The 47014-nt window shown below is 73.9% G+C and carries 46 protein-coding genes; 23 read left to right on the forward strand and 23 right to left on the reverse strand.

Annotated features, from left to right (window positions below):
• The 5 genes from ABT247_RS05260 to ABT247_RS05280 form a co-directional block, all read right to left on the reverse strand.
• Nucleotides 1-1602: M1 family metallopeptidase (locus tag ABT247_RS05260; RefSeq protein ID WP_350738213.1), on the reverse strand; the 1602-nt coding region annotated here is incomplete at its 3' end.
• A gap of 135 nt (nucleotides 1603-1737) precedes the next feature.
• The gene (locus ABT247_RS05265) at nucleotides 1738-2610 is read right to left on the reverse strand and encodes a sulfurtransferase (RefSeq protein WP_350738216.1); all 873 of its coding nucleotides are present in this window, start codon (nucleotides 2608-2610) and stop codon (nucleotides 1738-1740) included.
• 103 nt (nucleotides 2611-2713) lie between these two features.
• Complete coding sequence (locus tag ABT247_RS05270; protein ID WP_350738219.1) at nucleotides 2714-3790, reverse strand: methyltransferase domain-containing protein; 1077 nt, start codon at nucleotides 3788-3790, stop codon at nucleotides 2714-2716.
• A gap of 142 nt (nucleotides 3791-3932) precedes the next feature.
• The gene (locus ABT247_RS05275; RefSeq protein ID WP_350738221.1) at nucleotides 3933-4259 is read right to left on the reverse strand and encodes a hypothetical protein; all 327 of its coding nucleotides are present in this window, start codon (nucleotides 4257-4259) and stop codon (nucleotides 3933-3935) included.
• Between the two features lie 153 nt (nucleotides 4260-4412).
• Nucleotides 4413-5312, reverse strand: coding sequence for a polysaccharide deacetylase family protein (locus tag ABT247_RS05280; RefSeq protein ID WP_350738223.1), 900 nt, complete (start codon nucleotides 5310-5312; stop codon nucleotides 4413-4415).
• Nucleotides 5313-5552: 240 nt separating this feature from the next.
• Between ABT247_RS05280 and ABT247_RS05285 the strand changes: the two genes are divergently transcribed.
• Nucleotides 5553-6413, forward strand: a complete 861-nt coding sequence (locus ABT247_RS05285) for an SAM-dependent methyltransferase (RefSeq protein WP_350738226.1) — start codon at nucleotides 5553-5555, stop codon at nucleotides 6411-6413.
• 87 nt (nucleotides 6414-6500) lie between these two features.
• On the opposite strand, the gene ABT247_RS05290 is transcribed toward ABT247_RS05285, so the two are convergent.
• Nucleotides 6501-7370 (reverse strand): Fpg/Nei family DNA glycosylase, encoded by an 870-nt coding sequence (locus ABT247_RS05290; protein WP_350738229.1) that lies wholly within the window; start codon nucleotides 7368-7370, stop codon nucleotides 6501-6503.
• Between the two features lie 274 nt (nucleotides 7371-7644).
• Between ABT247_RS05290 and ABT247_RS05295 the strand changes: the two genes are divergently transcribed.
• The 5 genes from ABT247_RS05295 to ABT247_RS05315 all read left to right on the forward strand — a co-directional run bounded on the left by ABT247_RS05295 (nucleotide 7645) and on the right by ABT247_RS05315 (nucleotide 11056).
• Nucleotides 7645-8109 (forward strand): SRPBCC family protein, encoded by a 465-nt coding sequence (locus ABT247_RS05295; protein WP_350738231.1) that lies wholly within the window; start codon nucleotides 7645-7647, stop codon nucleotides 8107-8109.
• Between the two features lie 98 nt (nucleotides 8110-8207).
• A complete protein-coding gene (locus ABT247_RS05300) occupies nucleotides 8208-8867 on the forward strand; it encodes a hypothetical protein (RefSeq protein ID WP_350738234.1) in 660 nt (219 codons plus the stop codon).
• Between the two features lie 99 nt (nucleotides 8868-8966).
• Nucleotides 8967-9800 (forward strand): DsbA family protein, encoded by an 834-nt coding sequence (locus ABT247_RS05305; protein WP_350738237.1) that lies wholly within the window; start codon nucleotides 8967-8969, stop codon nucleotides 9798-9800.
• Nucleotides 9797-10414: a vitamin K epoxide reductase family protein gene (locus ABT247_RS05310; RefSeq protein WP_350738239.1), complete on the forward strand. Its 618-nt coding sequence runs from the start codon at nucleotides 9797-9799 to the stop codon at nucleotides 10412-10414. The genes ABT247_RS05305 and ABT247_RS05310 overlap by 4 nt, the downstream gene beginning before the upstream one ends.
• 84 nt (nucleotides 10415-10498) lie before the next feature.
• Entirely contained in the window at nucleotides 10499-11056 is a 558-nt protein-coding gene (locus ABT247_RS05315) for a dihydrofolate reductase family protein (RefSeq protein WP_350738242.1), read from the forward strand.
• 47 nt (nucleotides 11057-11103) lie between these two features.
• On the opposite strand, the gene ABT247_RS05320 is transcribed toward ABT247_RS05315, so the two are convergent.
• Genes ABT247_RS05320 through ABT247_RS05330 form a run of 3 tightly spaced genes read right to left on the reverse strand, consistent with a single transcriptional unit; the run spans nucleotide 11104 to nucleotide 14038 of the window.
• Nucleotides 11104-12102, reverse strand: a complete 999-nt coding sequence (locus tag ABT247_RS05320) for an adenosine deaminase (protein WP_350738244.1) — start codon at nucleotides 12100-12102, stop codon at nucleotides 11104-11106.
• Between the two features lie 50 nt (nucleotides 12103-12152).
• Nucleotides 12153-13448, reverse strand: a complete 1296-nt coding sequence (locus ABT247_RS05325; protein ID WP_350738247.1) for an MFS transporter — start codon at nucleotides 13446-13448, stop codon at nucleotides 12153-12155.
• The gene (locus ABT247_RS05330) at nucleotides 13445-14038 is read right to left on the reverse strand and encodes an ArsR/SmtB family transcription factor (protein WP_350738250.1); all 594 of its coding nucleotides are present in this window, start codon (nucleotides 14036-14038) and stop codon (nucleotides 13445-13447) included. The genes ABT247_RS05325 and ABT247_RS05330 overlap by 4 nt, the downstream gene beginning before the upstream one ends.
• Before the next feature lie 181 nt (nucleotides 14039-14219).
• Here ABT247_RS05330 and ABT247_RS05335 point away from each other — a divergent pair, with 181 nt between their 5' ends.
• A complete protein-coding gene (locus tag ABT247_RS05335) occupies nucleotides 14220-14501 on the forward strand; it encodes a DUF6158 family protein (protein WP_350738253.1) in 282 nt (93 codons plus the stop codon).
• 117 nt (nucleotides 14502-14618) lie between these two features.
• Nucleotides 14619-16007: an NADP-dependent succinic semialdehyde dehydrogenase gene (locus tag ABT247_RS05340; protein WP_350738255.1), complete on the forward strand. Its 1389-nt coding sequence runs from the start codon at nucleotides 14619-14621 to the stop codon at nucleotides 16005-16007.
• A 54-nt stretch (nucleotides 16008-16061) separates the two neighbouring features.
• On the opposite strand, the gene ABT247_RS05345 is transcribed toward ABT247_RS05340, so the two are convergent.
• Nucleotides 16062-16346: a hypothetical protein gene (locus ABT247_RS05345; protein ID WP_350738258.1), complete on the reverse strand. Its 285-nt coding sequence runs from the start codon at nucleotides 16344-16346 to the stop codon at nucleotides 16062-16064.
• A 52-nt stretch (nucleotides 16347-16398) separates the two neighbouring features.
• Entirely contained in the window at nucleotides 16399-17445 is a 1047-nt protein-coding gene (ku, locus tag ABT247_RS05350) for a non-homologous end joining protein Ku (protein ID WP_350738260.1), read from the reverse strand.
• Between the two features lie 116 nt (nucleotides 17446-17561).
• Here ku and ABT247_RS05355 point away from each other — a divergent pair, with 116 nt between their 5' ends.
• The 5 genes from ABT247_RS05355 (at nucleotide 17562) to ABT247_RS05375 (ending at nucleotide 25347) form a co-directional block, all read left to right on the forward strand.
• The gene (locus ABT247_RS05355) at nucleotides 17562-17798 is read left to right on the forward strand and encodes a hypothetical protein (RefSeq protein WP_350738263.1); all 237 of its coding nucleotides are present in this window, start codon (nucleotides 17562-17564) and stop codon (nucleotides 17796-17798) included.
• A 206-nt stretch (nucleotides 17799-18004) separates the two neighbouring features.
• Nucleotides 18005-19444: an amino acid permease gene (locus ABT247_RS05360; RefSeq protein ID WP_350738265.1), complete on the forward strand. Its 1440-nt coding sequence runs from the start codon at nucleotides 18005-18007 to the stop codon at nucleotides 19442-19444.
• Nucleotides 19445-20243: 799 nt separating this feature from the next.
• Nucleotides 20244-20930: an aggregation-promoting factor C-terminal-like domain-containing protein gene (locus tag ABT247_RS05365; protein WP_350738268.1), complete on the forward strand. Its 687-nt coding sequence runs from the start codon at nucleotides 20244-20246 to the stop codon at nucleotides 20928-20930.
• A gap of 298 nt (nucleotides 20931-21228) precedes the next feature.
• A complete protein-coding gene (locus ABT247_RS05370) occupies nucleotides 21229-22233 on the forward strand; it encodes a glycosyltransferase family 2 protein (RefSeq protein ID WP_350738270.1) in 1005 nt (334 codons plus the stop codon).
• A 189-nt stretch (nucleotides 22234-22422) separates the two neighbouring features.
• Entirely contained in the window at nucleotides 22423-25347 is a 2925-nt protein-coding gene (locus ABT247_RS05375) for an FAD-binding and (Fe-S)-binding domain-containing protein (RefSeq protein WP_350738273.1), read from the forward strand.
• Between the two features lie 109 nt (nucleotides 25348-25456).
• Here the strand turns inward: ABT247_RS05375 and ABT247_RS05380 are convergent, their stop codons facing one another.
• Both ABT247_RS05380 and ABT247_RS05385 read right to left on the reverse strand, forming a co-directional pair.
• On the reverse strand, nucleotides 25457-25909 hold the full coding sequence (locus ABT247_RS05380; protein WP_350738276.1) for a CBS domain-containing protein: 453 nt from the start codon (nucleotides 25907-25909) through the stop codon (nucleotides 25457-25459).
• A 75-nt stretch (nucleotides 25910-25984) separates the two neighbouring features.
• Entirely contained in the window at nucleotides 25985-26992 is a 1008-nt protein-coding gene (locus ABT247_RS05385) for a slipin family protein (protein ID WP_350738279.1), read from the reverse strand.
• A gap of 157 nt (nucleotides 26993-27149) precedes the next feature.
• On the opposite strand from ABT247_RS05385, the gene ABT247_RS05390 reads away from it, so the two are divergent.
• The 4 genes from ABT247_RS05390 (at nucleotide 27150) to ABT247_RS05405 (ending at nucleotide 30651) form a co-directional block, all read left to right on the forward strand.
• The gene (locus tag ABT247_RS05390; protein WP_350738282.1) at nucleotides 27150-27923 is read left to right on the forward strand and encodes a uracil-DNA glycosylase; all 774 of its coding nucleotides are present in this window, start codon (nucleotides 27150-27152) and stop codon (nucleotides 27921-27923) included.
• A gap of 189 nt (nucleotides 27924-28112) precedes the next feature.
• Nucleotides 28113-28790, forward strand: coding sequence for a hypothetical protein (locus ABT247_RS05395; protein ID WP_350738284.1), 678 nt, complete (start codon nucleotides 28113-28115; stop codon nucleotides 28788-28790).
• Nucleotides 28791-28994: 204 nt separating this feature from the next.
• A complete protein-coding gene (locus tag ABT247_RS05400; protein WP_350738287.1) occupies nucleotides 28995-29810 on the forward strand; it encodes a DsbA family protein in 816 nt (271 codons plus the stop codon).
• 190 nt (nucleotides 29811-30000) lie between these two features.
• A complete protein-coding gene (locus ABT247_RS05405) occupies nucleotides 30001-30651 on the forward strand; it encodes a vitamin K epoxide reductase family protein (protein ID WP_350738290.1) in 651 nt (216 codons plus the stop codon).
• Between the two features lie 19 nt (nucleotides 30652-30670).
• On the opposite strand, the gene ABT247_RS05410 is transcribed toward ABT247_RS05405, so the two are convergent.
• From ABT247_RS05410 to ABT247_RS05425, 4 genes are all read right to left on the reverse strand, one after another.
• Complete coding sequence (locus tag ABT247_RS05410) at nucleotides 30671-31171, reverse strand: NUDIX domain-containing protein (RefSeq protein WP_350738293.1); 501 nt, start codon at nucleotides 31169-31171, stop codon at nucleotides 30671-30673.
• A 104-nt stretch (nucleotides 31172-31275) separates the two neighbouring features.
• Complete coding sequence (locus tag ABT247_RS05415) at nucleotides 31276-32349, reverse strand: serine hydrolase domain-containing protein (protein ID WP_350738296.1); 1074 nt, start codon at nucleotides 32347-32349, stop codon at nucleotides 31276-31278.
• Nucleotides 32350-32398: 49 nt separating this feature from the next.
• Complete coding sequence (locus ABT247_RS05420; protein WP_350738299.1) at nucleotides 32399-32917, reverse strand: GNAT family N-acetyltransferase; 519 nt, start codon at nucleotides 32915-32917, stop codon at nucleotides 32399-32401.
• A 24-nt stretch (nucleotides 32918-32941) separates the two neighbouring features.
• Nucleotides 32942-33334, reverse strand: a complete 393-nt coding sequence (locus ABT247_RS05425; RefSeq protein WP_350738301.1) for an ankyrin repeat domain-containing protein — start codon at nucleotides 33332-33334, stop codon at nucleotides 32942-32944.
• Nucleotides 33335-33755: 421 nt separating this feature from the next.
• Between ABT247_RS05425 and ABT247_RS05430 the strand changes: the two genes are divergently transcribed.
• The 3 genes from ABT247_RS05430 (at nucleotide 33756) to ABT247_RS05440 (ending at nucleotide 36359) form a co-directional block, all read left to right on the forward strand.
• Nucleotides 33756-33950: a hypothetical protein gene (locus ABT247_RS05430; RefSeq protein ID WP_189917198.1), complete on the forward strand. Its 195-nt coding sequence runs from the start codon at nucleotides 33756-33758 to the stop codon at nucleotides 33948-33950.
• Nucleotides 33951-34050: 100 nt separating this feature from the next.
• A complete protein-coding gene (locus tag ABT247_RS05435) occupies nucleotides 34051-35709 on the forward strand; it encodes a hypothetical protein (protein WP_350738303.1) in 1659 nt (552 codons plus the stop codon).
• Nucleotides 35710-35984: 275 nt separating this feature from the next.
• Nucleotides 35985-36359, forward strand: coding sequence for an RNA polymerase-binding protein RbpA (locus ABT247_RS05440; RefSeq protein ID WP_153459849.1), 375 nt, complete (start codon nucleotides 35985-35987; stop codon nucleotides 36357-36359).
• Nucleotides 36360-36598: 239 nt separating this feature from the next.
• Here the strand turns inward: ABT247_RS05440 and fxsA are convergent, their stop codons facing one another.
• The 5 genes from fxsA to ABT247_RS05465 all read right to left on the reverse strand — a co-directional run bounded on the left by fxsA (nucleotide 36599) and on the right by ABT247_RS05465 (nucleotide 41767).
• Nucleotides 36599-37177: an FxsA family membrane protein gene (gene fxsA / locus ABT247_RS05445; protein ID WP_350738306.1), complete on the reverse strand. Its 579-nt coding sequence runs from the start codon at nucleotides 37175-37177 to the stop codon at nucleotides 36599-36601.
• A 55-nt stretch (nucleotides 37178-37232) separates the two neighbouring features.
• Nucleotides 37233-38882 (reverse strand): apolipoprotein N-acyltransferase, encoded by a 1650-nt coding sequence (lnt, locus tag ABT247_RS05450; protein WP_350738321.1) that lies wholly within the window; start codon nucleotides 38880-38882, stop codon nucleotides 37233-37235.
• Between the two features lie 178 nt (nucleotides 38883-39060).
• A complete protein-coding gene (locus ABT247_RS05455; RefSeq protein WP_350738309.1) occupies nucleotides 39061-39519 on the reverse strand; it encodes a GNAT family N-acetyltransferase in 459 nt (152 codons plus the stop codon).
• A gap of 92 nt (nucleotides 39520-39611) precedes the next feature.
• Nucleotides 39612-41222 (reverse strand): amidohydrolase, encoded by a 1611-nt coding sequence (locus tag ABT247_RS05460; RefSeq protein ID WP_350738312.1) that lies wholly within the window; start codon nucleotides 41220-41222, stop codon nucleotides 39612-39614.
• Nucleotides 41223-41326: 104 nt separating this feature from the next.
• Nucleotides 41327-41767: an Lrp/AsnC family transcriptional regulator gene (locus tag ABT247_RS05465; RefSeq protein WP_045694655.1), complete on the reverse strand. Its 441-nt coding sequence runs from the start codon at nucleotides 41765-41767 to the stop codon at nucleotides 41327-41329.
• A 229-nt stretch (nucleotides 41768-41996) separates the two neighbouring features.
• Here ABT247_RS05465 and ABT247_RS05470 point away from each other — a divergent pair, with 229 nt between their 5' ends.
• A complete protein-coding gene (locus ABT247_RS05470) occupies nucleotides 41997-42479 on the forward strand; it encodes a hypothetical protein (RefSeq protein ID WP_350738315.1) in 483 nt (160 codons plus the stop codon).
• A gap of 99 nt (nucleotides 42480-42578) precedes the next feature.
• Here the strand turns inward: ABT247_RS05470 and ABT247_RS05475 are convergent, their stop codons facing one another.
• Nucleotides 42579-43742, reverse strand: coding sequence for an acyl-CoA dehydrogenase family protein (locus ABT247_RS05475; protein ID WP_350738318.1), 1164 nt, complete (start codon nucleotides 43740-43742; stop codon nucleotides 42579-42581).
• A 212-nt stretch (nucleotides 43743-43954) separates the two neighbouring features.
• On the opposite strand from ABT247_RS05475, the gene ABT247_RS05480 reads away from it, so the two are divergent.
• Both ABT247_RS05480 and ABT247_RS05485 read left to right on the forward strand, forming a co-directional pair.
• Complete coding sequence (locus ABT247_RS05480) at nucleotides 43955-44611, forward strand: uridine kinase family protein (RefSeq protein WP_502892384.1); 657 nt, start codon at nucleotides 43955-43957, stop codon at nucleotides 44609-44611.
• Between the two features lie 399 nt (nucleotides 44612-45010).
• A complete protein-coding gene (locus ABT247_RS05485) occupies nucleotides 45011-46924 on the forward strand; it encodes an AAA family ATPase (protein WP_350738326.1) in 1914 nt (637 codons plus the stop codon).
• Nucleotides 46925-47014: the final 90 nt, after the last annotated feature.

Below are 47014 nucleotides of genomic sequence, written 5' to 3' on the forward strand. Positions count from 1 at the left end.
GACGCGCCCGGCGACGTCCGCGCGGGAGAGCGGGCCGTGCCCGGCGACCGCACCGAGCACGAGCGAGAGGTTCTGCCGTCGCATGTCCTGCTGCGGGTTGGCCTCCTGGATCTTCTTCCACGACTTCGGCTCGGCCGGCGGCTGCCCGTCACGCCGGTCCGCCGCGGCCGGTGCCAGCGAGGCCGCGGCCGGGGCGCCCGCCGGCACGGGCCCGACGGCCGGCTTGGCGGCGGTGAACAGCCAGGTGTCGAACAGGCCGCCGAGCTTCTGCCCGGAGACCTTCTCGGCGTACGCCTGGAACTCCGGAATGGTCGCGTTGCCGTAGCGGCGCTCGGTGGGCCAGCCCTTGAGGATCCGGAAGAACTTCTCGTCCCCGACGGCGTTGCGCAGCGCCTGGATGGCCACCGCCCCGCGGTCGTACACGGCACCGGCGAACTGGTCGTCCGGGCCCGGGTCGCCCGGCTTGACGCTCCAGAACGGATCGTCGGCCGGGTGCGAGGCGTAGACGTAGTCGGCCAGCTCCTGGGCGGTGCCCTCGTTCTCGTGCTCGGACCAGAGGAACTGCGCGTAACGGGCGAAGCCCTCGTTCAGCCAGATGTCGCTCCAGCGCGAGAGCGAGACGCTGTCCCCGTACCACTGGTGGGCCAACTCGTGGACGACCACCGAGGTGTTGGCGCCCTTGGCGAACTGCCGGGGGCTGTAGAAGACCCGGGTCTGGGTCTCCAGGGCGAAGCCGGTCGGGACGTTCGGGACGTAGCCGCCGACCGAGCTGAACGGGTAGTCGCCGAAGATGCCGCTCAGCCAGTCCACCAGCTCGCCGGTGCGCTCCACGCTGGCCCGGGCCGCGTCGGCGTTGTCGCCGAGGTCCTTGCTGTACGCGTTGTAGACCGGCAGCCCGCTCGGCGTGGTGTCCGTGCTGATGTCGAACCTGCCGACCGCGAGGGTGGCCAGATAGGTCGCCTGGGGCTTGTTCTCGCGCCAGCTGTAGCGGGTCCAGCCGGCCTGCGAGCTGGTGCCGGTCAGGATGCCGTTGCTGATCACCTGGTTGCCGTCCGGCACCTGCACCGAGACGTCGAAGGTGGCCTTGTCGCTCGGGTGGTCGTTGCTGGGGAACCACCACCAGGCCGACTCGGGCTCGCCCGCCGCGACCGCGCCGTCCGGGGTGCGCAGCCAGGCGGTGAAGCCGTACTTCTTCACGGTGGACGGCACGCCCTTGTAGCGCACCACCACGGCGGCCTGGCTGCCCTTGGCCAGCGGCCGGGCCGGGGTGATCTGCAGCTCCTGCTCGCCGCTGGTGGCGAAGGTCGCGGGGCGCCCGTTGACCCGCACCTCGGACACGTTCAGCGCGAAGTCGAGGTTGAACCGGGAGAGGTCCTGGGTCGCGGTGGCGAGGAGGGTGGTGGTCCCCTCCAGTTCGTCGGTGGCGGGCTGGTACTTCAACCGGATGTCGTAGTGCGAGACGCGGTATCCGCCGTTGCCGTAGGTCGGGTAGTAGGAGTCGCCGACCCCGGCCGCGCCGGGTTGGAAGTCGGATGCCGAGGCGGGGACGGCCAGGAACAGGCTCAGGGCACCGGCAGCAGAGACGATCAGCCTCTTGCGCAACGTGGTCCTCCAGGATCACCGGAACGATGGGTTGGATCGATCCTTGTCCCGGTGACCCCCGGCCCACTCCCCGATCATGAGATGTTCATGAAAAGAAACCGGCCGAAATGATCCGCCCGAACGATCCGCCCGCCGTCAGCCGCCCAGCGCCACCGGCGCCCGGACCAGCGAGCCGTACTCCGTCCACGAGCCGTCGTAGTTCTTGACGTGCGGGTAGCCCAGCAACTCGGTGAGCGCGAACCACGTGTGGGCGGACCGCTCGCCGATCCGGCAGTAGGCGATCACCTCGCGCTCCGCCTCCACGCCCTTGGCCCCGTAGAGCTCCCGCAGTTCCTCCGCCGAGCGGAACGAACCGTCGTCGTTGGCCGCCTGCGACCAGGGCACGTTGACGGCGCCCGGGATGTGCCCCGGCACCTGGGCCTGCTCCTGCGGCAGGTGCGGCGGCGCGATCAGCTCGCCCCGGAACTCCGCCGGCGAGCGGACGTCCACCAGCACCGCGTCCGCGCCGGGCTTGGCGAACACCTCGGCCTTGGCCAGCACCTCGTCCCGCAGCGCCCGCAGCTCGGGCCGCTCCGGTCCGGTCAGCCGGTAGGCGGTGTGCTGGTAGTCCATCACCTCGCGGGTGAGCTCCCGCCCCTCCAGCTCCCACTTCTTGCGCCCGCCGTCGAGCAGCTTCACCGGCCCGAAGCCGCGCAGCCGCAGCAGCCAGTAGGCGTACGCGGCGAACCAGTTGTTGTTGCCGCCGTACAGCACCACCGTGGTGTCGTCCTCCACGCCGGCGGCCCGCAGCAGGCGCTGGACGCCCTCGCGGTCGGCGTAGTCGCGGCCGACCCGGCTGTGCAGGTCGGTGGTCCAGTTCCAGCCGACCGCGCCGGGGACGTGGTCCCGGTCGTAGGCGGCGGTGTCCTCGTCCACCTCGACGACCCGGACCGTCCCGTCGTCCAGGTGGCGCGCCAGCCACTCGGTGCTGACCAGCGCCTCGGGGTGTGCGTAACCGTTGCCGGTCATCCCAGGCCTCCTTCGCTCTGCCGGGCCGCGGCACCCGACCGCGGGGCGGTCGAGCCGCAGGGCGCGGCGGGGCACCGGCGGCCGGGGCCGGACAGTTCCGAAGCTACGCCGCGTCCCGCAGCCGCGCCACGTAGTACAGGTTGAGGATGTCGCCCTCGACGCGTCTGGCCTCCACCGGACCGAACCCCGCGTCCGCCAGCATCCGCAGGGCCGTCTGCTCGCCCCAGACCGTCCCGAGCCCCTCGCCGCCCTCACCGAGCGAGACCGTCATGCAGTAGAAGGTCGAGAAGGCGTACAGCGCGGGCCCCAGCGGGTGCTCGAGGTTCTCCTCGAGCTTGCTGCTGGCGGCCACGTCGCCCATCAGGAAGACCCCGTCGGGGCGCAGCGCCCGCGCGATCGCGGCCAGCGTGCGGGTCGGGCGCGCCAGGTCGTGGATCACGTCGAAGGCGGTGACCAGGTCGTACGGCCCGGTCAGCTCGGCCGAGTCGGCGACCTCGAAGCGCACGTTGTCCAGCCCCTCCGCCGCCGCCGAGGCACGGGCCGCGGCGATGCCCTTCTCGGAGATGTCGATGCCGGTGAACCGGCTGGCGGGGAAGGCCTTGGCGAGCACCAGGACGGCGTGTCCCTGCCCGCAGCCCACGTCCACCGCGTCGATCCCGCTCCGCAGCCGCTCGGTCAGCCCGTCCACCAGCGGCACGATGGTGTCCACCAGTGCCAGGTCGTACACCCGGGCGGTCTCCTCGGACTGCAGCTGCTGGAAGCGCGGGTAGGCCGAGTACGGCATCCCGCCACCGGTGCGGAAGTGGCCCAGCAGGTCCTGCTCGACCTCGCCCATCATCGACAGGAGCTGCGTCATGGCGGCCAGGTTGTCCGGCCCTGCCGCCCGGGTCAGCGACGCCGCGTGCTCGGGCGGCAGCCGATAGGTCCGGTTCTGCGGGTCGTACTCGACGAACCCGGCGACGACCATGCCGCCGAGCCACTCGCGCACGTAGCGCTCGTTCAGCCCGGCCGCGTCGGCGATCTCCTCGCTGGTCGACGGCGCGAGCCCGGCCATCAGGTCGAAGAGCCCGGTCTGGTGGCCGAGGCTGGTCATGAACCCGAGGCAGGCGTCGTTCAGCACCTGCACCATCCGCCCGGCGAAGGCCTGCTGCTTCGCCTCGTCCAGTTCCCGTACGGCCATGACTACCTCCTGCGCGGCCGGGACGGCGCCCCCTCCCTCTTCACGCTACGCCGTTCACCCGAACGGCCCCACAGGAAGGGCGACGGGGCGGCCGACGGCACGAACGGCCGCCGGACCGCCCCGGTCCGTGGTGACGGAGGGCTCAGGAGAAGATCACCGAGCGGAGCTTCAGGCGGTTGCCGAGCACCTTGCCGGGGTTCATGACGTAGAAGACGTCACCGCTGCAGTCGAAGTCGAGGAAGACCGTGGCCGTCGAGTTGGTGAAGTTCTCCGGCGCGAAGGCCGGGTCGGACTCCGTGGCCCCGAACACGTTGATGCAGTGACCGCTCGCCGGGTCGGCCATCCCGGCCGGGATACCGGGGCCGACCTTGTAGAGGAAATCACCGGTGGCCGCGTTGGCGGACGTGGGGACGGCGCAGACGAGGGCGACGGCGCTGGCGACGGCGAGCGCAGCGTTGCGGAGACGCATGGGTGAGGGCCTTTCAGGTGGTACCCATCGGTACCTGGCGAACTGGTGCGAGATCACCCTAAGGGCCCGAATTATGAGGAAACGGTTCTTCAAATCCATCCATTCGAGTGGTTTAAACGGCGAAGCCGCTACCTCGCGAACCCGGAAATGCACTCAGTTCGGCGGCGCCGTGAAGTAGTAGCCCGAGTCGATCAGGACCGGGAGGTACGCCTTCAACGCCGCCACCGTCTGCGAGCGGTCCCCGCCGCCGTCGTGGTTGAGCACGATCGCCCCGGGGCGGACGTCCTTGAGGATCCGGTCGGTGATCACCGAGGTGCCCGGACGGGCCCAGTCCCGCGGGTCGACCGACCAGCCCATGTTCCGCATCCCGAGGTCGGCGGCCACCTTGAGCGACGCCGGCGACCAGTCCCCGCCCGGCGCGCGGAACCAGGTGGGCTGGCGCCCGGTGGTCCGCTGGAGGAGGTCGGAGGTGCGCTCCAGCTCGTCCCGGATCTTGCCGTCGGACAGGCTCCGCAGGTCCGGATGGGTCCAGGTGTGGTTGGCGATGTGGTGGCCGTGGTCGGCGATCTCCCGCACCAGGGCCGGGTGGTCGACGGCGTTCTCGCCGATCAGGAAGAAGGTCGCCCGGATCCCGTACTGCTGGAGCAGCGCCAGCACCGTCGGGGTGTGCCGGGGGTCCGGGCCGTCGTCGATGGTGAGGGCCACCACCCGCCGGGCCGCGTCCAGCTCGTACACCGGCTTGCTCTCCGCGTCGGTGAGCACCCGGCGGACGGGCTGCACGCTCGGCGCGGCCGCCGAGGCGGAAGCGGGAGCCGAGCCGGAGGCGGAGGGCGGCGCGGCGGAACCGGCGGCGGAGGGTGACGGCGATCCGGCCGGAGCGGCGGAGGGCACCGGGGCTCCGGCCTGGCCCGTCGCCGCACCGGCCTCCGCTCCGGCCGCCGAGGACTCGGCGTCCCCGTCGCTCCAAGGACTCCGGCAGCCGGTGGCCCCGCCCAGCAGGGACATTCCGGCGGCGACCAGCAGCAGTCTGCGCGAGGTGATTCGGGAGGTCAACGGCGAAGTAATCTGACGATCTGACAGCATTCTGGATGCTTCCCCCGCCGGTCGCCGCCGCTCTCCCCCGGCAACTCCGACGGCCCCGATCACCACTCCGACGGCCCAAGCGCGGCCCGGCCCGCACCCCCGGACCCGGCGCCTGCGCGCTCCCCGCCCGACCGGGCGGCCGGACCGCCCGCCGGCACCGCTACGCTGTGCCTTCCCCAGTGTGATGATCTGCCATCAGAGGACGTGGCCATGACGACAAGTCAGGACTTCCCCCAGCAGGGCCCCCAGGGCGAGGACGCCGTCGAGCTGAGCCAGTGGGAACGTTTCGGCGTCGACACCACCACTCCGCACTCGGCGCGCGTGTACGACTACTGGCTGGGCGGCAAGACCAACTTCCCGCCGGACCGCGCCATGGGGCAGGCCATCGAGGAAGCCGTCCCGAGCGTCAAGGAGATGGCCAAGGCCAACCGCGCCTTCCAGGGACGGGCCGTCCGCCACCTGGCCCGGGAGCACGGCATCCGCCAGTTCCTCGACCTCGGCACCGGCATCCCCACCTCGCCGAACACCCACGAGATCGCCGAGGCGGTCAGCCCGGGCACCCGGGTGGTCTACGTCGACAACGACCCCATCGTCCTCGCCCACGCGCGCGCCCTGATGGTCTCCAGCCCGGCCAGCCGCACCACCTACATCCACGCCGACCTGCGCAAGCCCGAGGAACTGTTCGCCGACCCGGCGCTCACCTCCACCCTGGACCTCACCCAGCCGGTCGGCCTGCTGATGATCGCCGTGCTGATGCTGATCGCCGACGAGGACGACCCGTGGGGCCGGGTCGCCGCGCTGCGCGACGCCCTCCCCGCCGGGAGCTGCCTCGCCCTCACCACCCCGACCCAGGACTTCGACCCGGAGGCGGTCGGCAAGGTCGCCGAGGCCGCCCGGGCCGGCGGGATGACGCTGGTGCCGCGCAGCTACGACGACGTGCTCCGCTTCTTCGACGGCTGGGACCTGGTCGAGCCGGGCGTCGCCCCGGTCCTGGCCTGGCGCCCGGACGGCGAGCCGCCGGCCGACCCGAAGGCCGCCTACTACTGGGGCGGCGTCGCCGTCAAGCGGTGACCCCGGCCTCCGGCGGCCGCGCTCCGGGGCTGGTCCGGCGCACCGCCGCCGGCCCCGCCCGGGCCGTGCGACGTCCCGCCGGAGGCGTCACTTCAGCAGCCGCGACAGCCGCCGGTCCGCCAGCGGCTTGCCGCCGGTCTGGCAGGTCGGGCAGTACTGCAGCGAGGAGTCCGCGAACGACACCTCGCGCACGGTGTCCCCGCAGACCGGGCAGGGCTGGCCGGTCCGGCCGTGCACCCGCAGCCCGAGCTTCTTCTCCGCCTTCAGCTCCCCCGCCGCCAGCCCGCGCGAGCGCTCCACCGCGTCGCGCAGCGTGCTGCCGAGCGCCTCGTACAGCCGGGCCGTCTCCTCCTCCGTGAGGCTCGCCGCCAGCTTGTACGGCGACATCCGGGCCGCGTGCAGCACCTCGTCCGAATAGGCGTTGCCCACGCCCGCCAGCACGCTCTGGTCCCGCAGCACCCCCTTGAGCCGGCGCCGGTCGCCGCGCACCAGGGCGGCGAACGCGTCCAGCGTGAAGTCCGGGTCCAGCGGGTCGGGGCCGAGCCTGGCCACCCCGGGCACCTCGGCGGGGTCCGCCACCACGTAGACGGCGAGGCCCTTCTTCGTCCCCGCCTCGGTGAGGTCGAAGCCGTCCGCGGCCTCACCCTCCAACCGCACCCGCAGGGCGAGCGGGCTCTTCGGACTCGGCCTCGGCGGCACGGCGGGCAGGCCGTCCTTCCAGCGCAGCCAGCCCGCCCGGGCGAGGTGGATCACCAGGTGCAGCCCGTCGGCCTCGATGTCCAGGAACTTGCCGCGCCGCGCGACCGGCCCGACCGTGCGCCCCTCCAAGGCCGTCACCGGCGGGTCGTACGTCTTCAGGGCACTGATCGCCACCGGCTGCACCCGGGCGATCACCCGCCCGGTCAACCGCTCGGACAGGAAGGCGCTCAACGCCTCCACCTCGGGCAGTTCCGGCATGCGCCCAGTCTCCCCCAGACCCGCCCCACCCGCGCGCTCTCAACGCGCCGGCCCGTTCCGACCCCAGGGCCGCCCTGCCCGCCCCGCTCCCCCGGCCCTTTCCTCCGAGCTCCGTCTCCCCCGGTTCTCCTCTGCCTCCGGTTCTCCTTTGCCTCCGCCCGGCCCGAAGAGCAGGCTGGGACGCGAGGAGGCGCTGACATGAGCGAGCGCAGCGAGTGGTTCACCGCGGGGTGTGCGCCCCGCGAGGCGAGCGGCGGGCTCGGCGGGGTGGCGCATGAGCACCCTTGAGGAACAGATCGACATCGACGCCCCCGCCCTCGCCGCCTGGGAGCAGTTGCACCGGGTGCACGAGTACCCGCAGTTCGTCGAGGGTGTCCGCAGCGCCCATCCGCACGGCCGGAACCTGGCGCACCTCGGGGTGCGGGTCGGCGGCACCGAGCGTTCGATCGACACCGAGATCACCGATCGCGGCCGCGGCCGGGTGATGGCCTGGCGGACGCTGGACTCCGCCCACCTGCGCGGCGCCTTCGCCCTGCTGCCGCTCGACGCCCGGCACACCCGGCTGCAGATCCGGGTGGAGTACGACCCGGACGCGGTGCACCGCGAGTTCGGCGGGCCGCGCGGCTTCGCCCAGGCCGGGGCGATCGAACGGGCCGTGCGCGAGGACCTGGAGCACTTCCGGCAGCTGGTGGAGGCCCGGGTGAGCGCCGCCGGGGGCGACCCGCACGACGGGCCGTAAGAAGCACATAAGCCCAGCTCAGCACGGGTGGTGAGGCTCTTCACAGCCCGCCGTCCGGCCGGTCGTCCCGCACTCCGCCTGTGGCAGACTCGGATGCCATGGACATCGGCCCGGTCACCAGGACGCTCCGCGCGGCGGTTCTCGCCGCGCTGGTCGTGCTGCTGGCCGGGCTCGGCCAGGTCGTGGTCACCGGCCGTGCGCTGCCGGCCGCCACGATGGGCCTGGCGGCCGTCGCGGCCTTCGCCGTCGCCTTCGCGGCGGCCGGCCGCGAGCGCGGCTACCCGGCGATCGCGGCGGTGTTCGTGCCCCTGGAGCTGGGTGTCAGCGCGCTGTTCGACGTCGCGCAGAGCACCTGTCCGTCCCTGCCGCCCGACGCGGCCCACGGCTTCCAGCCGCTGCTGTGCGGCGGCGGCTCGCTCGGCGGGTTCCTGCTCGGCCACGGGGTCTCCCAGCAGACCGGCGTCCTGCTGCTCCTGCTGCTGCACACGGTGATCGCGCTGGCCGGCGCCTTCTGGCTGCGCCGTGCGGACGCCGCACTGGCCGGTCTGGCCCGGGCCGTCCGGATGCTGGGCGAGTTCCTGCACCGCCACCTCCCGGCCGCCGCCCGCTGGCTGCGGCTGCTCTCCGCGCCCGTCCCGGCCCGTCCGGTGGCGCGGGTGCCGTTCCCCCGCGCCAGCCGGGCGCTGGTTCCGGCCCAGGACGTGGTCGTCCGCCCGGCCGTCCGGCGCGGTCCGCCGGTGTTCGTCCCGGCCGCCTGAGCCTCCTCGCTCAGCCTGCCGCCGCCGCTGCCCCCGCGCGCCGACCCCGACCCCGGTCGCGCCCGCCTTCCGCATGCAGAGAGCACAGGACGACACCCCATGAGCAACACCCGCAGAACCGGCCCGCAGACCGGCCGCCGGCAGACCGCCCGGAACACCGATCCCGGGAACACCGCCACCGAGCGCATGCGCAGCGCCCGCGCCCAGGCCGAGCGCTCCGGCCGGATCCGCCGCCGCGTGGTGGTCGGCGCCGCCTCCGCCGCGGTGCTCGCCCTGGCCGCGGGCGTGGCCTTCGCCGTCGGCGGCTCCTCCGGCTCCTCCTCGGACGCCGCCGCGCGCGGCCCGCTGGTCGTCCCGGCCCACGCGAGCGGCGCCGACGGCACCGTGGTCACCTACGGCAAGGCCGACGCCCCGCACACCCTGGAGATCTACGAGGACTTCCGCTGCCCGTTCTGCGAGCAGTTGGAGACCACCACCGGCAAGGCCGTGCAGCAGCTGGCCGACGACGGCACCTACAAGATCGAGTACCACCTGGCGACGTTCCTGGACGACAACCTCGGCGGGAAGGGCTCGCGCACCGCGCTGGCCGCGGCCGGCGCCGCGCTCAACGAGGGCGTGGACAAGTTCAAGCAGTTCCACGACGTGCTGTACGCCAACCAGCCGGACGAGCGCAGCGACGCCTTCGGCGACGTCAACCACCTGCTGGACCTGGCCGGCCAGGTGCCCGGGCTGAAGACGGACGCCTTCGTCAAGGCCGTCCAGGACGGCACCTACGCGCCGTGGGCGGCCAAGGTCGCCGACGCGTTCGACAAGAGCGGGGTGACGGGCACCCCGACCGTCGAGCTGGACGGCCGGAAGCTGGACGTGCTCACCAACGGCAAGGCCGTCTCACCCGACCAGTTCACCGCGATGGTCAAGCAGGTGACCGGGTGAGGGCCGCCGTCGCGGCCGGGCGGACCGGCGGCGCGAGCCGGCCGTTCGCCTGGCTGCTGGTGATCGCCGGCGCCGTGGGCCTGTTCGCCTCGGCGGTCCTCACTCTGGACAAGATCCGGCTGCTGCGGGATCCGTCGTACGTCCCCAACTGCAACATCAATCCGATCATCAGCTGCGGCTCGATCATGCGAAGCGACCAGGCCGAGGCCTTCGGCTTCCCCAACTCGCTGATCGGCCTGGTCGCGTTCGGGGTGGTCGTGGCGGTGGGCGCCGGGCTGCTCGCCGGGGCGTCGTACCGGCGCTGGTTCTGGCTCGGGCTGCAGGCGGGGACGGTCTTCGGGATCGGCTTCGTCACCTGGCTGATGTACCAGGCGCTGTACCGGATCGGCGCGCTCTGCCCGTACTGCATGGTGGTGTGGGCGGCGGTGATCCCGCTGTTCTGGTACACCACCCTGCACAACCTGCGCAGCGGCGTGATCCCCGTGGGCCCGCGGGCCCGGGTGGTGGTGCGGGAGGCCGCGCGCTACCACTGGGTGGTCCCGGCGCTGTGGTGCGCGGTGATCGCGCTGCTGATCCTCAACCGGTTCTGGTACTACTGGAGCACCCTGATCTGATCCCGGCCGCCGCCCCCGCCGGTACCGGGGGCGGCGGCCCCCTCCCCGGTGAGGTCGCCGATGCGACGCAGGATCGTCCTCTTCATGTCCATGTCCCTGGACGGCTACTTCGAGGGCCCGGAGCACGACATCAGCTGGCACTTCGTCGACGACGAGGTGCACAGCTACGTCAACCGCAGGCTCGCCCGGATGAGCGGTTTCGTCTCCGGCCGGCGCACCCACGAACTGATGGCCGACTACTGGCCCACCGCCGACCAGGACCCGGGCACCTCCCGGCCGGTCGCGGAGTTCGCCGCCCTCTGGCGCACCATGCCGAAGACCGTGTTCTCCCGCACCCTCGACCACGCCGACTGGAACACCACCGTCGTCCGCGAGGTCACCCCCGCGTCGATCGCCGCGCTCACCGCCGGCCCCGGCGGCGACCTCGCCCTCAGCGGCGCCGAGCTGGTCGCGTCCTTCCTGGCCCAGGACCTGGTCGACGGCTACCACCTGCTCGTCCACCCCGTCGTCCTCGGCCGCGGCAGGCACCTCTTCAGCCCGACCGACCGCCCCCTCCCGGTCACCCTGACCGACACCCGGCGCTTCACCAACGGCGTGACCCTGCTCGAGTACGCCCGGAGCGGCCCCTCGCCGCTGGACTAGCGAGGGCGGTCGCGGCGGGGGCCCGCCGCGACCGGGCCGGGCGTCCGTCAGTCCGCGGCCGGGGCGAAGGTGAACCGTTCGACCTCGGCGAGGAGTTCGGCCCGGCGGCGCTCGTCGATGAAGGAGGCCCGGAAGGAGTTGGCCGCCAGGCGGCGGAGCGTCTCCTGGTCGAGGGCGAGGGCCTGGTGGACGGCGCGGAAGTTGTCGTCCACGTAACCGCCGAAGTAGGCCGGGTCGTCGGAGTTGACGGTGACCAGCAGTCCGGCGTCGAGCATCTCGCGCAGCGGGTGGTCCGCGAGGGTGTCGACGCAGCGCAGGCGGACGTTGGAGAGCGGGCAGACGGTGAGCGGGACCTGCTCGCGGACCAGGCGGGCGACGAGTTCGCCGTCCTCCAGGCAGCGCAGGCCGTGGTCGATCCGCTCCACGCCCAGGACGTCCAGCGCCTCGGTGATGTACGAGGCCGGGCCCTCCTCGCCCGCGTGGGCCACGCGCCGCAGACCGGCCTCGGCGGCGCGGCGGTAGACCTCGCGGAACTTCGCCGGCGGGTTGCCGACCTCCGCGGAGTCCAGGCCGATGCCCGAGATCCGGTCGAAGTACGGGCGGGCGGCCTCGAAGGTCTCCAGCGCGGACTCGGCGGACTCGTCGCGCAGGAAGCACATGATCAGCCGGGTACTGATGCCGTACCGCTGCTCGCTGCGCGAGAGCGCGTCCGTCAGCCCGTCCACCACCACGCCGAGCGGCACCCCGCGCGCGGTGTGCGCCTGCGGGTCGAAGAAGATCTCGGCGTGCCGTACGCCCTGCTCGGCGGCGCGGGCCAGGTAGGCGTCGGCGAGGTCGGCGAAGTCCTGCTCGGTGCGCAGCACCGCCATCAGTGCGTAGTACAGGTCCAGGAAGGACTGCAGGTCGCTGAAGGAGTACGCCTGCCGCAGTTCCTCGCTGTCGGTGTAGGGGAGCTTCACGGCGTTGCGCTCGGCGAGGGCGAAGGCGAGTTCGGGCTCGAGGGTGCCTTCGATGTGGAGGTGGAGTTCGGCCTTGGGAAGCGGCATCGGCGATCTGTCCGGAGGTAGAGGGGCGGCCCCGAAGGAACGGGAGGGATTCATCCTACGATCTTGGCGCTCCGGGGAGGCTCCGTCGGCAGGTCCCGGAGCGTCCTCAGCGGCGAGAACAGGGGGAGCGCGCCGGCCGGTACGAGCAGGCCGGTCATCACCCACATCGTCGCCCGCAGACCGATCGTCGCCCCCAGTGCGCCGCCGACGAGCGCAGCGAGCGGGATGGTGGCGTGCAGGACGAACATCGAGCCGGCCGCCACCCGGGTGAGCAGTTCGGGCGGGGCGTAGGACTGCCGGAAGCTGCCGAGCACGACGTTGCACAGCACCACCGCCGCCACGACGGCGAGCGAGCCGACCAGGTACAGCGCCGTCCGCAGGCCCGGCCCGGCCAGCGGCATCAGCAGTCCGAGCGGCAGCGCGGTGAGCAGCACGATCCGCAGCCCGCGCGCCGTCCCCAGCCGGCGGCACAGGGGGCGGGCCGCCAGCGCCCCGAGCACGCCGCCGACCGCGGCGGCGGAGGCGAGGACGCCGACCCAGCCCGGGGCGATCCCGGCCTCCCGGACCAGGAACGGCACCAGCACCGCCTGGTATCCCATGAGCGCGAAGTTGGCGGCCGCGCCGAAGCACAGGAAGGCGCGCAGGTACGGGTCGCGCAGCAGGAAGGCCAGCCCCTCGCGGACCTGACCGAGCATCGCGGCCCGCTCGCGGACCACCGGCTCCGGCCGGGCGCGGATCCGCAGCAACGTGCCGGCCGCGATCAGGAAGCTCACCGCGTCGATGAGCAACCCCGTTGTCGCGCTCAGGAGTTGCACGACGAGGCCGGCCAGCCCGCGCCCGGCGACCTCGGCCGCCGAGTTGCTGCCCGCCAGCTTGGCGTTGCCCTCGATCAGGTCCTCGGGTGCCACCAGCTCGGGCAGGTACGCCTGGTCGGCCGCGTCGAAGAACACCGCCGTCACCCCGCCGAGGAAGGCCACGGCCAGCAGCTGGGCCAGGGTGAGCACGCCGAACCAGCCCGCCACCGGCACGCTCGCGAACAGCGCGGCGGAGCCGAGGTTGCAGACGGTCATCACGGCCCGCCGGGGTGCCCGGCCGACCCACACGCCGGCGGGCAGGCCGAACAGTACCCACGGCAGCCAGACGGCGCTGGTCAGCAGGCCGGTCGCGAGCGGACCGGCGTCCAGGGTGAGCACCGCGACCAGGGGCAGCGCGACGGTCGTGACGCTGCTGCCGAGCCGGCTGACGGTCTGGCCCGCCCACAGCAGTCGGAAGTCGCGGTGGGCGAACAGGCCCCAGCGCGAGCGCAGTCCAGGGCCGCCGGGCGGCGCGGCGAGGGTGGCGGTCATGGCCGCGCCGGGACGCTGTGGGCGAAGGCGAGGACGGTCTCGCGCTCGCGTCCGTCCTCGGGCACCGGCCGGTCCGCCCACTTCCGGATCACCGCGTGCAGGTCCGCGGCCAGGTCCCTGGCCTCCTCCGGGGTGAGCCGCAGCCAGGACTGGGTGGCCACCGAACAGCCGTCCTGCCAGTCCGGCCCGTAGCCGCCGCGCCGGGCGTGCCACTCGCGGACCAGCTCGACCTGGCGTTCCAGCAGGATCGACCCGGCCGCGTCCGCGACCGCCTCGGCGACCGGATCGCCGTCGAAGTCGGCCCTGGTCCAGCTGAGTTCACGGTCGGCCAACCGCCACCACCGCTCGCGCCGGTTCCGGGCGAGTTCGGGCGCCTCCTCGATCAGCCCGCTCTCGGCGAGCACCTTGAGGTGGTGGCTGACGTTGCCGACCGCCTGCCCGGTGCGATCGGCGAGCCGGCCCACGGTGCCGGGGCCGTCGACCTTCAGCAGGTCGAGCAGACGGCGGCGCAGCGGGTGGGTGAGGGCGGCGAGCACCCGGGAGTCGGAGATCCTCCGGGTGCCGTGCGGTTCGTCGGTCCTGTCGTCCATGCCCGGAACAGTACCAACAAGAGCTCTTGTACGACAGACTTTGTACGATTTCGCTTGTGCAATTTCTCCCGTCCATCGCACCGGCCAGCTGGAGGCCGAGCCGCCCGCGGATCACGGGGGGGTGTACCGGCGCCGACAGCGGGCAACCGGTAGAAGAGGGCTTCCGCCGAGGAGGTACGAGATGCGGCACGCCGACGACCCGCACATCCGGCCCGAGGGCGTCTCCCCGCACGCCCTGGGCAACGACACCCTGCTGCACGAGCTGGAACAGCTGCACCGCACGCGCCACGAGACGTTCCTGTACGGCTCCGAGGAGGCGCTGAAGCGCCACACCCTGCGCACCGGCCAGCTGGAAGCCGAGTACCTGCACCGCTTCCCCGACCGGCAGGTCACCGCCGGGCGGACCAGGGCCGGGGCCAGGGCCCGGGAGGCGGCGGCCCGGGTGGAGTCGCTGCCCGAATGAGGCCGCGCGACCGCGCCCGGCGGGACACGCCGGGCGCGTAGGCGTGCCCGGGGCGGGGCAGTCGGGGAGGGTGTGAGCACAGACGCACCGGACCCGGACCACCCCAGGGAGCCCCGCATGCCCATCGCCAGCGTCAACCCCGCGACCGGCGAGACCCTCCAGACCTTCGAACCGCTGGACGCCGCCGGGATCGAACGCCGACTGGCCCTCGCCGAGGCCGCCTTCCAGCGCTACCGCGACACCTCATTCGCCGACCGCGCCGCGCTGCTGCGCCGGGCGGCCGACCTGCTGGACCAGGACCAGGAGGCCGTCGCCCGGACGATGACGGAGGAGATGGGCAAACCGCTCACCGCCGCCCGGGCCGAGGCCGCCAAGTGCGCCAAGGCGATGCGCTGGTACGCCGACAACGCCGAGGCGCTGCTCGCCGACGAGCACCCGGACCCGGCCGACGTGACCGACTCCGGGGCCGCCCGCGCGTACGTCCGCTACCGCCCGATGGGGCCGGTCCTCGCGGTGATGCCGTGGAACTTCCCGTTCTGGCAGGTCATCCGCTTCGCCGCGCCGGCCCTGATGGCGGGCAACGTCGGGCTGCTCAAGCACGCCTCCAACGTGCCGCGCACCGCGCTCGCGCTGGAGGAGCTGTTCCGGCGGGCCGGATTCCCCGAGGGCTGCTTCCAGACGCTGCTGATCGGCTCGGGCGCCGTCGAGGACGTGATCCGGGACCGCCGGGTCGCGGCCGTCACCCTCACCGGCAGCGAGCCGGCCGGACGGTCGGTCGCCGCCACCGCGGCGGACGAGGTGAAGAAGGCGGTGCTGGAGCTCGGCGGCAGCGACCCGTACGTGGTGATGCCGAGCGCCGACCTGGACGCGGCGGTGGCCACCGCCGTCAAGGCCCGGGTGCAGAACAACGGCCAGTCCTGCATCGCCGCCAAGCGCTTCATCGTGCACGCCGACGTCTACGACCGCTTCACCTCGGCCTTCACCGAGGCGATGCGCTCGCTGCGGGTCGGCGACCCGATGGACGAGGACACCGACGTGGGCCCGCTGGCCAGCCGCCAGGGCCGCGACGACCTGGAGGAACTGGTCGAGGACGCCCGCACCCACGGCGCCCGGGTCGAGTGCGGCGGCGGCCGCCCGATGGGCTGGGACACCGGCTACTTCTACGAGCCGACCGTGCTGACCGGCATCACGCCGGCGATGCGGATCCACCAGGAGGAGACCTTCGGCCCGGTCGCCACCGTGTACCGGGTCGCCGACCTGGACGAGGCGGTGGCCGTCGCCAACGACACCCCGTTCGGCCTCAGCTCCAACGTCTGGACGACCGATCCGGCTGAGCAGGAGCGCTTCGTGCGCGACATCCAGGCCGGCGGGGTGTTCTTCAACGGCATGACCGCCTCGCACCCGGCGCTGCCCTTCGGCGGCGTGAAGCGCTCGGGCTTCGGCCGGGAGCTGTCCGGGCACGGCATCCGGGAGTTCTGCAACGTCACCACCGTGTGGATCGGCTGAGCCCCACCCGGACACCGGTGCGCCCCGGCTCCCGGGGCGCACCGTACGGCCGGGTCAGGAGGAGGCCATCCGGTGCCTGCCCCGGCCGGGCGTCACCCAGCGGGCCACGACGCCGACCATCGCGATGAACGTCAGGGCCCAGAAGATCGCCATCAGCACCAGGAGCGCCAGCAGGTCCACCTGGACCGCGACCATGCACAGGCCGATCGAGAGCGCGATCATGAAGGTCACCACGGTCGGACTGAGGCTGAGCAGCCAGTGCCACGCCCGGTGCCCCCAGCTCGGGTTCTGCGGCGCGTCGGGGCCGGTGTCGAGTTCCTTGTAGGTGAGCAGGTCCATCAGGATCGCCTCCAGTGCGGGAAGGGAGGGAGAGCCTGGCCCCCGGGAGGGGTCAGGAGACCTTGCGCGGTGCCGCCGACTTCGCGGCCCTGCCGGACTTGGGCGGCTCCGCGGACTTGGTGGACTTCGTGGACCGCACGGAATTCGCGGACTTGGCCGATGTCGCGGCCTTGCGGGTGGTGGTCCTCTTCGCCGCGCCGGTCCCCTCGGCCGCCTCGGCGGTCTTCTTCGCCGCGGCGCGCTTGCGGGGCGCCGGTTTCCGCGCCGGGGCCTCCTCGGACGCCGCTTCCTCCGCCGCCCGTTCCCCCTCCGCCGGCGCCCGGCCGCCCTTGGCCTGCCGGAGGCTGCTGCGCAGCGCCTCCATCAGGTCGATCACGTTGTCCGGCGCCGCGCCGGGCTCCTCCTCGTGCGGGACCTCGACGCCCTCCAGCCGCGCGGTGATCACCTGCTGGAGCGCCTGCTGGTAGTCGTCGTGCAGCTGGGACAGGTCGAAGTCCTCGGAGAGGGTGTCCATGAGCGACCGCGCCATCTTGAGCTCCTGCGGCCGGACGGTGACGTTCTCCTCGGGCGCGATCCCGGTGGCCGGGCGGACCTCGTCGGGCCAGATGCAGGTCTGCAGCACCAGCGTCCCGTCGTGCACCCGCAGCACGGCCGGCGACTCCCGGGTGCGCAGCGCGATCTTGGTGACCGCGATCTGCCCGGACTCCACCAGCGCGTCGCGCAGCAGGGCGTACGGCTTGGCGGCCGCCTTGTCGGCGACGCCCACGTAGTAGGCCTTGGAGAACATCAGCGGGTCGATCTCGCCCTCGTCCACGAAGGCCAGGACGTCGATGACCTTCTTGCTGGGCAGCGGCAGGTCGGCGAGGTCCGCGTCGCTGAGCGTGACGGTGCGGCCGTCGGGCGACTCGTAGCCCTTGGCGATCTCGGCGTACGGGACCTCCTTCTCCTCCCGTTCGCAGTACCGCTTCATCCGCACCCGTGCGCCGTCCTTGGCGTGCACCTGGTGCAGCGCGACGTCGTGCTCCTGGGTCGCGGAGTACAGGTGGACGGGGATGCTGACCAGCCCGAAGCTGATCGTCCCCTTCCAGGTGGTCTGCATGGGGTCGCTCCTGGAACGGCCGGGCGGCGTCGGGATTGCCCCGAGAGTCCCACTCTGCCCGGGTTTGCGCAGATCGGCCACACCGCGCTCACAATGGGGCCAGGAGGTGGATGCGGATGACCGCCACGCGCCGGACCAGCCCCACCCCGCCGCCCGAACGCACGACGTACCGGGTGACGTACACCGCACCCGGGGACGACCGGGTGCGCGAGGACGTGGTCACCGTGACGCCCGGGTACTCGCAGGAGAGCGACATCCCGCGCATCCTGGCCGCCCGTCTCGCCGGTCACCCACGGGGCCAACCGGCGGTCGTCGTGCTCGACCTGCGCGAGATCCGGCCTCCCGAGCGGTGACATTGCGTCAGATCTGAGCTTCCCCTGCACCCAGTTCACCGGCCGTGACCTGGCCTTTTGGGTTCGGTAAGCGAACAGTTATCAAAGAATTGTTCCGATACCCGGGCGTAGAAGTTACGTTTCACCGCATTGCGCGGGTCTGTCCCCCCACCCTCTGCGCGACGAGCCGAGGGTCGCCGCGCTGGAAAGGCACAGGGCACCCCTGAATGAGTGCGAACACCACCAAGCCGGCCACGGCCGACTCGGCCCCCCACCCCCAGGGCCCGATAGGACACGGCGGCGACGGCCACCTGAAGGCCGGGCTCAAGAACCGCCACCTGTCGATGATCGCGATCGGCGGCGTGATCGGCGCCGGTCTGTTCGTCGGCTCCGGCGCGGGCATCGCCTCGACCGGTCCGGGCATCCTGCTCTCCTACGCACTGGCCGGCGCGCTGGTCGTGCTGGTGATGCGGATGCTCGGCGAGATGGCGGCGGCCGACCCGCAGAGCGGCTCCTTCTCGGCGTACGCGGACCGCGCGCTGGGCCGCTGGGCCGGCTTCACCATCGGCTGGCTGTACTGGTTCTTCTGGGTCGTCGTGCTCGCCGTCGAGGCGACCGCCGGCGCCAAGATCCTCAACAACTGGGTGCCCGGCGTGCCGCAGTGGGGCTGGGCGCTGATCGTGATGGCGGTGCTCACCGCCACCAACCTGTTCTCGGTCTCCTCCTACGGCGAGTTCGAGTTCTGGTTCGCCGGGATCAAGGTCGTCGCGATCGCCGCCTTCCTGGTGATCGGCACGCTCGCCGCGTTCGGCCTGCTGCCCGGCACCCACGCGGTGGGCGCCAGCAACCTGACCGGCCACGGCGGCTTCCTGCCGCACGGGGTGGGCGCGGTGTTCACCGGCATGCTCACCGTCGTCTTCGCCTTCATGGGCAGCGAGATCGTCACCCTGGCCGCCGGCGAGTCGGAGGACCCGGAGAAGGCGGTCAGCAAGGCCACCAACAGCGTGATCTGGCGCATCGGGATCTTCTACCTGGGCTCGATCCTGCTCGTGGTCACCCTGCTGCCCTGGGACTCCGCGGCCGTCAAGAGCAGCCCGTACGTGGCGGTGCTCGACCACATCGGCATCCCGGGCGCCGGCCAGGTGATGGACGTCATCGTGCTGACCGCCGTGCTCTCCTGCCTCAACTCCGGGATGTACACGGCCTCCCGGATGGCCTTCTCGCTCGGCCAGCGCGGCGACGCGCCCAAGGCCTTCGCGAAGGTGACCGACCGCGGCGTGCCGCGCACGGCCATCCTCGCCTCGGTGGTGTTCGGCTTCGTCGCCGTCTTCTTCAACTACACCTCGCCGGACACGGTGTTCGCCTTCCTGCTCAACTCCTCCGGCGCGGTCGCGCTCTTCGTCTGGCTGGTGATCTGCGCCACCCAGCTGCGGATGCGCAAGATCATCGAGCGCGAGATGCCCGAGCGGCACACCGTCCGGATGTGGCTGTACCCGTACCTCACCTGGGTCGCCATCGGCATGATCGGGTTCGTGGTGGCGTACATGTTCACCGACGCCGACGGCCGCAAGCAGATGTACCTGTCGCTGGTCGCGGCCGCGATCGTGCTCGGCGCCTCGGCCGTGGTGGGCCGACGGCGGCGGGCCGCGGTGGCGGCGGACTCCTGACCCGTCCCCACCGCGCCGGAGACGCCGGGCCCGGGAGCCGTTGCGGAGGCTCCCGGGCCCGGTGCCGTTCCACGGGCCACCGCCACGACGGCACCGCAGCCTCGTAATTCGCCGCCGCAGCCCTCGCGACCCGCCGCCCGGGCCCTCGCAACCCACCGCCCGGGCTCTCGCGACCCGGCACAAGGCCCTCGCAAGCCCTCCGCCGCAGCCCTCGCAACCCGCCGCACGGGCCCTCACGACCCGCTGCCCGGGCGCCGAGCCGCCACCGCTCCGTCACGCTGCGTCGAGATCGGCACGGCGGGCCTGTGAGCCCGCCCACAGGGGTTTTCGCGTCTACGACCGTGGATAGTGGAGGGCCCCGGCGGCCGCACCGCCAGGCCGGCCCGGCCGTGCCCGGGCCGCGGGCGCCGCTGCCGCGTCCGGCCTGAAGAAGCCAGGCCACCGGCCATCCGGCCCTCGCGATCCCCGGTCGGCGCCCACCCGCGAGCCCGACGTGGACAATCCGGACAATCCCTACCTAACACCCCGCCGAACCCGGCCGAAGACCCGCCGCAGCCACTATGCGCTGTAGTAGCGAGCTCCTTTGCCACCCGTCCTCGGCCCTGCCAAGAATGGTCCGTCGCCAGGCAGCGCCGGCCGGCCCAGTCCGCCGCGCAGCCCGCCCGCCCCGCCGTCACCGCCGGGGCGCCACGGCCGTTCCGGACGGCCGCGCGGGCCCCACTCACCCGGAGCCCACGCGATGCCCCGCACCGGTGCCACCGCACCGCACGGCCCCCGACGGAAAAGGATTGTCCGCTTCATGCAGCTCAGCCATGCCCGCCGCAACTCCCTGATCACCGGCGTCGCGACCATCGTGGTCGCCGGCGCCGCCACGGCCGCCCTCGCCATCCCGCAGGCCGGGAACTCCGCCGAAGCGGCCGCCCCCGTGGCCGCCGTCAGCGTGGACGGCAAGCCGGTCGCCGACCAGGCCCAGGCAGACACCGCTGCAGCTGCCCAGCAGGCCGCCCAGCAGGCCCAGGACGCCCGGGCCAAGGCCGAGGCGGACGCCGCCGCCCAGGCGCAGGCCCAGGCCGACGCCCAGGCCAAGGCGGACGCCCAGGCCAAGGCCGAGGCCGAGGCGAAGGCCCAGGCGGACGCCAAGGCCCAGGCCGACGCCGCCGCCTCCCGCTCGCAGCAGCGCCAGGACCCGAACAGCTTCTCCGGCACCCCGCAGCAGATCGCCGCGCAGATCGTGCCGGCCGGCCAGCTCCAGTGCTTCAGCAACATCGTGTTCCACGAGAGCAGCTGGAACCCCCAGGCCGTCAACGCCTCCTCCGGCGCCTACGGCCTGGTCCAGGCCCTGCCCGGCTCCAAGATGGCCTCGGCCGGCGCCGACTGGCGCACCAACCCGGCCACCCAGATCAAGTGGGGCCTGAACTACATGAACAGCCGCTACGGCAGCCCCTGCGGTGCCTGGTCGTTCTGGCAGGCCCACCACTGGTACTGAGCCGACCCCCGCTCGGCCCCGGCCCGCGACGCGCACTCCGCGTCGCGGGCCGCGCCGCGTCCGGGGCCATGCGGCGTCCCGGGCCATGCGGTGTCCCGGGCCGTACGGTGTCCCGGGCCGCGCGGCGTCCCGGGCCGTCCCGCGCCCGAGGCCGTGCCGCGTCCCGTCCTGGCGTGGACGCGTCCGGAAGGCGGCGTGAAGATCTGGCGGACGGTCGTACGATTTGCGGCCAATTGCTCGTAATTACAGGCCGTCAGGGCTTTGCCACGGTTCGCGCGCCCTCTTACGCTCCGGCGTCATGCCCTCACCCCTGATCAGCGTCGTGCTCTCCGCCTACGACCGACACGGACAGCTCGCCGACTGCCTGGACTCGCTGCTCGCCCAGACCCTGGCGGACGTCGAGGTCATCGTGGTCGCGGACCGCTCCCCCGAGACCCCGGGCGGGCTCGCCGACGCGTACGCGGCGAAGCACCCGCGGATGTCCGCGCTGCACCTGAACGCCGCGGTCGGGGTCGGAGTGAGCCGGAACGCGGGCGCGGCGCGGGCCACCGGCGAGTACCTGCTGTTCCTGGACGCCGACCACCTGCTGCCCCGGGACGCCCTCCAGACGCTCGCCGACCGGCTGAAGCAGACCGGCCCGGTGGACGTGCTGCTGTTCGGCCACTCCCGGCGCCACAACGACCGCGACTGGCCCGGCGGGGCCGAGGCGCTGCTCGCCGAGGCCGGGCCCGAGGTCTTCGCCCCCTTCGACCGGCCCGCGCTGTTCGGCGCGCCGCCGCTGATCTGGGACCGGCTGATCCGCCGCGGCCACTGGGAGGAGCTCGGGCTCGCCTTCCCGGACGGCAGGTACGAGGAGATCCCGGTCGTCCACGCCGCGCTGCTCGCCGCCCGCAAGGCCGCCGTGCTGCCGCGCGAGTGCGTCCAGCTCCGCCGCCGGGAGACCGTCCACCCCTCCGGCGGCCCGGGCAGCAGCGTGTTCGACCTGTTCGAGCAGTACGAGCGCAGCTTCGCGCTGCTGGAGGACCAGCCGCACCTGTACGCGGTGCGCGACGCGCTGTTCATCCGGATGATCCGGCACTACCTGTTCGTCTTCGACCTCGCCGGCTGCGTCGCCCGGGCCGAGCGGCCGCAGTTCTTCCACCGGGCCGCCGAGCACCACCGCCGCTTCCAGCCGCCGGGCCACCGCAAGCCGGGCGGACGCGAGGGGATCAAGTTCTCCCTGCTGGCCGGCGGCGCCTATCCGGCCTTCGAGGTCGCCAAACTCTCGCACATCGCACGCGGCAGCCTCACCGGCCGGAAGTAGCCCCCCGCGAGACGCCGGCCGACCGCGGACGGCGAGTCGGCGACCGCGGCGAGTCGGCGACCGCGTCGGACGGAGGCCGTCACCCGGCACTCCGTCGGCGGTACCCCCGCCGCGTCCGGTACCCGGGCGGCGCCGCGGCTGCGATCATCGGCGGAGCCGTCTGCCGCCGCACCGCCCGGGAGGTCCCTGGTGAGCCGTCCGTCCCCCCGTCCCGGGGCCGAACTGGCCCGCGAGCTGAGCGCCGTGCTGCGCGGGGAGGTCCGCTTCGGGGCCGCCGAGCGGACCGTCTACGGCCACGACGCCTCCAACTACCGGCAGGTGCCGCTCGGCGTCGTGAAACCCGCGGACCTGGACGACGTGCGCACCGCGCTGGCGCTGTGCCGCGAGCACCGGGTGCCCGTGGTGCCGCGCGGGGCGGGGACCAGCATCGGCGGGCAGGCGATCGGCCCCGGCGCGGTGGTGCTGGACTTCCGCCGCCACCTGGGCTCCGTCCTGGAGATCGACCCGCAGGCCCGCACCGCGCGTGTCCAGCCCGGCACCGTCCTGGACGACCTCCAGCGCGCCGCCGGGGCGTACGGGCTGCGCTTCGGCCCCGACCCGTCCACCCACAGCCGCTGCACGATCGGCGGCATGATCGGCAACGACTCCTGCGGCTCCCACTCGCTCGCCTGGGGCCGCACCGCCGACAACGTGGAACGCCTGGAACTGCTGCTCGCCGACGGCACCGAGCTGACCGTCGGCGGCCGGCTCGACGCGCGGGAGCGGGCGGCGCTGCGCGCCCTGCCCGGCCGCACGGGCCGCCTCCACCGCGATCTCCAGGAGTTCACCGACCGCAACCTCGGCACCATCCGGCAGGGCATGCCGCAACTGCCGCGCCGCACCTCCGGCTACCCGCTGGACGCGCTGCTGCCCGAGCACGGCCACGACCTGGCCCGGGCGCTGACCGGTACCGAGGGCACCTGCGCGCTGCTGCTCGGCGCCACCGTCCGGCTCGTCGAGGCCCCGCCCGCGCGCGCCCTGGTGGTGGCCGGCTACCCCGACGAGGGCGCCGCCGCCGACGCCGTCCCGGCGCTGCTGCCGCTCGGCCCGCTGACCGCCGAGGGCATGGCCGCCGACCTGATCGCCGCGCTGCTCGCCGCGGGCCCGCGCCCGCCCGCGCTGGACCGGCTGCCCGCCGGGGCGTGCTGGCTGTTCCTGGAGACCGGCGGCGCGACGGCCCTGGAGGCCTACCAGGCCGCCCGCCGGCTCGCCGACCAGGTGCGCCGCGAGCCCACCGCCACCGTCGCGCTGGTCACCGACCCGGTGGAGCAGCGGCAGCTGTGGGCCGTCCGGGAGGCGGGCGCCGGGATCGTCACCCGGCTGCCGGGAGGCGGCGAGGCGTGGCCCGGCTGGGAGGACTCCGCCGTCCCGCCCGAGCGGCTCGGCGACTACCTGCGGGACCTGCGCGCCCTGCTGCGGCGGCACGGCCTGCGCGGCGTCCCGTACGGGCACTTCGGCGACGGCTGCGTGCACCTGCGGATCGACTTCCCGCTGGACGAGCCCCAGGGGGTGCTGGTCTTCCGGGAGTTCCTCGAGCAGGCGGCCGACCTGGCGGTCTCCTACGGCGGTTCGCTGTCCGGCGAGCACGGCGACGGCCAGGCCCGGGCGGAGTTGCTGCCGCGCATGTACCCGCCGGACGTGATCGACCTGTTCGGCGAGTTCAAGCGGATCTGGGATCCGGAGAACCTGCTCAACCCGGGCGCGCTGGTCGACCCGCGCCCGCTCGACGCCGACCTGCGCTTCATCCCCGCCACCGCGGGCCGACCGCTGCCGCTGGCCCTGCCGTACGAACAGGACGGCGGCAGCCTCGCCAAGGCGGTCCACCGCTGCGTGGGCGTCGCCAAGTGCGTGGACCCGACCACCGGGGTGATGTGCCCCAGCTACATGGCCACCGGCGAGGAACGGCACTCCACCCGGGGCCGGGCCCGGCTGCTCGCCGAGATGCTGCGCGGCATGGCGGTGCCCGACGCCCAACGGGCCCAGGGACCGATCGCGGACGGCTGGCGCTCGGAGGAGGTGCGGGAGGCCCTGGACCTCTGCCTGAGCTGCAAGGGCTGCGCGAGCGACTGCCCGGTCCACGTCGACATGGCCACCTACAAGGCCGAGTTCCTGCACCAGCACTACCGGCACCGGCCGCGCCCGCTCGCGCACTACTCGATGGGCTGGCTGCCGTTGTGGCTGCGGGCGGTCTCACGCGCGCCGGCGGCCGCGAACTCGCTGGTCCGCTCGCCAGCCGGCACCCTGCTCAAGCGGCTCGGCGGGATCGACCGGCGCCGGGTGCTGCCGGTCTTCCCGCCCGAGACCTTCACCCGCTGGTACCGGCGGCACCGGGCCCAGCAGCCGCCTGCGGCCGGCGCCCGGCCGGTGCTGCTGTGGCCGGACACCTTCTCCGACCACCTCCAGCCGAACGTGCTGCGCTCGGCGGTCGAGGTGCTGGAGCACCTGGGCTTCGACGTCCGGCTTCCGGCCGGGCCGGTGTGCTGCGGCCTCACCTGGTACTCCACCGGCCAACTCGGCACCGCCCGCCGGGTGTTGCGCCGCAGCCTGCGGACGCTGGCGGCCTCCGGGCTGCCGGCCGACACCCCCGTGGTGGGCCTCGACCCCAGCTGCACCGCCACCCTGCGCGAGGACCTCCCCCGGCTGCTCGGCGCGGACGGCCGCCCGCTCGCCGCCCGCACCCGCACCTTCGCCGAGTTCGTCGACGAGTTCGCCCCGGACGCGCCACTGCCCCGCATCCCGCTGGACGCCGTCACCCAGACCCACTGCCACCAGCACGCCGTGCTCGGCAGCGCCGCGGACCGCCGGGTCGAGGCCCGCCTCGGCCTGCACAACCGGGTGCTGGACTCCGGCTGCTGCGGACTGGCGGGGAACTTCGGCTTCGAGGACGGGCACTTCGAGGTCTCCGAGGCGATCGCCGAGCGCGTGCTGCTGCCCGAGGTCCGGGCCGCCGCACCGGAAACGGTCGTGCTGGCCGACGGCTTCAGCTGCCGCACCCAGATCGCCCAACTCGCCGACGGCCGACGGGCCCTGCACCTGGCGGAGCTGATCGCCCGCGCGCTGCGCGCCGACGCCTGACGCCGGGCGCGGGCTGCCGCGCCCCGCGAGCCTCGACGACGCGCGCCACGACACGCGACCGGGAGGTCGGCCCCGCGTGCGCGGCGGCCTCCTCCCGGTCCGGCTCCGGTCAGCCCTGCAGTGCCTCCTTCTTGGGCGGCTCCTCCGCGCACACCGCCGCCACGAACTCGGCGACCCGCGCCTGGGGCATCCCGCGCGCGATGTCCGCCTCGCTGATCATGCCGACCAGCTTGTGCTCCGGGTGGTTGATCACCGGCAGCCGGCGGACCTGGTACTGCTCCATCACCCGCAGCACCTGCTCGCAGTCCTCGTCCGCCTCCACCGTCATCGGCCGTCCGAGCGCGAGATCGCCCGCCGTCACCTGTGCCGGGTCGCGCCCCTCCGCGACGCAGCGCAGCACGATGTCGCGGTCGGTCACGATGCCCAGCAGTCTGTCGTTCTCGCCGCAGATGGGCAGGGCGCCCACATGCCGCTCCCGCATGATCCGGGCTGCGGCGGCGAGCGTCTCGTGCTCGCGGATGCACTCCGCGCCCTGGTGCATGATGTCGCCGGCTCTGGTCATGGTCCGCCTCCTGACCTGGCTCCTTCTCCCCCGTCCATCGTGGTCCGGGCCTGCACCACCCGCCACCGGGCACCGTCACGGAGTCGCCCGCGGCTCCGCGTCCGCCGCCCCGGCCTGCCGGTCCGCCTCCGCGGGACCGCCCTCCAGCTCCGGGTCGTCCAGCGGCGAGCGGGACAACACCTCCTCCAGCGGCGGCAGTTCCCGCTTGGCCGACTCCCGGTCCGGCCCGGCCGCCGGGACGTCGCCGCTCTCCACCGCCTGCTCCACGGACTTCGCGGCGGCGGCGGCCGAAGCGGCCGCCAGCAGGTCGCGCTGCTGGGACTCCGTCGCGCTGTCCAGGAACCGCAGCAGCTCCACCGGGAAGGGCAACACCAGCGTCGAGTTCTTCTCCGCCGCGACCTCCACCACGGTCTGCAGCAGGCGCAGTTGCAGCGCCGCCGGGGTCTGGCTCATCACGGAAGCCGCCTCCGACAACCGCGACGAGGCCTGGTACTCGCCGTCCGCGGTGATGATCCGGGCCCGCCGCTCACGCTCCGCCTCCGCCTGGCGCGCGATCGAGCGCTTCATCGACTCCGGCAGGGCGACGTCCTTGATCTCCACCCGGTCGATCTGGATGCCCCAGCCCAGCGCCGGGCTGTCGATCATCAACTCCAGACCCTGGTTGATCGGTTCGCGGTTGGCCAGCAGGTCGTCCAGCTCGCTCTTGCCGATGATCGAGCGCAGGGACGTCTGCGCGACCTGGGAGATCGCGAAGTTGTAGTCCTGCACGTTGACCGTCGCCTTCACCGGGTCCAGCACCCGGTAGTAGACCACCGCGTCCACCCGGACGGTCACGTTGTCCCGGGTGATGCCCTCCTGCGCCGGGATCGGCATCGTCACGATCTGCACGTTCACCCGGCGCAGCCGGTCCGCGATCGGCATCAGCGCGACCAGCCCCGGCTGGCGGATCTCCTTGCGGACCCGCCCGAAGCGGAAGACCACCCCCTGCTGGAACTGCTGCACCACCCGGATGCTCATGGCCGCCCACACCGCCCCCAGCCCGACCAGCCCCCCGAGAGCCCCCAGCACCGCATCGACGATCATCGCGGCCTCCTCGCGGCCTCCGCGCACACCGGCGGCTCCGGCCACCGATCCGGGCGGGCCGGGCCGGGGCATCCGGAGCAACTGCTTCCACGCTACGCCTGCCCGGCCCGGCCGGACGACTGCCGGGGCAGCGCGGAGGAACCCCTAGGATCGATGCATGTCGCAGTCCCCCGCCGACGACCCCGACCACCCCCGCCACCCCGCCGAGGCCGCCGCCCGGGCCCCCGGACTCGCCGCGCTGGACCGCGTGGTCACCGGCTGCCGGGCCTGCCCCCGCCTGGTCGAATGGCGCGAGGCGACCGCCCTCACCAAGCGCCGCGCCTACCAGGACTGGGACTACTGGGCCCGCCCGATCCCCGGCTTCGGCCCGCCCGACGCCCCGCTCGTCCTGGTCGGCCTCGCCCCCGCCGCCCACGGCGCCAACCGCACCGGCCGGATCTTCACCGGCGACCCCTCCGGCGACCTCCTCTACGCCGCCCTCTACCAGCTCGGACTGGCCAACCGCCCCGAGTCCGTCCGACACGGCGACGGCCTGGAACTGCACGGGGTGCGGATCACCGACCCGGTCCGCTGCGCCCCGCCCGACAACAAGCCCAGCACCGCCGAGCGCGACACCTGCCGCCCCTGGATCACCCGTGAGCTGGAGATGATGCGCCCCACCGTGCGGACCGTCGTCGCGCTCGGCGGCTTCGCCTGGCAGGCCATGCTCCCGGTGATCGCCGACGCCGGCTGGGTGGTCCCCCGCCCCCGCCCCGTCTTCGGCCACGCCGCCCGGGTCACCCTGCCCGCCCGCGACGGCGGCCCCGACCTACGGCTCTACGGCTGCTACCACGTGAGCCCCCGCAACACCAACACCGGCCGCCTCACCACGGCGATGCTCGGCGACCTGCTCCGTGACGCCGCCCACTCGGCAGGGCTCACCACCCGGTAGCGGGCCGGGGCGGACCGTCCGCCCGTCCACCCGGTCCGCTCGCCGCCGTACCGGTGGCGTCCGGAGGCGCTCCGGGCGGTACCGGTGGGCCGCCGTCGACCTCGTGCGTGCCGCTGAGGGGACGTCACCCGACGCGGGACCGGCACGCGCCCTCGTGCCGGGAGCGAGTGCCATGGCATACTCCCGAACGTGACGACCTCCTCCACCCATGCGACCAGGGCCCTGCGGGCCGCGGTGTTCACCGCGCTCGCCGTGCCGATGGCCGCGCTGGGTCAGGTGGTCATCACCGGTCGCCCGCTGCCGCTGTCGCTGGTGGCCGCGGTGAGCGCCGCCGTCTTCCTGGTCTCTGCCGCACTGGCCGGCGGGGAGCGGCGGTTGCTGCACATCTCCGGTGTGATGGTGCCGGTGGAGCTGCTGCTCAACACCACCTTCAACCTGGGCCAGACCGGCTGTGGGCCGGTGCTGTCCGAGCACGTATCCGCCCGCGGGGTCAACCTGCTGGTGTGCGGCGGCGGTTCGGTGGACGGCTCGCTGCTGGGCGGCCCGCTGGGGCATGCCGGGCAGTCGGCACCCGCCGCCACCCAACTGCTGCTCCTGGCGGTGCACCTGGCGATCGCGCTGGCCGCCTCCGTCTGGCTGCGGCTGGGTGACGCCGCGTTGTCGGGCCTGGCCCGGGCGCTGCGCGCGCTGCGCCAGTCGCTGACCCGCCCCCTGCGGGCGCTGGTCCTCCTGCTGCTCCCCGCCCCGGCGCGTCCGGTGCTGCGGGTACCGCTGCCGGCCTCGGACCGTGAGCGGCCGCGCCGCGAGGACGTGGTGCTGAGCCCGGCACCCCGGCGCGGTCCGCCGTCCTTCGCGCCTGCCTGCTGACCGCTTCCGGCAACCGGCCTTCCGGTGGTCCGCCTCACGGTGGCCCGACCTCACGCCGGCCCGCCCCGCGGTGACCTGCGTTCCGGGCCGCCCGGCCCCCGCACGCCCGCAGGCAGTGCGCACGACTCCCGCGTTCACCGACCCCGCCGCACCCGAGCGGCCTCCGCGCGCACCCGCGCGCCGCGTACAGGAGTTGACTTCCCCATGGCTCAGTCCCCGAGCAAGCAGCAGGCCAAGCGCATCAGCGCCCGTGAACGGATCCAGGAGGCGCAGCGCCGTGAGCAGCTGGCGGCCAAGCGCCGTCAGCGGATCGTGGTGAGCGTCTCCGCCGTCGTCGTCCTCGCCCTCGCGGGCGGCGTCGCGCTCGCGGTCAGCTCGGCTTCGGGCAAGGACGACAAGGCCTCCGCGGCCTCGTCCTCGGCCCCGCTGGTCGTCCCGGCGAACGCCACCGGCCCGGACGGCACCGTGATCACCTACGGCAAGGCCGACGCCCCGCACACCATGGAGGTGTACGAGGACTTCCGCTGCCCGGTCTGCAAGCACTTCGAGGCGGCGAACGGCCAGAGCGTCATGCAGCTGACCGAGGACGGGCAGATCAAGGTGGAGTACCACCTGGCGGCCTTCCTGGACAAGAACCTCGGCGGCAAGGGCTCGCGCACGGCGTTGGCCGCGGCCGGCGCCGCACTGAACGAGGGCGTGGACAAGTTCAAGGCGTTCCACGACGTGCTGTACGCCAACCAGCCCGACGAGCGCGAGGACGGCTTCGGCGACGTCAACCACCTGTTGGACCTGGCCGGCCAGGTGCCCGGGCTGAAGACGGACGCCTTCGTGAAGGCCGTCACCGATCGCACCTACGCGCCGTGGGCGGCGAAGGTCGCCGACGCGTTCAACAACAGCGGGGTGACGGGCACCCCGACGGTCAAGGTGGACGGCAAGCCGGTCAACCTGTTCGCCGGCAACTCCGCGGCGACGCCGGAGCAGTTCACCGCCCAGGTCAAGCAGGCCGCCGGCCTCCAGTAGGCCCGGCCCGCACCACCCCATCGGGCACCGCACCGCATCACACAGCACTGCGCCGCACGCAGCGCGTTGCACGGCAGCGCACTGCACCGCTGCAGCGCATCGAGTGCACCGCACCGCACGGCACCGCCGGCCCGGCCGACTTCCCGGCCGGGCCGGTCCCCTCCTCAGCCAGCCACCGGAGTGTGCTGCCATGACCGCCGCGACCACCGTCCCCCTGTCCCACCCCGCCCCCGGCGGCGCCCGCCGGGAGCCGATCGGCGCGAGCCGGGCCTACGCGATCCTGCTGTTCCTCGGCGGGTTGATCGGCCTCGCCGCGTCGGCCGTCCTGACCTTCGACAAGCTCCGCCTCCTGGAGAACCCCTCCTACGTCCCCAGCTGCAACATCAACCCGGTGATCAGCTGCGGTTCGGTGATGCGCACCGAGCAGGCCTCGGTGTTCGGCTTCCCGAACCCGCTGCTCGGCCTGGTCGCCTTCGGCGCGCTGACGGCGATCGGGGCGGGGCTGCTGGCCGGTGCGGCCTACCGGCGCTGGTTCTGGCTGGGCCTCCAGGGCGGGACGGTGCTGGGCCTCGTGTTCGTGCACTGGCTGGTCGACCAGGCGCTGTACGAGATCGGCGCGCTGTGCCCGTACTGCATCGTGGTGTGGGCGACGGTGGTGGCGCTGTTCTGGTACACCACCCTGCACAACCTGCGGACGGGCGTGGTCCCGACCGGGCCGAGGATGCGGGTCGTCGTCCGGGAGGCGGCCCGCTACCACTGGGCGCTGCCGGTGCTGTGGGCGGCGGTGATCGCGCTGCTGGTGCTGAACCGGTTCTGGTACTACTGGAGCACCCTGCTCTGATCCCCTGGCCTCCCTCCGGTCACCCCAGGTACCCGGCCGAGTGCAACAGGGCGGCCGCGCCCGTCCGCCGCGCCTCCAGGGCCGCGGTGAGCCGGCGCGCCGCGCACGGGTGCAGCAGCGCGGCGGCCCGGGCCGGGGTGAAGTACCCGTGGTCGGCGATCTCCTCGGCCTGGAGGCGAACGACCGCCCCCGCCTCGACCGTGCCGCCGTCGAACATGAAGTGCACCGCCGGGTGGGCGTGTTCACCCTGGTCCGGGATCGCCTCGCGCCATTCGACGACCAGCAGCCGCAGTTCGGCCGCCACCAGGCCCGTCTCCTCCAGCAGTTCCCGCGCGGCGCACTGCGCGGGCGCCTCGCCCGGGTCCATCCCGCCACCGGGGAACTGCCACTGGTCGCGGTAACTGGCCTTCAGCAGCAGGACCTTGCCGTCCTCGTCGGTGAGCAGCACACTGCACCCGGTGTAGGCGCGCACCATCCCGGCGAGCCACTCCTCCTCCGTGAGGGCCCAGGTATCCGTCATCGCGCCTCCTCCGCCGGCTGCCCACGTCGCGGCCTCCGCGCCGCAATGGCCTTCCTACCAGGGGTGGTTCGCACCTAATCCACTCGATCGGGTGCACGGCGCGGCTAGCCGAAGACGGCCTGCCGGAAGGCGTTGCGCAGGTCGGTGAGCGGCTGGGTGGTCCGGTCGTGGTGCACCTTGTTGGTGAGCAGCAGGGCCCAGCGGCCGAGGCGCCGGGAGATCCAGAGGCCGGTGCCGGTGAAGCCGTAGTGGACGAAGGTCCCTTCGGCCGGTGCGGTGCCGGGGGCGCACAGCCAGGACAGGCCGCGGGCCGGGGCGAGGCCGCCGGTCTGCTCACGCAGGGACTCGGCGATCCACCGGTCGCCCCAGGGCAGTCGGGGCGGCGGGGCGAGCAGGGCGGTGAGGAAGCGGGCGAGGTCGCGGGCGGTGGAGAAGGCCCCGGCGTTGCCGGAGACGCCGCCGAGCAGCCGGGCCGAGGGGTCGTGCACGACTCCGCACAGGTGGGCGCCGGTCGACTCGTCGTACTCGGTGGGTGCGGTGCGGCCGGCCTCCTCGGCGGGGAGCGGCCCGTAGCGGGTGTCGGTCATGCCCAGCGGCCGCCAGGCCCACCGGGTGGCGAGTTCGTCCAGCGGCGCGCCGCCGAGGTCCTCGACGAGGTAGGTCAGCAGTACGGCGGCGCGGTCGGTGTACTCGACGGCGGTGCCCGGTGCGCGGTGGAGCGGAGCAGCGACCACCCCGGCCCGGATCGCCGCCGCCTCCCGCCCGTAGAGCTGCTCGAAGCGGGTGTACGGAAGCATTCCGGCGGTGTGGGAGAGTAGCTGACGCACCGTCACCACTTCCGCCGGGCGCCCGGCGGCGGGCCGCCACCAGCGGCCGATCGGCTCGTCCAGCGGCAGCCGGCCGGACTGCCACAGCATGCCGGCGCAGGGCCAGAGGGCCACGATCTTGGTGAGGCTGGCCAGGTCGTACAGGGTGTCGAGCCCGGGGGACAGCCGCGCGTACCGGCCCTGCCCGAGCACGCCGTGGGCCGCTCCGCCGAGCGTGCCGCCGGCGTCGCCGAGGGCCCAGACGGCTCCCACGCCTGCGGTGCGCGCGCCGTCCCGGACCAGCCGGTCCACAGCGCCGCCGGGCGCGGCCAGGGCGGGGAGCCGGTCGGCTCCCGGCGCTCGACGGCTCATCCGCGTCCCCCCTTCGGGCCGACGGGAGCCTACCCGGCGCGGCCGCGACTCAGACCGCCGCGGCGAGTTCCTTGCCGAGGCAGACGCTCTCCGGGTGGTCCTTGTAGATGCCGAACTTCCGGATCGCGGCGTAGCCCTCGGACTCGTACAGGGCGATGGCCTCGGGCTGCTTGGTGCCGGTCTCCAGGATGAAGCGGGTGCGTCCGGCCTCGACGGCGGTCCGCTCCAGGTGGCGCAGCACCGCGCGGGCCAGGCCGCGGCCGCGGGCCTCGGGTATCACGAACATCCGCTTCAGCTCGGCGTCGCCGTCGCGCAGACCGTCGGGGCCGAGCCGCTTGGCCCGCCAGCCGCCGCAGGCGACCGGCCGGCCCTCGAGGTAGGCGACCAGGAACAGCCCGGCCGGCGCCTCGAAGTCCTCCGGGTGCATCACGGTCTCGTCCGGGTCGCCGTAGCGGCGGACGTACTCCTGCTGCACCTCCGCCGACAGGGCCTGGGCGTCGGGGTGGGCGTAGCCGGTGACGCGGAACTCGACGGTGCCGGTGGTGTCCCGGGTGGCGGTGGTCTCCATGGGCGAAAAGCCTACGGCCTCGCCTCAGGAGCCTTCGAACAGGGCGATCATGTCCTCCCCGCCGAACATCCGGGCGGCGTCGAGGGCGGACGGGACGCCGGCGCGGGGGTCGGCGCCGTGGGCCACCAGGGCGCGGACGACGTCGGCCTCCCCCTTGAAGACGGCGCCGGCCAGCGGGGTCTGGCCCTTGTCGTTGGCGCGGTCGGGGTCGGCCCCGCGCCCGAGCAGCGCCTCGACGGTGCCGGCGTGGCCGTGGTAGGCGGCGAGCATGACCAGGGTGTCGCCGCTGCCGTTGGTGAGGTCGGCGGAGACGCCCGCGTCGACGGCGGCGGTCAGCACGGCGGTGTCACCGGCCCGGGCTGCGTCGAAGAGCTTCCCGGCGAGCGCGATCACCTCGGCGTCGGGGGCATCGGTCATAGCGGGCTGCCTTTCTCGGAGCCGGCGGAGCGGTGGGAGTTGTCGGAGCTGTCGGCGCCGGCGGTCGAACGGTCCGTACCGCACCGTAGCGGCCGGGCGCCCGGCCGGGCCAGCAGGCGTCCGGATTCCGGACGGCGGCCGGGCCGCTACGGCGTCCGGCCGCGCGGCCCCGCGCAGCCGTTCGAGCGAACTTGCCGGACGACCCGGACGCCTCCCGTCCGGTCGCCGGGAATGCCTCGCCGCACCGGATCCGCGCGCCGCCCGGCCCCGCCCGGCCGGTTCGCACACCCCCGTCCGGCGCCACCGGCGGAATCGCGCGACAGATCCACCCATTTGCCGCGTTCCGCCATCTATTACTTTTTGTCACTATAAGTGCACTTTACGTAACACTGTCCCCGTCCCCCTCCCCGAGGAGCAGAACGTGATCCTCTCGATTTCCGGCATCGTCCTGTTCGGCACCATCGCCTTCCTGTTCTTCCGCAGGGACGGACTGAAGGTCTCCCACGCCATCGTCTGCGCCCTCCTCGGCTTCTACATCGCGGGCTCCTCGATCGCGCCGAGCATCACCGCCGGCGGCGCCAGCCTGGCCAGCCTGCTCGGCGGCATCCGGTTCTAGGCGCCACCACTCCCCCGTACGGCCCGGGCGCGGATCCCACCGCCCCGGGCCCCGTCGTACCCCTCACCCCACCCGTCCCACCCGCCCGGGGAGTCACGCCATGCCGCTCCACCGCCACCTCAGCAAGGGCCGCGAGATCGCCCGCACCGCCGGGGACCACGCCTCGGACATGTTCGCCCCGCTCGCCGTGATCGGCCGCGGCCTGCGCCGCCACGCCGACTGGGCCCGGGGCCGCTGGCAGGCCACCCCGAAGGAACGCCGCGGCCCGACGCTGTTCCTGACCGCCGCGATGCTGCTCGGCATCTACCTGCTGCCGCACGGCCTGCTGTTCGCGCTGATCGCCCTGATGGCCAGCGCCGCCTGGGCCGGCCGGGCCCCCAAGGGCGCGGCCGCACCGCCCGCGCCCGACGTCGCGGACGTCAAGCTGGGCGCCCTCTACGCGGCGCTCACGCCGTACCTGTGCGGGCCCGAGGACGCCAACCCGCTGTACCACTTCGAGGGCAACTACAGGAGCGCGTTCAGCGCCTGGGAGTTCGACGCCGAGGGCCGGCTCTCCAAGCTGGAGCTCAGCTACCCCGCGTACTTCACCGACACCGAACCGGCCGCCCGCGCCCGGATCGAGCAGGTCGTCCAGGGCAAGGCCGGACGCGCCAGGGAGTACCGCTTCGACTGGGACGAGGAGTCCAACCGGCTGCGGATCGCCGCGATGTCCCCGCTGCCCACCGACATCGTCGCCCAGCGCTTCGTCGCCGCGCCGGGCGAGATCGTGCTCGGCTTTACCGACGAGGACGGCACCGCCCGCACCATCCCGGTCAGCCAGGGCGGCGCCGTCGTCCAGCAGCCGCCGGTGGTCTGGCGCACCGGACCGCGCTCCTCCGAGCCGCACCTGCTCGCCCTCGGGGTCGCCGGCTACGGCACCTCCAGCCTGTTGCGCTCGATCGCGCTCCAGGCCCTGCCGTACGCCGACCTGGTGGTGGTGGACGGCGCGGGCACCGGGGAGCACGCCTGCCTGGTGAACCGGCCCGGCGTGCACACGGTGGAGACCAGCCTGCACGGCGCGCTCGCCGCGCTGGAGTGGGCCGTCCAGGAGACGGAGCGCCGGCTCGCCGCGCTGAACGCCGCCCGGCACAGCGGCACCACCCCGCCCGAGGACATCAGCCGCCCGCTGTGGCTGCTGCTGGACCACCCCACCGAGCTGAGCGAGCTCGCCCACGCCGAGGGCCGCCCGGACCCGCAGGACCTCCTGGAACTGCCGCTGCGGCACGGCCGGGCCGCCCGGGTGACCGTGGTCGTCGTCGACGACCTCGCCGCCCGGGACCGGCTCACCCCGACCGTCCGGACGACCACCCGGGCCAGGGTGCTGCTCGGCCCTGCCGGGCTGGAGGAGGGCCGAGCCGCGCTCGGCGCGCCGCTGGACATCGTGCCCGCCGCGCACGCACCGATCGGCCGGGGCTACGCCCGGATCGGCAACGGCACGCCCGTCCGGCTCCAGGTGCCCGCCACCGTCGACCCGCTGGACGACGAGGCCCCGCCGCAGCTGCGGGACGCGGTGATCGCCCTGCTGCCGCACCGCGACAGCCGCACCGAGGCGGCCCCCGCCGCGCCGCCCCGCCCGGAGCGCCCGCCGACCGTCCCGGCCGACGGCATGGCCGGCGCCCACCCGGCCGGCGCCGTCGACCCGGTCAGCCCGGTCAGCCCGGTCCACCCCGTCGACCTCGGCAAGACGGAACCGATGATCCGCTCCCGACCGATCTCCTGACCGCCCGGGACCGGGGGCGGCGACGCCGGTCCCGGTCCGCCCCGGTACGCTCGGCACGAAGGGCCGACCGATCACCGCGTGTGAAATGGGCGACACCTGAGGTGATATCACCGGCCAGATGTGACAAATCGGGCGCCGGTGGGTACAAACAGGGGCGGCACGACAGACGACGCATGTCCCGGGACGGGAATCTTCGTCGGAAGCCGAGCGTTGACCGAACGACGAAGAACAGCGACCACTAGTCCTGTGGGCCATAAGCCCGGGAGGCACGATTCATGAGCGAGCGAGCTCTCCGCGGCACGCGACTCGGGGCCACTAGCTACGAGACCGACCGTGGTATCGATCTGGCTCCCCGCCAGACCGTCGAGTACGCATGTCAGAACGGACACCGTTTCGAGGTCCCCTTCTCGGTCGAGGCGGAGATCCCCCCGACGTGGGAATGCCGCTTCTGCGGCCAGGAGGCGGCCCTTCTCGACGGTGACGAGCCGGAGGAGAAGAAGGTCAAGCCCACGCGCACCCATTGGGACATGCTGATGGAGCGCCGGACGCGCGAGGAGCTGGAGGAGGTGCTGGCCGAACGGCTGGCCGTGCTCCGTTCCGGCGGGATGAACCTCGCGGTGCACCCGCGGGACACCCGCAAGAGCGCCTGACACACCTCGCTCCCGCCGCCGAGCGGGAGGACGCGAAAAGGGACCCTGGTCACCAGGGTCCCTTTCGCGTGGTCCGGACGTTTTCCCGGGGTCCCGGCGTCTTCCCGTGCTCCAGGCGTCTGTGCGTGGTCCGGGCGTCGTCCCGGCACGGGTGGTTCGGCGCCGGCGGCCGGCGGACCCGCGGTCCGGGCGGCCACCGCCCGCGCGGGCCGCAGGCGCGGTCAGTCGGCTCGGCGCCGTCAGCCGGCGATCGGCGGCCGGTAGGTGGTGTCCGGGCCCTGCGGACCGCTCGGCCCGGCGTCCGGCTCGACCACCTCGCCCTGGATCACCTTGCCGTCCGGGCGGTGGATGCGCAGCTGCTCCTGCAACCGCATCGCGTCCGCGAACGGGGCGGCGCCGGCGACGGAGGCGCTGCGCAGGGCCTTGTCCGCGACGCGGCGGCCGACGGCCCGCCAGAGCGCCCGGGTGGGCGGGAACAGCAGGGTCAGGGCGACCAGGTCGGACAGGAAGCCGGGGACGATCAGCAGCAGGCCGGCGAGCACCGTCATGCTGGTGCCGGTCTGCGGCTGCTGGGACTGCGGGTTCCTGCTCTGTTCCACGGCCGCGGACAGCGCCTTCAGCCCGGCCCGCTTGATCAGCGAGCCGCCGACCAGCGCGCCGCCGACGAGCAGCAGCAGGACGGCGAAGCCGCCCAGCCACGAGCCCACCTGGACCAGCAGCCAGATCTCCAGCACCAGCCAGGCGGTGATCAGCAGCGGCAGCGCCCGGCGGAGCCTTCCGCGCGGGGCCGGACCGGTGGGGGTAGCTTGCTGGGTCACGGTACGAATCCACTCCAAGCGGTGCTCTGCGCGCCGCACGGGAGGTCCGGGCCGGCTACGGCACCACCTGGTCCAACGATTCCCCGGCGGCCGGTGTTCCGGCGGCGGCCTTCCGGCGGCGGCCGATCAGCACGGCGGCGCCGCAGGCCAGCAGGCCGCCGATCGCCAGCGTCCACTCCGGGGCGGCCCCCACCCGGTCGGCCACCGTGGTGCCGTCGCGCAGCGGGACGGTCGCGGACAGCTCGGCCGGGGTCAGCTCCCGGGTGCGCTGCTCGACCGTGCCGTCCGGGGCGATCACCGCGCTGATCCCGCTGGTGGCGGCGATCAGGACGGCCCGGCCGTGTTCGACCGCGCGCAGCCGGCTCATCGCCAGCTGCTGCTCGGGCTGGCCGGTCTCGGCGTAGGTCGCGTTGTTGGTCTGCACCACCAGCACGCGGGCGCCGCTGTCCACGGTGTCCCGGACGATCTCGTCGTAGGCCACCTCGAAGCAGATGACGTCGCCGATCCGCGCCGGGCCGAGCTGCATGACGCCGTTGTGGTCGCCGGGGTAGAAGTCCCGGGCGACCCGCTGGAGGCGGGTGACGACCTTCATCAGCTGGGCGCGGAAGGGCACGTACTCGCCGAAGGGGACGGGGTGCTGCTTGGTGTAGGAGGCGCCCGGGCCGGTCACCGGGTCCCAGACGATGCCCTCGTTCTGGACGTGCTGGGCGTCCGGGCCGTCCACCAGGGTGCCGACCAGGGTGGGCACGCCGACGGCCTCGACCGCCTCGTCGATGCGCTGGCGGGCCAGCGGGTCGGAGAACGGGTCCAGGTCGGAGGAGTTCTCCGGCCAGATCACCACGTCGGGGCGCGGGACCCGGCCGGCCCGGACGTCGGCGGCGAGGCGTTCGGTGGCCGAGGCGTGGTTGTTGAGGACCATCATCGGGCGGCCCAGGAAGTCCATGCCCGGGTTGGGCACGTTGCCCTGGACAATGGCGACCTTGACGGTGTCGTCCGCGGCGGTCGGCACCGGGACGACGTAACCGGCCAGCAGCGCCGCGACCGCGCCGAGGGCCGCCAGCGCGGCCGCCCGCGGCGCCCTGCCCGGCCCGCGCAGGCGCAGCACGGCCCACGCGGACAGGGCACCGCAGAGGGCGACGGCGAAGGTCACCAGCGGCGCCCCGCCGAGCGCGGCGAGCGGGGTGAACGGGGTGGCGGTGTTGGCGAAGGCGAGTCTGCCCCAGGGGAAGCCGCCCAGCGGCAGGCGGTCCCGGGCCCACTCCTGGGTGACCCACAGGCAGGCCGCCCAGAGCGGCCACCCGGGCAGCCGGGAGGTGAGCGCCAGCGCCCCGCCGAGCAGGGCCAGGAACAGCGCCTCGACCACGGACAGGCCGACGGTGGCGTCCCAGCCGACCACCCGCAGCCAGCTGAGCAGCATCAGGAAGAACGGCAGGCCGAAGGCGAAGCCCGTCCACAGGCCCTGGCGGAAGGTGCGGCCGCGGGTGAGCAGCGACAGCGCGGCGACACCGAACAGGGACAGCGGCCAGAGGTCGTACGGCGGGAAGGCGAGCGCGAGCAGCAGGCCGGACGCCGCGGCGAGGCCGGTGCGGAGCAGGCCGGCGCGGACCTTGGCGAGGGCGCGGGCGGCGCGCCCCGCCTCGCCGGGGGTGGGGGCCGGATCCCGGGGCTCGGGAGAGGTCCCGGACCGCTCCTGGGTGACGGGCATGGCCACCGGCGCACCATCTTCCTGGGGCTTGCTGTTCGGACGCTGTCCGAAGAAGGTACCCCGGAACGTCAGGGTCGCGTGAGGTCAGGGTGGTAGGGCCCGCTCCGGCCTGGCCTGGCCTGGTCTGGGCCGGACCGACCGGCTCCGGCGAACGGCTCCGGCGGACGGTGCCCGCCGGTCAGCGTTCGGCGTAGCGGAGGCGGCCCAGCGGCCAGTGCTCGGCGAGCCAGCCGGAGACCGCCCGGTACAGCGGGGCGTCCAGGTCCGCGCGGTCGGCGCGGACCCAGGAGCTGACCGAGACCGCGGACGGGTCCTCGCGGTCCGGGTGGATGTAGACGCAGCCGATCACCTCGTCCCGGTCCGGCTCCAGGACGGTGTAGGTGAAGCCGGTGCGGGCCTCGAAGTCGGCCGCGTGGCGGCGCAGGTCGGCGAGGTTCTGCTCCAGGGACATCCCCTCGGCCGGCGGCCAGCCGCGGCCGGCCCAGCCGGGGGTGGCGCGGATGTGGTCGACGCTGCTCGTCCAGGCGGCGTGGTCGGAGGCGTTGTGCTGCTCGCCCAGGGGCTCCAGGCGGAACCCCGGGGCGAGCAGTTCGCGGGGGACGGTGAAGTCGGCGGGCACCAGCGGATCGGTCGTCATGGCGGTCAACCTAGACGGTTCGCCCCGCGCCCCATCCGGTCCGGCGACGCCTCCGGTCCGGCGACGCCTCCGGGCCCGGCGCCGCACCCGGTTCACCGCTGGTGCACGGTGCGGCCGCGGACCACCGTGCGCAGGCAGGTGGGCAGTTCGCGGCCCGGGGTGAGGTCGGGCAGGCCCGGGGTGCCGGAGCGCGGGTCCGTGGACCAGCCGGCCACCCGGGCGTCGGGGGCCTGGACGACGAGTTCCTCGGCGGCCCAGATCGCGTAGCTGGCGATCGCTCCGGGCACCAGCACCCCGTCCTGGTCGCGGCCGATCGCGCGCCAGCCGCCGCGGGTGTGGGCGGTGAAGGCGGCACGGACGGAGATCCGGTGTTCCAGGGTCTGGTGGAAGGCCGCCGCCCGGACGGTGCCCCAGGGATCGAGCGGGGTGACCGGGGCGTCCGAGCCGAAGGCCAGCGGGACGCCGGCTCGCAGCAGGGCGGCGAACGGGTTGAGGGCGGCGGCCCGTTCGGCACCCAGGCGCTGCACGTACATGCCGTCCGGACCGCCCCAGGCGGCGTCGAAGGCGGGCTGGACGGAGGCGGTGAGGCCGAGCTCGGCGAAGGCCGCGACGGCCTTGTCGTCGAGGGCTTCGGCGTGCTCCACGCGGTGGCGCATGGCCCTGACGCGGTCGAGCCCGACCCGCTCGCCGGCCGCCCGGACGCCGTCCACGACGGCGGTGACGGCGGCGTCGCCGATGGCGTGGAAGCCGGCCTGCAGCCCGGCCGCGGTGCAGGCGGCGACGTGGTCGGCGACCTGCTCGGCGCTCAGGTAGGCGGTGCCGGTGTGACCGGCGTCCGCGTACGGGCTGTGCAGGCAGGCGGTGCGCGAGCCGAGCGCGCCGTCCACGAAGAGGTCGCCGCCGGCGCCCACCGCACCGAGCCTGCGAGCCGTCTCGACGCCACCCAACTCGCCCCAGTAGCCGAACACTTCGGGGCCCTCGCGCTCGGCGGCCAGGGCCAGGAGGGCGGTCAGGTCGTCCTCGGAGGAGATCTCCGGTCCGGCGCACTCGTGCAGGGCGCCGATGCCGAGCTCGGCGGCGCGGGCGAGGGTGGCGCGCTGGGCGCGGCGGCGCTGCTCGGGGGTGAGGCGGGCGAGCGCGGTCCGCCGGACGGCGTGGTGGGCGTCCTTGGTGAGCGGACCGTCGGCGTCGAAGCCCGGCCGCTCGGCGAGGCCCTCGGTGAGGGCGCGCAGCGCCGTGGTGGCGAGCGCGGAGTGCACGTCGGTGCGGGAGAGGTAGAGCGCGGCGCCGCGGGCGGCGGCGTCGAGTTCGGCGAGCGTGGGCGGGCGGCCCTCGGGCCACCCGCTCTCGTCCCAGCCGTGGCCGATGAGCACCCCGCCGGAGTCGGGCCGGGCCTCGACGAAGGCGGTGACGGCTGCCAGCGCGGCGGCCAGCGAGGGGCTGCCGGTGAGGCCCAGACCGGTGAGCGCCAGGCCGGTGGCGGTGGCGTGGACGTGGGCGTCCACGAAGGCGGGGGTGACCAGGGCGCCGTCCAGCTCGACGATCTCGTCGGCGGTGGCCGCGTACGCCTCGGCGGCGCCGTCGCTGCCGACCCAGGCGATGTGCTCGCCCTCGACGAGCATCGCGGTGGCGAACGGGTCGGCGGGGCTGTAGACGGCGCCGCCGCGCAGCAGGACGGTCCGGAGGGTGGTGCTTTCGGTCATGCGGCTAAGTCTGCACCGTGCCTCCCGCCCTGCGGCGCCCGGGCCTTCCGCTCCGCGGAGCCGCCCCGCCGGGACACCGGTACGCCGGTACACCGGTACACCGGTCAGAGTTTCGGGGGCCGGGCCTCGTAGGGGGTGGAGAGCACGACGGTGGTGCGGGTGGAGACCCCGGCGGCGCTGCGGATGCGGGCGAGCAGGTCCTCCAGGTCGCCGGGCGCTCCGACCCGCACCTTGAGGATGTAGTTCTCGTCGCCGGCGACGCTGTGGCAGGCCTCGATCTCGGGCAGGCCGGCCAGCCGCTCCGGGGTGTCGTCCGGGGCGCTGGGGTCGAAGGGCTTGACCGAGATGAACGCGGTCAGCGCCAGGTCGACGGCGTCGGGGTCGATGATCGCGGTGTAGCCGCGGATCACCCCGCGCTGTTCGAGGCGGCGCACCCGCTGGTGCACCGCCGAGGTGGACAGGCCGGTGGCCTTGCCCAGGTCCGTGTAGCTCATCCGGCCGTCCTCGAGGAGCAGCTGGACGATGCGTTGGTCGAGATCCTCCACAGTGGGCCAACCTACCGGCTCCGGAGCACGAGGGGCGCACGCGGTGGCACGGACCGGGATTGCAGGTGACACGGAGGCAATTGCCGAGTGAATGTGGCAAGCGGTGTGGCCAAGGACACACCCGGTGCATCGTGGTGCGCAACACCGCAGGGTTATGAGCCCGAGTCCCAGGGAAATGCTGGTTGTGGCCCTGGACGACCATGCCGGGCCCGATCCTAGGGGGATCCTCATGCCTGCTACTGACCAGCGTGTGCTGGGCGCCGACGAGACCGACGATATGACCGGCCGCGAGGACCTCGCGGTCGACCACTCGCCGGGCAACGACCCCGGTGAGGCCGAGACCTGGGACATCTTCCGGGTCCACTGCCCCGAGTGCCGCCGTCCGATCGCCCTCGTGGCGGACGAGGAACGGCTTCCGCAGCACGCCCTGCTGCCCACCGCCTGGAACCCCTTCGCCCCCGCGATCTGCCCCGGCTCGGGCGCCCCGACCGACGATCTGGCGGAGGTCGAGAGCCCGGAGGACGCGCAGCCGACGGGCTTCGACGCGCTGTTCAAGCTGCCGAGCGGTCTCGACTGGCGCACCCAGCCGTTCTCGCACGCGCTGGTGCACCGCCCGGTGCGGGCCGCGACGGCCCCGGCCCAGGCCGCGCGGAGGACCGCCCCGGTGACGCCCGTCATCCCGGAGCAGCGCCGGCGGCTGGTGCGGCGCTGACCGCCGCCCGCCGCCGTTGAGCCGACGCTCCGCCACGAACGCCTGCGGCCGTCACTCCGCACCCTGGAGTGACGGCCGCAGGCCGTAGGGGGAAGGCCGTCAGGCCTTGGTGAGGTGGCGGCCGATCACCAGCCGCTGGATCTGGTTGGTGCCCTCGACGATCTGCAGCACCTTGGCCTCGCGCATGTAGCGCTCGGCCGGGAAGTCCTGGGTGTAGCCGTAGCCGCCGAGCACCTGGACGGCGTCGGTGGTCACCCGCATCGCCGTGTCGGTGCAGAACAGCTTGGCCATCGCCGCCTCCTTGGAGAACGGCCGGCCCGCGTCCCGCAGCCGCGCGGCGGCCAGGTAGAGCGAGCGACCGGCCTCGATCTGGGTGGCCATGTCGGCGAGCATGAACGACAGGCCCTGGAAGTCGGCGATCGGGCGGCCGAACTGGCTCCGGGTGCGGGCGTAGTCCACCGCGAGGTCGAGGGCGGCCTGGGCGACGCCGATCGCACAGGCGGCGATGCCGAGGCGGCCGGAGTCCAGTGCGGCGAGCGCGATCTGGAAGCCCTGGCCCTCCTCGCCGATCAGCCGGTCACGGGAGACCCGGGCGCCGTCGAAGTGCAGCTGCGCGGTCGGCGAGGAGCGCATGCCCATCTTGTGCTCCGGCGGCGCGGCCGACAGGCCCGGCTGGGTGCCGGGGACGAGCAGGCAGCTGATGCCCTTCGGGCCCTCGGCGCCGGTGCGCACCAGCGTGCTGTAGAAGTCGGCCCGCCCGCCGTGGGTGATCCAGGCCTTGGTGCCGTTGACGACGTACTCGTCGCCGTCCAGGTCGGCGCGGGTGCGCAGGGCGGCCGCGTCCGAGCCGGACTGCGGCTCGGAGAGGCAGTAGGCACCGAGCTGGTCGCCGGAGAGCATGGCGGGCAGCCAGGCCGTGCGCTGCTCCTCGGTGCCGAAGGTGGCCAGGGCGTGGCAGGACAGGGTGTGCACGCTGACGCCGAGGCCGACGGCCAGCCAGCCCGCCGCGAGCTCCTCCAGCACCTGGAGGTACACCTCGTAGGGCTGCTCGCCACCGCCGTACTTCTCGTCGTACGGGAGGGACAGCAGGCCGGCCTCGCCGAGGGTGCGGAAGACCTCCCGCGGGAAGCGCCCGGCGCCCTCGTCCTCCGCCGCGCGCGGCTGCAGCTCGCGCTGGACCAGGTCGCGGGTGAGGCTCAGCAGCTCCCGGGCCTCCTCGCTCGGCAGCTGGCGCTCCACGGCTTTCACGGGGGAGGGGGTCATGGCGGCGGTCGCCTCCTCGATCGGGCGACGGACCGAGCTGTCGGCTGGTCCGGCGCGGGGTGTGGCAGGTCGGCCCGACCGGCACCGGGTTGCGGTGAACGGCCGTTCACAGGCGTGGCGAAGGCGAGTATGCCGGAAACCCGGGCCGCCGTCACGACCTGCACTGATCAACTGTCCGCAGTGGTGGGCTACGGCACCGTAGGGTTGCCGTTGTGGCTGTTTCCGGAACCCTCCCCGCCTTCTCCCCGCCCGCGACCGGCGACCCGCTGACGACGCTCGCCGCCGAGCTGCGGGCGCTGCCGCCGTCCTGCGGGCCGGTGCGGCTGGTCGCGGTGGACGGCCACGCGGGCTCCGGCAAGACGACCTTCGCCGGGCGGCTGGCGGCGGCGCTCGGCGGGGCGCCGGTGGTCCACCTGGACGACCTGGCCACCCACACCGAGTTCTTCGCGTGGGCCGGGCGACTGCGCGAGCAGGTGCTGGAGCCGCTGGCGGCCGGCCGGGACGCCGAGTACCGGGTGTACGACTGGACGCTGCGCCGTTTCGCGACCACCGCCGTGGTGCCGGCCGCTCCCGTGGTGCTGGTGGAGGGGGTGGGTGCGGGGCGCCGGGAGGTGCGCCCGTTCCTGGCCCGGCTGATCTGGATGGAGCTGGACGCCGCGGCCGCCCGGCGGCGCGGCGAGGAACGGGACGGTCCGGAACTGGCCGGGTTCTGGGCGGGCTGGGCCCGGGCGGAGGCGGCGCACTTCGCCGCCGACCCGAGCCGGCCCCACGCCGCCACGCGCGTGGACGGGGTGACCGGGCGGATCCTGCCGGGCACCGTCGGTGAATCTTCAACCAAGTCCTTGACCTGCGACATCACTGGGATTTAGGTTTGCCTCAGCCGCCGGGACCGAGCGTTCCGGCCGCCTCGGACCCGGCGTCCCCGGCTTGTTCCCCCGTGAGCCGGGGGCGTCGTCCGGTCCCCTCCCCCATCTGCGCCCCGGCGCCCGCGCCGCCCGCTCGTTTCAGCCATTCCGCTGCCCAACGACCGCGCGTGCGATCCCATTTGAGCCCGTACGGCACCCTTCCGGATCAGCTCCGCGCCGGTACGATTCCTGGCAGGCGCATAGGCGCCCCGGGGGCTTCCGACCACGGCCCGGCGATGCTCAGGCGAACCGACGACCGAGCCCCGGGCCACACCGCGGGGGGCGTGAGTGACGACGGTGGACAGTTCCGACAGCACGGCGGGCGGCCCGGACCGGCTCGCCGACCGCGCCTGGCTGCGCGCCATGGACGCCTACGCGGCCGGCGCCTACGCCCGCGCGGAGGAGGAGTTCCGGGCCGCCGTGCGGCTCGACCCGGGCATGGCCGACGCCTGGCTCGGCCTCCACGCGCTGCGCAGCGACACCTCCGCCGCGCTGCTCGCCATGTACCGCCACCAGAAGCGCTTCGGCGAGCAGCGGCGGCTGCACCGGCGCCCACTCAGTTCCTGGTACTGGCTGGGCTGGTGGGTGCAGCCCGTCCTGGAGGACACCCGCGACCTCGCACTGGCGCACGCCTCGCACTGGCTGGACGGCCGCCACCTCGCCGAACTGGACCGGGCGTTGGAGCAGTGCCCGGCGCCGAGCGAGGACCCGTCAGCCCAGTTCCTGTACGCCTGCCGGTCCTATCTGCTCAAGGACTGGGAGCAGTTGATCCGCGACACCGACCGCCTGCTGGACGACCCGCTGCTGGGCATCGAGGCCGGGCTGTTCGCCGGGATGGCGCGGGTGCGGCTCGACATGTGCGCCCAGGCGCAGGCACCGCTGGCCGCCTCGCTGGCGCGCTGCCGGTCCGAGCAGCCGCAGCGCAAGGAACTGCGCTACTGGCTGGCCCGGGCGTACGAGGGTGCCGGACGCAGCGCGGCGGCCCTGCCGCTGTACCGGGCGGTGCACCGGGCAGATCCGGCCTTCATGGACACCGCCGCCCGGCTGGCGGCGATCTCGGCGGAGGACGCGCTCGCCGACGGGCTGTTGGCGGGTGGGCGCCCGGGCGGGGCGGAACCGGCCGGGCCGGGCGGCGAGGCGGGCTTCCAGGACGAGCTCGGGTACACGGAAGGACCGCTCTACGGCGAGGAGTTCGGGCCCGGTACGACGGAGCCGGGGGGCGGCCTGGTGGACGCGGGCCCGGCGGACGAAGCCACCGGCCTCGCCCCGGCCGGGCCGGCCGGGGACGGCGTGCCGCGGGCGGCCGGGGAGCGGTCCGGCTCGGGAGCACCGGGCTGCCCGACCCCTCCCGCGCCGCTGCCGGTCCGCGGCCAGGCGCAGCCCCGGCTCGCGCCCTCCCCCGCCGCCAGGGCGGGGGGCGACGACCGGGAACTGGACGCGGCCCTGGCCGAACTCTCGCTGATGGTGGGCCTGGAGCCGGTCAAGCGCCAGGTGCGCGCCCTGTCGGCACAGCTGCGGATGAGCCGGCTGCGGGCCGAGCAGGGCCTGCCGGTCCAGCCGCCGAAGCGGCACTTCGTCTTCTCCGGCCCGTCCGGCACCGGAAAGACCACCGTGGCCCGGATCCTCGGCCGGGTCTTCCACGCCCTCGGCCTGCTCTCCGGCGACCACCTGGTGGAGGCCCAGAGAGCGGACCTGGTCGGCGAGTTCCTCGGCCAGACGGCCGTCAAGGCGAACGACCTGATCGACTCCGCCCTGGACGGCGTGCTGTTCATCGACGAGGCGTACAGCCTCTCCAACTCGGGCTACACCAAGGGCGACGCGTACGGCGACGAGGCACTGCAGGTGCTGCTGAAGCGGGCCGAGGACAACCGGGACAGGCTGGTGGTGATCCTGGCCGGCTACCCGGAGGGGATGAACCGGCTGCTCGCCACCAACCCCGGCCTCAACTCCCGCTTCACCACCCGGGTCGACTTCCCCAGCTACCGCCCGAACGAGCTGACCGCCATCGGCGCGGCACTGGCCGGCCGGGACGGCGACGGCTGGGACGAGGACGCGGCCGAGGAACTGGCCAGCATCTGCACCCATGTGGTGCGCGAGGGCTGGATCGACGAGTTGGGCAACGGCCGGTTCATCCGCACCCTGTACGAGAAGTCCTGCGCCTACCGCGACCTCCGGCTGTCGCAGCTGCGCGAGCCACCGGGCCGAGAGGACCTGGCGACGCTGCGGCTGCCGGACCTGGTCCAGGCGTACGGGGAGCTGATCGACGGCCGGGGCTAGGGCCCGTCTTCAAACCCCCGTCGTCCGCCCGAAGGGCGGGCGGGGCGGCGTTGGGGTGCGTGCATCGCAAGGCGGAGGAGGGAGTCCATG

The sequence above is a fragment of the Kitasatospora sp. NPDC001539 genome, assembly GCF_040298565.1.
Taxonomy (GTDB): Bacteria; Actinomycetota; Actinomycetes; order Streptomycetales; family Streptomycetaceae; genus Kitasatospora.

What these genes read in the sequence shown, in the direction of transcription:
- ABT247_RS05440 (WP_153459849.1), top strand. Translation starts at nt 35,985, where the DNA reads ATGAGCGAGCGAGCTCTCCGCGGCACGCGACTCGGGGCCACTAGCTAC.
- ABT247_RS05365 (WP_350738268.1), top strand. Translation starts at nt 20,244, where the DNA reads ATGCAGCTCAGCCATGCCCGCCGCAACTCCCTGATCACCGGCGTCGCG.
- ABT247_RS05285 (WP_350738226.1), top strand. Translation starts at nt 5,553, where the DNA reads ATGACGACAAGTCAGGACTTCCCCCAGCAGGGCCCCCAGGGCGAGGAC.
- ABT247_RS05435 (WP_350738303.1), top strand. Translation starts at nt 34,051, where the DNA reads ATGCCGCTCCACCGCCACCTCAGCAAGGGCCGCGAGATCGCCCGCACC.
- ABT247_RS05360 (WP_350738265.1), top strand. Translation starts at nt 18,005, where the DNA reads ATGAGTGCGAACACCACCAAGCCGGCCACGGCCGACTCGGCCCCCCAC.
- ABT247_RS05425 (WP_350738301.1), bottom strand. Translation starts at nt 33,334, where the DNA reads ATGACCGATGCCCCCGACGCCGAGGTGATCGCGCTCGCCGGGAAGCTC.
- ku (WP_350738260.1), bottom strand. Translation starts at nt 17,445, where the DNA reads ATGCAGACCACCTGGAAGGGGACGATCAGCTTCGGGCTGGTCAGCATC.
- ABT247_RS05275 (WP_350738221.1), bottom strand. Translation starts at nt 4,259, where the DNA reads ATGCGTCTCCGCAACGCTGCGCTCGCCGTCGCCAGCGCCGTCGCCCTC.
- ABT247_RS05330 (WP_350738250.1), bottom strand. Translation starts at nt 14,038, where the DNA reads ATGGACGACAGGACCGACGAACCGCACGGCACCCGGAGGATCTCCGAC.
- ABT247_RS05455 (WP_350738309.1), bottom strand. Translation starts at nt 39,519, where the DNA reads ATGACGACCGATCCGCTGGTGCCCGCCGACTTCACCGTCCCCCGCGAA.
- ABT247_RS05270 (WP_350738219.1), bottom strand. Translation starts at nt 3,790, where the DNA reads ATGGCCGTACGGGAACTGGACGAGGCGAAGCAGCAGGCCTTCGCCGGG.
- ABT247_RS05355 (WP_350738263.1), top strand. Translation starts at nt 17,562, where the DNA reads ATGACCGCCACGCGCCGGACCAGCCCCACCCCGCCGCCCGAACGCACG.
- ABT247_RS05345 (WP_350738258.1), bottom strand. Translation starts at nt 16,346, where the DNA reads ATGGACCTGCTCACCTACAAGGAACTCGACACCGGCCCCGACGCGCCG.
- ABT247_RS05340 (WP_350738255.1), top strand. Translation starts at nt 14,619, where the DNA reads ATGCCCATCGCCAGCGTCAACCCCGCGACCGGCGAGACCCTCCAGACC.
- ABT247_RS05380 (WP_350738276.1), bottom strand. Translation starts at nt 25,909, where the DNA reads ATGACCAGAGCCGGCGACATCATGCACCAGGGCGCGGAGTGCATCCGC.
- ABT247_RS05400 (WP_350738287.1), top strand. Translation starts at nt 28,995, where the DNA reads ATGGCTCAGTCCCCGAGCAAGCAGCAGGCCAAGCGCATCAGCGCCCGT.
- ABT247_RS05315 (WP_350738242.1), top strand. Translation starts at nt 10,499, where the DNA reads ATGTCCATGTCCCTGGACGGCTACTTCGAGGGCCCGGAGCACGACATC.
- ABT247_RS05290 (WP_350738229.1), bottom strand. Translation starts at nt 7,370, where the DNA reads ATGCCGGAACTGCCCGAGGTGGAGGCGTTGAGCGCCTTCCTGTCCGAG.
- ABT247_RS05415 (WP_350738296.1), bottom strand. Translation starts at nt 32,349, where the DNA reads ATGAGCCGTCGAGCGCCGGGAGCCGACCGGCTCCCCGCCCTGGCCGCG.
- ABT247_RS05420 (WP_350738299.1), bottom strand. Translation starts at nt 32,917, where the DNA reads ATGGAGACCACCGCCACCCGGGACACCACCGGCACCGTCGAGTTCCGC.
- ABT247_RS05460 (WP_350738312.1), bottom strand. Translation starts at nt 41,222, where the DNA reads ATGACCGAAAGCACCACCCTCCGGACCGTCCTGCTGCGCGGCGGCGCC.
- ABT247_RS05370 (WP_350738270.1), top strand. Translation starts at nt 21,229, where the DNA reads ATGCCCTCACCCCTGATCAGCGTCGTGCTCTCCGCCTACGACCGACAC.
- ABT247_RS05325 (WP_350738247.1), bottom strand. Translation starts at nt 13,448, where the DNA reads ATGACCGCCACCCTCGCCGCGCCGCCCGGCGGCCCTGGACTGCGCTCG.
- ABT247_RS05405 (WP_350738290.1), top strand. Translation starts at nt 30,001, where the DNA reads ATGACCGCCGCGACCACCGTCCCCCTGTCCCACCCCGCCCCCGGCGGC.
- ABT247_RS05295 (WP_350738231.1), top strand. Translation starts at nt 7,645, where the DNA reads ATGAGCACCCTTGAGGAACAGATCGACATCGACGCCCCCGCCCTCGCC.
- ABT247_RS05485 (WP_350738326.1), top strand. Translation starts at nt 45,011, where the DNA reads ATGGACGCCTACGCGGCCGGCGCCTACGCCCGCGCGGAGGAGGAGTTC.
- ABT247_RS05385 (WP_350738279.1), bottom strand. Translation starts at nt 26,992, where the DNA reads ATGATCGTCGATGCGGTGCTGGGGGCTCTCGGGGGGCTGGTCGGGCTG.
- ABT247_RS05390 (WP_350738282.1), top strand. Translation starts at nt 27,150, where the DNA reads ATGTCGCAGTCCCCCGCCGACGACCCCGACCACCCCCGCCACCCCGCC.
- ABT247_RS05300 (WP_350738234.1), top strand. Translation starts at nt 8,208, where the DNA reads ATGGACATCGGCCCGGTCACCAGGACGCTCCGCGCGGCGGTTCTCGCC.
- ABT247_RS05335 (WP_350738253.1), top strand. Translation starts at nt 14,220, where the DNA reads ATGCGGCACGCCGACGACCCGCACATCCGGCCCGAGGGCGTCTCCCCG.
- ABT247_RS05320 (WP_350738244.1), bottom strand. Translation starts at nt 12,102, where the DNA reads ATGCCGCTTCCCAAGGCCGAACTCCACCTCCACATCGAAGGCACCCTC.
- ABT247_RS05305 (WP_350738237.1), top strand. Translation starts at nt 8,967, where the DNA reads ATGAGCAACACCCGCAGAACCGGCCCGCAGACCGGCCGCCGGCAGACC.
- lnt (WP_350738321.1), bottom strand. Translation starts at nt 38,882, where the DNA reads ATGCCCGTCACCCAGGAGCGGTCCGGGACCTCTCCCGAGCCCCGGGAT.
- ABT247_RS05470 (WP_350738315.1), top strand. Translation starts at nt 41,997, where the DNA reads ATGCCTGCTACTGACCAGCGTGTGCTGGGCGCCGACGAGACCGACGAT.
- ABT247_RS05475 (WP_350738318.1), bottom strand. Translation starts at nt 43,742, where the DNA reads ATGACCCCCTCCCCCGTGAAAGCCGTGGAGCGCCAGCTGCCGAGCGAG.
- ABT247_RS05410 (WP_350738293.1), bottom strand. Translation starts at nt 31,171, where the DNA reads ATGACGGATACCTGGGCCCTCACGGAGGAGGAGTGGCTCGCCGGGATG.
- ABT247_RS05265 (WP_350738216.1), bottom strand. Translation starts at nt 2,610, where the DNA reads ATGACCGGCAACGGTTACGCACACCCCGAGGCGCTGGTCAGCACCGAG.